Source organism: Vibrio bathopelagicus, from assembly GCF_014879975.1.
Taxonomy (GTDB): domain Bacteria; phylum Pseudomonadota; class Gammaproteobacteria; order Enterobacterales; family Vibrionaceae; genus Vibrio; species Vibrio bathopelagicus.
In genome coordinates, this window is record NZ_CP062500.1 from 1902069 (window position 1) to 1959739 (window position 57671).

Annotated in this window: 38 protein-coding genes and 2 pseudogenes (2 of these 40 cut by a window edge); 6 read left to right on the plus strand and 34 right to left on the minus strand. The window is 44.3% G+C overall.

Features of this window, described 5'->3' with window-relative positions:
* The 5 genes from IHV80_RS08485 to IHV80_RS08505 all read right to left on the minus strand — a co-directional run.
* A protein-coding gene (locus IHV80_RS08485; RefSeq protein WP_192888709.1) for an IS3 family transposase occupies positions 1-640 on the minus strand; the annotation gives its coding sequence in 2 pieces (ribosomal slippage) (positions 1-355 and positions 355-640; 1182 coding nt in all); it reaches 541 nt to the left of the window's first position.
* Positions 641-1357: 717 nt separating this feature from the next.
* The gene (locus IHV80_RS08490) at positions 1358-1966 is read right to left on the minus strand and encodes a sugar O-acetyltransferase (protein WP_192888710.1); all 609 of its coding nucleotides are present in this window, start codon (positions 1964-1966) and stop codon (positions 1358-1360) included.
* A gap of 96 nt (positions 1967-2062) precedes the next feature.
* Positions 2063-2437: a VOC family protein gene (locus tag IHV80_RS08495; protein WP_102383068.1), complete on the minus strand. Its 375-nt coding sequence runs from the start codon at positions 2435-2437 to the stop codon at positions 2063-2065.
* Between the two features lie 79 nt (positions 2438-2516).
* Positions 2517-3233, minus strand: a complete 717-nt coding sequence (locus IHV80_RS08500; protein WP_192888711.1) for a pseudouridine synthase — start codon at positions 3231-3233, stop codon at positions 2517-2519.
* Positions 3206-3367: a hypothetical protein gene (locus tag IHV80_RS08505; protein ID WP_012604036.1), complete on the minus strand. Its 162-nt coding sequence runs from the start codon at positions 3365-3367 to the stop codon at positions 3206-3208. The genes IHV80_RS08500 and IHV80_RS08505 overlap by 28 nt, the downstream gene beginning before the upstream one ends.
* A gap of 198 nt (positions 3368-3565) precedes the next feature.
* Between IHV80_RS08505 and IHV80_RS08510 the strand changes: the two are divergent.
* A pseudogene (locus tag IHV80_RS08510) lies at positions 3566-3978 on the plus strand (YkgJ family cysteine cluster protein).
* 40 nt (positions 3979-4018) lie between these two features.
* Here the strand turns inward: IHV80_RS08510 and IHV80_RS08515 are convergent.
* From IHV80_RS08515 to glpT, 8 genes are all read right to left on the minus strand, one after another.
* Positions 4019-4432, minus strand: coding sequence for an NUDIX hydrolase (locus IHV80_RS08515; protein ID WP_192888712.1), 414 nt, complete (start codon positions 4430-4432; stop codon positions 4019-4021).
* Between the two features lie 185 nt (positions 4433-4617).
* Positions 4618-4998 (minus strand): SpoIIAA family protein, encoded by a 381-nt coding sequence (locus IHV80_RS08520; protein ID WP_192888713.1) that lies wholly within the window; start codon positions 4996-4998, stop codon positions 4618-4620.
* A gap of 165 nt (positions 4999-5163) precedes the next feature.
* A complete protein-coding gene (locus tag IHV80_RS08525; RefSeq protein WP_192890738.1) occupies positions 5164-5670 on the minus strand; it encodes an HAD family hydrolase in 507 nt (168 codons plus the stop codon).
* Between the two features lie 60 nt (positions 5671-5730).
* Entirely contained in the window at positions 5731-6231 is a 501-nt protein-coding gene (locus IHV80_RS08530) for a GNAT family N-acetyltransferase (protein ID WP_192888714.1), read from the minus strand.
* Positions 6232-6286: 55 nt separating this feature from the next.
* Positions 6287-7228 (minus strand): D-2-hydroxyacid dehydrogenase family protein, encoded by a 942-nt coding sequence (locus tag IHV80_RS08535; protein ID WP_192888715.1) that lies wholly within the window; start codon positions 7226-7228, stop codon positions 6287-6289.
* A 96-nt stretch (positions 7229-7324) separates the two neighbouring features.
* The gene (locus IHV80_RS08540) at positions 7325-7789 is read right to left on the minus strand and encodes an ASCH domain-containing protein (protein ID WP_192888716.1); all 465 of its coding nucleotides are present in this window, start codon (positions 7787-7789) and stop codon (positions 7325-7327) included.
* A 244-nt stretch (positions 7790-8033) separates the two neighbouring features.
* On the minus strand, positions 8034-9089 hold the full coding sequence (gene glpQ, locus IHV80_RS08545) for a glycerophosphodiester phosphodiesterase (protein WP_192888717.1): 1056 nt from the start codon (positions 9087-9089) through the stop codon (positions 8034-8036).
* Between the two features lie 82 nt (positions 9090-9171).
* Positions 9172-10545 (minus strand): glycerol-3-phosphate transporter, encoded by a 1374-nt coding sequence (gene glpT, locus IHV80_RS08550; protein WP_192888718.1) that lies wholly within the window; start codon positions 10543-10545, stop codon positions 9172-9174.
* A gap of 260 nt (positions 10546-10805) precedes the next feature.
* Between glpT and IHV80_RS08555 the strand changes: the two genes are divergently transcribed.
* From IHV80_RS08555 to IHV80_RS08565, 3 genes are all read left to right on the plus strand, one after another.
* Positions 10806-11048 (plus strand): hypothetical protein, encoded by a 243-nt coding sequence (locus tag IHV80_RS08555; protein WP_192888719.1) that lies wholly within the window; start codon positions 10806-10808, stop codon positions 11046-11048.
* A gap of 77 nt (positions 11049-11125) precedes the next feature.
* Positions 11126-11842: a membrane lipoprotein lipid attachment site-containing protein gene (locus tag IHV80_RS08560; RefSeq protein WP_192888720.1), complete on the plus strand. Its 717-nt coding sequence runs from the start codon at positions 11126-11128 to the stop codon at positions 11840-11842.
* A 179-nt stretch (positions 11843-12021) separates the two neighbouring features.
* Positions 12022-12522, plus strand: a complete 501-nt coding sequence (locus IHV80_RS08565) for a hypothetical protein (RefSeq protein ID WP_192888721.1) — start codon at positions 12022-12024, stop codon at positions 12520-12522.
* 146 nt (positions 12523-12668) lie between these two features.
* Here the strand turns inward: IHV80_RS08565 and IHV80_RS08570 are convergent, their stop codons facing one another.
* The 11 genes from IHV80_RS08570 to IHV80_RS08620 form a co-directional block, all read right to left on the minus strand.
* A complete protein-coding gene (locus tag IHV80_RS08570) occupies positions 12669-12923 on the minus strand; it encodes a DUF3297 family protein (RefSeq protein ID WP_179946905.1) in 255 nt (84 codons plus the stop codon).
* Positions 12924-13259: 336 nt separating this feature from the next.
* Positions 13260-14549, minus strand: coding sequence for a lysine N(6)-hydroxylase/L-ornithine N(5)-oxygenase family protein (locus IHV80_RS08575; RefSeq protein ID WP_192888722.1), 1290 nt, complete (start codon positions 14547-14549; stop codon positions 13260-13262).
* Positions 14550-14624: 75 nt separating this feature from the next.
* Positions 14625-15602: a GNAT family N-acetyltransferase gene (locus tag IHV80_RS08580; RefSeq protein ID WP_192888723.1), complete on the minus strand. Its 978-nt coding sequence runs from the start codon at positions 15600-15602 to the stop codon at positions 14625-14627.
* Positions 15592-17802, minus strand: a complete 2211-nt coding sequence (locus IHV80_RS08585; RefSeq protein ID WP_192890739.1) for a TonB-dependent siderophore receptor — start codon at positions 17800-17802, stop codon at positions 15592-15594. Before IHV80_RS08585 ends, IHV80_RS08580 begins: the two co-directional genes overlap by 11 nt.
* A 160-nt stretch (positions 17803-17962) precedes the next feature.
* Positions 17963-23530 carry a non-ribosomal peptide synthetase gene (locus IHV80_RS08590; protein ID WP_192888724.1) on the minus strand — a complete coding sequence of 1856 codons (5568 nt, stop codon included), beginning with the start codon at positions 23528-23530 and terminating at the stop codon, positions 17963-17965.
* Entirely contained in the window at positions 23527-34578 is an 11052-nt protein-coding gene (locus tag IHV80_RS08595) for a non-ribosomal peptide synthetase (RefSeq protein WP_192888725.1), read from the minus strand. Before IHV80_RS08595 ends, IHV80_RS08590 begins: the two co-directional genes overlap by 4 nt.
* A 92-nt stretch (positions 34579-34670) precedes the next feature.
* A complete protein-coding gene (locus IHV80_RS08600; RefSeq protein ID WP_192888726.1) occupies positions 34671-34883 on the minus strand; it encodes an MbtH family protein in 213 nt (70 codons plus the stop codon).
* Between the two features lie 59 nt (positions 34884-34942).
* The gene (locus IHV80_RS08605) at positions 34943-36598 is read right to left on the minus strand and encodes a multidrug ABC transporter permease/ATP-binding protein (RefSeq protein WP_192888727.1); all 1656 of its coding nucleotides are present in this window, start codon (positions 36596-36598) and stop codon (positions 34943-34945) included.
* 189 nt (positions 36599-36787) lie between these two features.
* A complete protein-coding gene (gene fhuB, locus IHV80_RS08610) occupies positions 36788-38764 on the minus strand; it encodes a Fe(3+)-hydroxamate ABC transporter permease FhuB (RefSeq protein WP_192888728.1) in 1977 nt (658 codons plus the stop codon).
* Positions 38761-39699, minus strand: a complete 939-nt coding sequence (locus IHV80_RS08615; RefSeq protein ID WP_192888729.1) for an ABC transporter substrate-binding protein — start codon at positions 39697-39699, stop codon at positions 38761-38763. Before IHV80_RS08615 ends, fhuB begins: the two co-directional genes overlap by 4 nt.
* Positions 39696-40475 carry an ABC transporter ATP-binding protein gene (locus IHV80_RS08620; protein ID WP_192888730.1) on the minus strand — a complete coding sequence of 260 codons (780 nt, stop codon included), beginning with the start codon at positions 40473-40475 and terminating at the stop codon, positions 39696-39698. The genes IHV80_RS08615 and IHV80_RS08620 overlap by 4 nt, the downstream gene beginning before the upstream one ends.
* A gap of 238 nt (positions 40476-40713) precedes the next feature.
* Between IHV80_RS08620 and IHV80_RS08625 the strand changes: the two genes are divergently transcribed.
* Positions 40714-41487 (plus strand): 4'-phosphopantetheinyl transferase family protein, encoded by a 774-nt coding sequence (locus IHV80_RS08625; protein WP_226088479.1) that lies wholly within the window; start codon positions 40714-40716, stop codon positions 41485-41487.
* 18 nt (positions 41488-41505) lie between these two features.
* On the opposite strand, the gene IHV80_RS08630 is transcribed toward IHV80_RS08625, so the two are convergent.
* From IHV80_RS08630 to IHV80_RS08640, 3 genes are all read right to left on the minus strand, one after another.
* On the minus strand, positions 41506-41985 hold the full coding sequence (locus IHV80_RS08630; protein ID WP_192888731.1) for a GNAT family N-acetyltransferase: 480 nt from the start codon (positions 41983-41985) through the stop codon (positions 41506-41508).
* A gap of 119 nt (positions 41986-42104) precedes the next feature.
* The gene (locus IHV80_RS08635; RefSeq protein WP_192888732.1) at positions 42105-42242 is read right to left on the minus strand and encodes a hypothetical protein; all 138 of its coding nucleotides are present in this window, start codon (positions 42240-42242) and stop codon (positions 42105-42107) included.
* Between the two features lie 25 nt (positions 42243-42267).
* Positions 42268-43398 (minus strand): PcfJ domain-containing protein, encoded by a 1131-nt coding sequence (locus IHV80_RS08640; RefSeq protein ID WP_192888733.1) that lies wholly within the window; start codon positions 43396-43398, stop codon positions 42268-42270.
* A 243-nt stretch (positions 43399-43641) separates the two neighbouring features.
* On the opposite strand from IHV80_RS08640, the gene IHV80_RS08645 reads away from it, so the two are divergent.
* Complete coding sequence (locus tag IHV80_RS08645; protein ID WP_192888734.1) at positions 43642-44064, plus strand: universal stress protein; 423 nt, start codon at positions 43642-43644, stop codon at positions 44062-44064.
* Between the two features lie 561 nt (positions 44065-44625).
* Here IHV80_RS08645 and IHV80_RS08650 read toward each other — a convergent pair.
* From IHV80_RS08650 to IHV80_RS08675, 7 genes and pseudogenes are all read right to left on the minus strand, one after another.
* Positions 44626-45510, minus strand: coding sequence for a PA4780 family RIO1-like protein kinase (locus tag IHV80_RS08650; RefSeq protein WP_318842404.1), 885 nt, complete (start codon positions 45508-45510; stop codon positions 44626-44628).
* A gap of 89 nt (positions 45511-45599) precedes the next feature.
* Positions 45600-45741: pseudogene (locus tag IHV80_RS25180) on the minus strand (DUF2256 domain-containing protein).
* Between the two features lie 261 nt (positions 45742-46002).
* Positions 46003-49725, minus strand: coding sequence for an SbcC/MukB-like Walker B domain-containing protein (locus IHV80_RS08655; protein WP_192888736.1), 3723 nt, complete (start codon positions 49723-49725; stop codon positions 46003-46005).
* Positions 49726-49730: 5 nt separating this feature from the next.
* Positions 49731-51002 (minus strand): exonuclease subunit SbcD, encoded by a 1272-nt coding sequence (gene sbcD / locus IHV80_RS08660; protein WP_192888737.1) that lies wholly within the window; start codon positions 51000-51002, stop codon positions 49731-49733.
* Positions 51003-51271: 269 nt separating this feature from the next.
* The gene (locus IHV80_RS08665; protein WP_192890741.1) at positions 51272-54004 is read right to left on the minus strand and encodes a glycoside hydrolase family 3 protein; all 2733 of its coding nucleotides are present in this window, start codon (positions 54002-54004) and stop codon (positions 51272-51274) included.
* Between the two features lie 380 nt (positions 54005-54384).
* The gene (locus IHV80_RS08670) at positions 54385-55041 is read right to left on the minus strand and encodes a glutathione S-transferase family protein (RefSeq protein WP_192888738.1); all 657 of its coding nucleotides are present in this window, start codon (positions 55039-55041) and stop codon (positions 54385-54387) included.
* A 205-nt stretch (positions 55042-55246) separates the two neighbouring features.
* Positions 55247-57671, minus strand: the end of a protein-coding gene (locus tag IHV80_RS08675) for a tandem-95 repeat protein (protein WP_192888739.1). It continues 5453 nt past the right edge of the window; the window shows 2425 of its 7878 coding nt (coding positions 5454-7878); its start codon lies off the right edge, out of view; it ends in the stop codon at positions 55247-55249.

Sequence of the window (57671 nt, forward strand, 5' to 3'; positions counted from 1 at the left end):
AGCTTGGCCATTTTCATGTAAATGCGATAACTTCGCGCTCTTAGCCCTTGCTCTCTCATGATCCGAGCCACACGCTTGCGGCTAACCAAAACTCCTTGCCGCCTCAGCTCTGCATGAACTCGTGGACTACCGTAAGTCTCTCGACTCTGGGTAAACACTTTAGTTATCCGCTTCTTCAAAGCCTGCTCTTCTTGATCGTAGCGGCTTGGCTCTCTATCAAGCCATGCGTAATAACCCGACTTAGAAACAGATAAAAAACGACACATCAATACAATGGAATAACGCGTTTTGTGATGGGCTATGAATCGGAATTTTGTCGATTTTCTTGGGCAACGAATCGTTGCCACTTTTTTAGCAAGTCATTCTCGAGCTTAAGTTGTTCGTTCTGACGTTCAAGCTCTGCAATCCGACTAGACTCAGTTTTCTGACTCGGGATCTTAGTCCTTTTCTTACGTTTATCTTCCAAAATAACCCCTTCTCTATAGTCCTTTCGCCATTTAGAAAGCATATAAGGGTGGATATCCAATGATAGCGCCACGCTTTTAACTATAGCTCCTTCTCGAAGCGAAAGTCGGACGGCAGTTACCTTAAATTCCGTGAGGTATTGTTGAGTTTTTTTACCTGATTTATAAGCTGGCATAAACACCTCCAATTACAATTGAAGGTGTCCACTAGATCGGGTCAACTACAGAATCTGTCTTAAACGCTTTGTTAGTTTGCTTACACGATGCAGCCAAAGTTTAGCGCCAAGGTGCTGAATTAGCTATCAAACTACTGGCTTTGAACGCCAATGTAAAATTGAAAACTACAGAACTCAAACCCAAGCAACAAAACGCGTTTGGTTAAGAAGCGACATGCTCTAAACAACCACAGTTTGAAGCATTTTAGATGACAAAGAATTCATTCGATGAACCTGACAACCAAGTGCGACGAAGCCACTATTTCACGGATTAAGTATCAAGAAAAAGAAGCCGCGCGAGATGCACTAAGCGACCAAAGTTACTGATGCGGAGAAGTGAATAACTTTGAACTCAAAGAGCCGAAAAACACCCTACGCACGATGAGATTTGGTTGTACAACTTTCGAAAAACGCACAGGTGTAAAGTACAGAAACCGAACTAGGCTCTTTGACCAAAAACGTTTTCTACTTTTGCAAACTAACAGCTATTAGACAGAAAAATTCTGTATTTAAACACATAATTATTCTGTCTAGTTTCTAATACGCGCTGCTCATATGCAACCAAACCATTACATGGCAAAGACTTACATCACAGCTAACCTCAGCATTAGCGAAAATGCAGAATCTTTCTGTCTAGTATAACCAAACTCCCAACATAGAGAATATGATCGAGACAGCTTACTTAAGCTCCTCTGGAATGCGGCGATCTTTGTGGTAGAACTCTCTGTCGTGTTCGTTGATTTCACGTAACACTTTACAAGGGTTTCCGACGGCAACCACATTAGCTGGGATGTCTTTGGTGACTATGCTGCCCGCTCCAATAACAGAGTTTTCGCCAATGGTGACACCAGGAAGTACTACGGTGTGTGCGCCAAGCCATACGTTCTTACAGATACGGACAGGCACATTGAATTGCGCGGCTTTGAGCCTGAGTTCTGGACTGATGGGATGTGTACCTGTCGCGATGGTTACGTTAGGCGCAATCATCACGTTATCACCGAGGAACACGTCTGTGTCGTCGACCAGAGTTAGGTTGAAGTTCACATATACGTTATTGCCTAGGTGCGTGTGACGACCCCAGTTGGCGCGCAATGGTGGCTCGATGTAACAACCCTCGCCAACTTCTGCGAACAGTTGCTTCATAATTTGTTGGCGCTTCTCGCCTTCACTCGGGCGAGTGTGGTTGAAATCGTAAAGCACTTCTAAGCATTGTGTTTGCTCGGCGACCAGATCAACGTCATCACAGTAATAAACGTCTTGGTTGTGCATTTTAGCCTTTATATCCATGTTTTAACCTATTTGATAATTACCGAAGAGCGGTATAAATAAAGCGACTTATGGACAATTTGAAGCATTTCACTGGCCTTAAAACAAGTTTACGGGCTAACGTGGCCTTATGTTCTCGGCAACACGCCATAGCACGCCACTTGGGTCAGTGATACAAAACTCAAGCATTCCCCAAGGCTGCTCTACAACCTCAGTAACGGTTACTTCAAATTCCGTCATTACATTAGAGTTTTGCACGTGTTGATACCAACTTTTTACGTCTTCCACCAGCAAGTGCATCATGTAATTGTGACAGTGCGCCGGTTCGTAAAAATCTTGTAAAAGGAATGCATAATCGCCGTGACGAAAATAAGCGATATCATGGAACTCAGACATGATTTCAAAGCCGAGAGTTTGATAAAAACGCTTGGATAAATCGAAGTCTTTCGCGGGGACAAACGACTTTATTTCTGCGACTTTCAGGTTTTCCATGACACACCTTTCCTTCTGGTTTTCTTATGTCTTTGAAGACTAATGATCTAGCTAGGCTTATTCTTTAATTGGTTTTCAGTTACTGGCTAAAAGAGCTAACTTCATCTTTGGTGAGGTATCGCCACTGGCCTTCTTCGACATCTAAACTTACTTCGCCTATTTGCTCTCGGTGAAGCCCTACAACTCGGTTACCTACTGCGGCAAACATTCGTTTAACCTGATGAAACTTACCCTCTGTGATGGTTAGTAACACCTCTTTGGGGCTAATCACTTCTAGCTTTGCTGGGCGCGTTGGGGCTTTCTCGCCTTGCAACTGAATACCCGCCTTGAACTTATCTGCGACATCGTCCTTGATATCTCGTGACAATGTCACGCGGTAGACCTTTTTACACGACTTGGTCGGTAGTGTGATATTGAAAGACCAACGGCCATCATCGGTGATCAACACTAAACCGGTTGTGTCGGCATCTAACCGTCCTGCGATGTGCAGTTCAGACGCTTTATCTAACTCTAAGTAATTAAAAAGTGATGGGTACACTTCGTCGATATTGGAGCAGATGGTGCCCGCTGGCTTGTGCATTAAGATGTACCGAAACTCTCGTAGCGTTAATGCATCACCATTAAGCAAGATAGCGTTACTTTCATGAACCTGAGTAGATTCATCGAGTACAACCACACTGTTCACACTCACTTCACCGGTTTGGATTCGCTGAACGGCTTCGGGTTTTGTTAGTTCTGTGCTTTTACAAAGGTATTTATCAAGGCGCATTAATCGTCTGCACCACATTTCGCACAAGGCTTGTAGGTACGTTCACCTTGAGCAATCACCACATAGTCTCGAACGCAATTATCACATAGCGCCAACTTTGGGTAAGCGTCTTTCTGTTTCTTTGCGTTAATGTCGCCTTCGGTGGTGTATACGGTTCTCATTTTAATGCCTTTGTTTTAATAACTTGCTAGGCGCAAATTGTATCACTGTTTACAGCCCTGTTTGCAGTGTTGTGACTTAGATAAATGAATATCAAATGAGGTGGTTCCTTTGAGGTTCCGAACGATAGACAACAAAATCAACGTGCCACGCCTATCAGTGGTAAAATGACAAAAGCTCACCAACCAATGAAGTCACTAATGAAAAATTGTAATCAATGCGGAAAATGCTGTATCAAATATGGAGATGGTGACCTTGCCGCGACTCAAGAAGAGATTGATTTGTGGGAACTGTTCAACCCAGACATATTTGAATATGTTCGCGGTAGTGAGATTTGGTTTGATCCGGAGTCTGGCGAACGCTTAAGTCGTTGCCCTTTCCTAGAAGTTGTTCCAATGAAAGATATGAATGCCCAAGCGAAATATACGTGCAGCATTTACTTAGATCGACCTGAAGATTGTCGTCATTATCCGAGCTTAATCAATGAGATGGTAAGAGATGAATGCGAGATGAATGCGAGATGATTGAGGTAATAGATTTACAAGATACGAAAAAAGCTCAAAGAAAACTCGATATTCTGATGAAAGACAGTCGCCCTTCAAGCTTTTCATAAGCACTGATCTTCTAAACAGCCGTTCTGTATTAACGAGCCATTATTTACTGATAAGAGGTAAATACTGGTTTGCTTCTAACCAATCAAGCGCAACAAGAGCAGCCAACGAACATACTGCTCTGTCGTTGCCATCAACAAACTTAAGCTCTTCGATCTCAGCGTCTGGAGCGAGTTCACCAGTATAGCCTGCAAGGTAACATGTCAATTGTACTGACACGCCTTCCGCTTTACCATCAGCTTGGCCAGTAAACGTCTCAACGTATTTGATTGAATCAGGTACTAGGTCTACTGATATTTCTTCTTTGATTTCGCGAACCAATGCTTGCTCATCACTTTCCCCCGCTTCGCGCTTTCCGCCCGGTAGGTAGAACAGTTCTTTGCCTTTTGATCTCACCATCAGCAGCTTGTCATCTTCAATGAATATCCAAGCGAGCTTATCAATTACCTTATTCATGTTCTTAGGCCTTGTTATTGTGTTTATTATTCTGGTTAGCACGACCGTATCGCGGCAGACGTATGTTACATGCAGCAGTGAACATATTCTATTGAATTACTTAGGAAATGTCTTTGATAGTCTATAAACGACAGCCTTCAAGTAGAATACTCGCCAGCTGTCATAAGAACTGAACTGTGGTTGAATTAATCAACGAGCCACTCAACAGCGGAGTCATGATCTTCAAATGACTTAATCTCACCCGACACAAACCAACTGCCGACTTTTGATGCCATTTCTTGCCAGCTTTTATCACCATAGATAGCAATCTTATCTATCTTCGAGTTGAGCTCTAAACCGAGTTTGAAATCGTCCCACGCGGCGCGCAGTTCCCAACCCGTTAATGTTGAGATGTCGACGAGCATCTTCAATGCAGATGAGTCGATCTCTTCTATTGTTGTTTTTAAGATTGGTATCATCGCTTGATAATCGTCGTGCGTCAGCTTTCCTTTCGCTTTAAACACGATGATGGTTTCACCGCTAACACGTTCAATCCCAACCGATATTCCATGACGTTCGATACTCATAACCTAGCCCTTATATTAGAAATCTAAACTTAGCTTAGAGCATTATATAAGCCATAAATGAGAGGTTTACGTCAAAACAAACAAGCTCGTCGCTATGTTTTAAGAGCAAGGATTTGAGCGGTTCTTAAACGTGATAACGACCACTGACGCTAAATATCTGAATGGTCACCCATTGAGGTGCTCCAATAGTTGGATCAGGCTTTGAATCTGCACAATGTTCGCATGATCTGACTCAACCACTGTTCCTTCGGCGTTTAACCAAATTGCTTGCAAGCCGGCTTCTAACGCTGGGTAGATGTCTTTTTCGAGGGTATCTCCCACCATGGTGACGTCTTGTGGTTTAACACCGAGCTTACCAATGATAGCGGGATAAAAACCCGAATCATATTTAGATAAACCAATACTCGCCTTACAGAAGTAACCATCAGTATATTGAGACAAACCGACACGTTCAAACGCACGGATGATGTCATTCTTACTTGAATCAGCCGCGTTGGTCGCGATATAGACGTTGTGATATTTCGACAATTCAGCCAGCATCGCGCGCGTCCCACTGACTTCTTCGACAACCTCCCAGTCACACATTTTCCCTTGTGCATCTGGAAAGTCGACCATCAACGTGTTGCCCCAGTCGAATAAGACTGTCTTTGTAAGCTTGATTGGAGCTGTTATTTTTGTAGAGTTAGTCATCATGCCTCCTGCATCGATGATGTTACGAACTTTTAGTCGTACTTATAAGAACTTCTCGATTAGAATCTCATCAAAGTACTGGTCGCCAATCTTGCCATGTTTCTTGGCTGTTCCAATAATTTCAAAGCCTTGCTTAAGATAAACCGCTAATGCACGTTCGTTGTCTGCTCGAACATAAGCAAATAGCTTTTCGTAACCTTTGGCCTTTGCGACTTCGAATGTATGTTCAAATAACTGCTTTGCGACGCCTTGCCCACGGCTGTTTGCGTCAACATAAGTTCCAATGATACCAACATGGTCAAAGGCTTTCGTGTAAGTAGCAAATGGTTCTACATTCTGAAAACCAAGCAATTGATTGCTAGTTTGATTAACAGCAACACTGAACACACCACGCACTGGAAACGCTTCGATAAAACCTTTCTCTTCATCCAACGTAAACGTTTGATCTAAGATGGTATAACGCCCTTCAATGATGATTGGGTTTAATACATCAATAATGCCTTGAGCATCATCTACCGTTACGTTTCTTACATTCAAACTCATACAACTTTACCTTGCGACTAATATTCGAGAATAATACGCGCGGATTATATGCCTATTAGTTACTATCATTAAAGAGCAATATGTTATCGAAAGCGATATCAAAGTAGAGTTCGTAGCTATTTTGTTCAACGTAGCCTAAATGCGGGGTCGCCGTGACGTTTGGTAAGGATAATAGTGGTTCAATGTCAGTGGTGGCAGGCTCTGTATCAAACACATCAACAGCCGCTCGCTTAGTTGATACCAGACTCAGTTCTCGGTATAAAGCGCCTTGCTCAACCAGCTCTGCTCGACTGATATTCACAAATAGTGAGTCAGGCTTCATTAAGGTCAAATCCTCAGCGGTAACACATCCTCGAGTTACGTCATTCAAGCGTAGATGCAAAGAAAGCACATCTACACTACTGAAAAACGATTGTTTGGTTGTTGCGGCATCAAAGCCATCTGCCTGAGCTTGGTCTCTTGAAGTTTGACTTCCCCACACCATCACATTCATGCCGAATGCTTTGGCATATTGGGCGATGCAGCGTCCGATTTTTCCATAGCCCCAAATACCAAGCTTTAAGCCCTTTAATGTTCTGCCTAAGCCGAGTGAACCTGAATCTTGCCATTGGCTCTGTTTGAGGTTTGACGAGTAAGTAGGAATATGGCGAGACGCCGCCATAATCAGCGCCCAGCATAACTCTGAGGGCGCAACAGGCGAACCTCGGCCCTCTAGCACAGTAACACCGAATCGTTCGCACATTTTCGGGTCGATATGATTACTCACTTTACCCGTCTGGCTAATCAGTTTGAGGTTGGGAAGTTTTGATAAGAGCGATTCAGTGATCTCGGTTCTTTCTCGAATGAGCACAATGGCTTCAAATGAGATCAACTTAGCGCAGAGCTCTTGTTCTGAATAAGCTTTTGTAAATACAGTGACATCGTGTTGTTCGAGTTTGTTGAAGCTATCGAGGTCTTTAACGACGTTCTGATAGTCATCCAATATCGCTATTTTCACATCACTCTCCTTGTGATTGTTAGTTATCTTGTATTGGTCAAATTTAGGCCAAAGTGCCACGCATTATGGTTCAACATAACACTCACGCTTACTTTACTATTGATAAACCACTTTAAATCGCTCTAGTACAAGTAACATGTCTTCAGTTGGCGCGATTTTGAGCTCTTCACATTCACGTGAGAAGAAGTTCCAGTGCGCTTTTCTCCACCACTCTAGAGTTTTGTCCCCCTCACCTTCAGCAGCAGCAAACTCAGCCGTCACTTCATTGTATTTGCACAACGACACCGAAGTTACCTCAACAATGCAAACTGGTTTGCCATCCCAATCGGTGACGACTTGCAAATGCCCCACGACAGGCATAACTTCATCTTCATTGCTGTACCAATACTCTAGACTGCAAGACGCCTGCTTTTCGCCTTTAAGTATTAGCTGTGCGCACAGGTTGGCGTTGTATTCATCAGCACAGTAATAGTCAGAACTAAAAGAGGTGTATTGCGAAGCAACGTCCGCTGGCAATGTGCTGAGGTAGCTATCGAGATAAGCTTTGCTTCTTTCTTCCATGATTTTTCCAAATTCAATATAAGTTTGAGCCAATAAGTACTTATAGATTAAGCAGTTGATTATATTGAGAGCAAACTATCAAGTCCGGTTATTACTGTAAACCGAGTGATTATCAAAATGTCGGCTGAGAAAGAAGAATATGAATTGGACTTTTAGGCTAATACAAGAAGAGCCAAATGCACCTTTAGACCGTGCTTTTAGCTCTTCGTATTTCGTTACTATCGCCTCTTAAATGAGCGACAAATTATTGGTTCAAGAAATCTACCGCTTTGTCTGGAAAATCTGTAAACACACCGTCGACTTTGACTTGGTTGTAAAACACATCCAACATGCCATCGAAGTTATCAGCATAACTTGGGATTTTTCCTGGATCAGCACGGAACGTATAAGGGTGTACGTCTAAACCAGCATCTTTTGCCGATTTCATTAACGGCTTAATGATGATGTTTCCTTTGGTCGATGCATCGTCCACCAACATAGGTTTCCAAGGGCCAATGCCGTCAGCGTAAGTAGCAACTTTTGCCATGCCACCTTTCTCAAACATCCAGTCGTAACTGTATGGCGTGGTTTTGTCACCCTTGTAAGTCATGGTTTCGTTCCAATCGGTGTAAGCCATCAACTGAACGAGTTTAAGATCCATTTCCATGGCTGGCATTAACTCATCATTAATGCGTTGCAATTCGTTGGCGTCAAAACACTGTAAATAGACCTTGTCGTCTTTAGATAGGTAGCCATATTGCTGCAAGGTAGCAAGCACCGCTTTAGAGATGTCTTTTCCTTCATGGCGATGGAACCAAGGTGCTTTGATTTCAGGATAAATACCCACGTCATAACCGAGCGTCTTGTTTAAGCCTTGGATCAGTTCGATTTCTTCTGCAAAAGTAGCGACACGGAAATCAGACTGCCACATAGGGAAGCGCGTTGGGTACCCTGCCACTCTGTTACCTTGATCATCGAGGTTAAAACCCTCAGTTACTTTTAATGATTTGATCTCAGCAAGCGTAAAGTCAATCGCGTAATAGCGGCCATCTGCTCGTGCACGGTCTGGAAAGCGGTCTGCAACATCGGTAACACGATCTAAATAATGGTCATGTAGTACCACCAACTGATCGTCTTTTGTCATTACGACATCTTGCTCGATGTAGTCCGGCCTCATTGCATAAGCGAGTGCTTTGGCCGGTAATGTGTGTTCCGGTAGATAGCCTGATGCACCACGGTGCGCAATCACTAAAGGATCGGCAAGCGCATTGGTTGATAAGCTAAGTGTTAAAAGAGTTAGGCACATTGACGTTGTTTTCATTATATCTATTCCTTTGATAGCACAGAGGCAGGATATCCCCTGCCTCTACTGTCTATTAGTATGACGTTGTCTAATTAATAAACTATTGAGTTAACGCTTCTTTTTGTTGTTCGAGTTCTTTTTGTTTGTGGTGTGCACGCTCACCTAAGAACGCGTAAATCAGACAAATTATTGAAGCAACACAAGCACCGACCAAGATAATGAAACCACCATCCCAACCGTAAAGGTCAACCATAAAGCCAAGTACTGCGTTGGCAGCAACCGCACCGCCTAGGTAGCCAAACAAACCGGTTAAGCCAGCCGCTGTTCCCGCCGCTTTTTTAGGCGCAAGCTCAAGCGCATACAAGCCGATTAGCATTACTGGGCCATAGATAAGGAAACCAATCGCAATCAGTGCCAGCATATCAACCGTTGGGTTGCCTGCTGGGTTCAGCCAGTACACTAATACAGCAACAGTCACGAGTACCATGAACAGGATCCCTGCAGGTGCACGTCGGCCTTTAAACAACTTATCTGAAATCCAACCACACAATAAAGTGCCAGGAATGCCCGCCCACTCGTACAAGAAGTAAGCCCAAGACGATTTATCTACTGAGAAGTCTTTCGCTTCTTTTAAGTAAACAGGAGCCCAATCGAGTACGCCGTAACGAATCAGGTAAACGAACGCGTTCGCGATAGCAATTGACCACAACAACTTGTTAGAGAATACGTACTTAAAGAAGATTTCTTTGGCCGTCATCTCTGTCTCGTGAGACTTATCGTAATCATCTGGGTAATCGTCTTTGTGTTCTTCAATCGGAGGCAAACCACAAGATTGAGGTGTATCTCTTACTGTAAACCAAACGAAAATAGCAACGAGAGTGGCAAAAAATGCAGGAACATAAAAAGCGGTTCGCCAGTCGTCGTTAAAAGCCCAAAGACCCAATAAGAACATTGGACCAATCAATCCGCCGCCAACATTGTGCGCAACGTTCCATACCGAAACTATCTCGCCACGCTCTTTACGTGACCACCAGTGCACCATGGTTCGCCCACAAGCCGGCCAGCCCATACCTTGAAACCAACCATTCAAGAACAGCAGGATAAACATTGCAGTAATGCTGCCTGTTGCCCATGGCATGAAACCAAAGCAGAACATCACCAGTGCCGACATTAACAAGCCGCCGCTGAGGAAATAACGTGGGTTTGAGCGATCCGACACGCTTCCCATTAAAAACTTAGATAAGCCGTAAGCAATTGACACTGCAGCCAAGGCAACACCAAGCTCTCCGCGACTGAAACCCTGTTCAATAAGGTAAGGCATCGCCAAACTGAAGTTTTTGCGAACTAAGTAATAACCTGCATAGCCAACAAAGATGCCTAGAAACAGCTGCCATCGTAAACGTGTGTAGGTGCTATCAATCTTATCTGATGATAAGCGATCGATATGCGCCATAGGTTTGAATATTCCAAACATAGGAACCTCATATTATTGGGCGAAGGAAGAATAAAATGCTCGAACGAAAAAATTTACGCTCATTCGAAAACAGGAGGGATTGTATGTGCTTCAGGATTATTTTCTGTGACAGAGATAGCCATTAACAATTAATTACTTTAAATACAGCAAATTAGTTTCATTTAATTAGACTATGCTTCATATTTTCGTTTGCGCATTTTACTTTTGGAAGGTTTTTATGAGACGGGCAACAATTCGAGTGAACAAATAACGAACATAAGATGCATGATTTGAACGCGCGAATACCGGTTCTGACGCACTTATATAACAAGAAGCCACTCAAGCACCTGATGCAAGATGATTCCACGCTCAGTTTTCGCCCACAACTCATACTCAACATCGTTCTTTCTAGGCGACAACACATAACCAACCGTGATGTTAAATCTATTGTTCAGTTTATTTATCCAACATCGATGTTTACGTATCGTACAACCTCAAGCAATGCCGCAGCCTTACAACGTTAAGTGCGTCAGGCCAGCGACTAGTGGAATTAGTTATCCACTCATTGCCTTTACGAAATTAAATAACGATAGGAAATATCATGAACAAATCACTTATCGCTCTTGTACTTACTGCCGCTCTAGCTGGTTGCTCATCCGGTGGAACCTCAGATCCCGAAAAACCACAATTCGATGGGGATTACGGCTATGAAAATATCGATCCTGGTTTTGGTCTAGACGATACAGATAACGATGGCGGTTATGAGAATCCAGATCCGAACTATGGCCATGATGCCCCAACTTTAAAAGACAAAATTGCTCAAGCCGATCTGGGGTTTGTTCACATCCCTGAGCTAGGTGATATCCCCTTTTTCAATAGAGGAAACGAAGACGCAAGGATGTCAGCGGTTAAGGAATCAACTTATCGCGGAAAAACAACATATGGGATTATCGTTGACGACATACGTGTTGGTGAAGTTTCGATTGGTCTAAAGCACATAAACATCAGTGTTGGCGGAGGTGAACACACTATTTCGGCAGAAAAAGATACCTATAAAGATACCAGACACAACTTTTGGACGGTAACAGGCACCGACGGAAACGTGATTGGCGACTTTAAACGCCTAGACGATGGTGTTTGGGTGTTTCGTGAAGAAATAGACCGCGAGACATTCGTGGTTAAGTATCACGATGGTAAGTGGAATTTCATCCCTATGTCTGAGGTTAAAAACAAAATCAAAGATAACCTGCCATCTCATGCTGAAGTAACTAAAGTACGTACAAAAATGCAGGTCAATAAGTTACGTACTTTGAAGTAACACTTATCGCCATTCCCATATCAAAACGGCATCCTCAAACCCAAGAGGATGCCCTTCAAAAACATCTACAAAGAAAATACTAATAAAAAGCTCAAGGAAGATCCGGACTAGGTTACTAATCTACTGGCGTTCAATACTTTGAATTCGCCGATATTTTGTATACATAAGCGAGAGATCCAATGACCATCAAAAAGCTTCCCCTTCTGACATTAGCCGCTGTCTTGCTGTTCCCGATGTCTAACGTACAAGCCTTTGAACAAAACCAAGAGGAAACAGCGATTACATTTGGCCTCTCTGCAGAACGTGGATGGCGAGATTGGTCTGCTTCTTACATCAAATACCGTGGTCCGGGAAGTGTAGGTTATGGCATTGAGTTTACACGTTCAGCTTACAACGAAGACGAAGGTTCATACGAATATAAACAGCGCGACAATGAATATCAGTTTCACGCCCCTATTGGTATCACAGAAAATTTATACATCACACCGGGATACGGCATTAAGCGGACACATACAGACGTTACCCTTGAGAACCGCGAACTCTCTGATAGCTCAACGAAACAAGTTGGCGGCTTAGACGCAACCTACATTATGGACAGTGGCTTTGTTGTTACAGCTGGTTTCGACAAAGCAGAAGGTGAGGACTTGGAGTTCTCAATTGGTGCAGGTATCGCTTGGTAAAGGTAATAAGCCTAATACAATTGAAAAACAAAAAGGGTCTAGATTTCTCTAGACCCTTTTAGGTAATAACGCTTGGTGACTTTATGTTGGCTAATTAGACAAACATTAGCTAATGACACGAAGTATTAGCTAGTCACACGAAGTGATTATGCTTCGATGTAAAAAGCTTCAACAGTGCCTTTTAGAGTAATAAGCATTGGCTGGCCAAAACGATCTAGCGCTTTTGGAGAAGGGATCTTAACCCAACCTTCGCTGATGCAGTATTCTTCAACATCAGTACGCTCTTTACCATTTAGACGAATACCGATTGGGTATTCGAAACACTCAGCCACATGGTGTGGGCTGCGTGGGTTGCCTGCAAGATGATCTGGTAAAGCTGGTCTTGAATTAGTATCGCTCATGTTCATTACCTGTATGTACGTAAATAAAAAAAGTGCGTCATTCTAGTCAATATAGGCTTTGCGCTCAACAACTGCTGCAATAAATCGTATTGATAGTTTTATTCAGCGCCTAGTTGTTTGATTTAAAGGCGATAGTTGCTCTGTTTGAACGCAAGATAACTCAAGAGATAAACACAATCTGATTTAATTCAGTTTCCCTTGTTACAGAACTAATACAGTTATCGACAAATGAGCAATTAAAGATCAATAAAGCAGAGGATAATGAGGCAAGTAACAACGCCGAGAATAAATCTCGGCGTTCAATAGCGAACATTTAAAGTCTACAGTCTACAGCAACTAAACTTTTTCAGTCTCTGCCGCTTTATTAGAGCTACAAAGAAGCGCATCGACGATTTCTTTAGAACGCACAGCCAACACAGAAAGCAGTGTATCACTCAGACCGTGTGAAGACTCACAGCAACCCTGCAGGAAAATCTTAACTTCGCAATTTGACTTCATGTCTAATTGGTATGAACGCCCTACCGATTTGCTATCAATCAAGGGTTCAATAGAGCTAAGCATTTGATTGAACTCATCGTATCGATAACCGGTAGCAAGAATGATCGCATCATATTCATTCCATGCTTGCGTCTTGTTGATCGTGTCATTCAGTCGCAACGCTACTTTGTCGTCTTTCATTGCTACTTCTTGGATGTCATGGCAACGTAGATGTTGATGTTTACCTTCACCCGTTACTTTCTGCAAATAAAGTAGCTCATAAATCGCGTTGAGTTCTTCTGTATCCACAACTGAATAGTTGGTCGCGCTAAAACGGGACAGAATGTGGTCACGTTGCTCTTGCGTGCTTTCATACATGTGGTCGGTAAATTCAGGGTCAAACACCTCGTTTACAAACGGGCTGTCATCAGCTGGGTGCAATGCAAAGCGGCGGTTAACCATGTGAACTTCACCGTCTGAGTAACGGTTCGTCAGATCAACGAATATTTCAGCGGCACTCTGCCCTGCGCCCACGATTGCGATTTTAGGCTTTGAATTTCCCTTAAACGTTTCACGCCACGCTTTGTACTTCGAGGAGTGAATGATTTGTTCGTTATCATGACCTTCAAACTGTTTAGGAAGCTTTGGCATACCGCCCATACCAACAATAAGGTTCTTCGCAATTCGAACCGTTTGATTACCGTGGATATCGGTAGACGTGACTTTCACTTTAGAACTAAGACCATTCTCTTCAATAGCCTCAATATCAATGACTCGTTGGCCGTAATTCACTCGATCTGAGAACTGATTAGCGACCCACGTTAGGTAGTCATTAAACTCGAGGCGAGAAGGATTCATACTGCCTAGGTTAATGAAAGCGTTAAGCCTATCTTTGGTGTGCAAATAGTTAACGAATGAGTAAGGGCTCGTTGGATTCCGCAATGTCACCAGATCTTTCAAACACGATATTTGCATTCTTGTTCCATCAAGCAACATACCACCGTGCCATTCAAAATGAGATTTTTGCTCCAAGAAGCAATAACTTAAGCCTTTATCTTTAGCCTGCTCTTCTAGTGCAATAGCTATCGATAAGTTAGCAGGACCAAAGCCTACTCCGAGAACATCATATTCCTTAATTTGTTTCGTCATGTATAACCTCATGATAATTTTTGGGTACAAAGCACCCTATTCCGACTCCCTTTTTCAGCACTGACTAATTAACTGCTAAAACTCGTTGCTGAAGAAGCTGTCTTTCAACTGACACATCAAAGCCGCACGCTTATGCGGAAATTCAAATTCTTTAACTTTGGCAAAACCGTATTTTTGTAGATACCCGATCATCTTGTCGTTATCGGCTCGTGGCTCACTGACAATCTTTTCAGTTCGGGGATCGGATAAATAAATGAAATGACAAACCGAGGGTAACCAAGCCGCAACTTTATGAGCGCCACGGTGAGACTCTTCCCCTACCAGCATGTGGATTCCACGGTCATAATCACCTGCAGCGTAATACGGTGCGATTCGATCTTCTTTGGTCCAATACACTTCGATGTAGGCAAAAGGCTGATTGTCTAAACACACAATAAGAAGCTGATTTTTATTGTTTTTAATCGACTCTTCTAGATAAGTTCTGTGCTCTTCCAGTGAGCCCGTTTGCTCCCAGAAATTCGCAACCCGGTGACTGTTTTGCCACTTATTGAAGAAGGTTAAGTGCTTGTCGACATCTAAGCCTTCTAGAGTGAGAACGGCGTTAAGATCAGGAATATAACGACGATACAACTCACCCAATAAGGGCTTTGGCCTAGCGGGGTGATAGCCTGCCGCATCGAGGATTTGTTTATGGGGGTAAAGCGTTTGATGTCGATTCTTAAGCCAAAGTTCAGGAATTTGCATAATGGCTTCACGCCATAGCACCTTTAAGCCTTCGCCAGTTTCAAAGCACAAAGAATCCAACACTTCACTTTTAAACAATCCGAGTTCAATAGTTCGAATATCTGGGTTAGCTGAGAACAGGAGTGCAAAAGCAGTAAGTTGCTCCGCGTTTAACGCTGTCATTTGGGTTAGGCGCCAAAACTGGTTTGTTTCACGCACCACTTCAACCACACCGGAACTTACTTCAACGCAGTAACTGTCTTGTGCCTCACTTAAAGAAACACTCTGCCCATCGGGCAGAGTGTTCAAAGGCTGGTGGTTACCAGTCATAGGTTACGCTCGCAATTACGTTACGGCGGTCACCGTAGAAGCAGTAGAAATCACACGTTGCAACGTACTCTTTGTCTGCTAGGTTTTTTGCAGCGACTTGGAACTTGTAGTCTTCAATACGGTAGCTGACAGTTGCATCAAACAGTGTGTATGAAGGAACAACATTAGTTTCTGTATTGTCGGCGTAAGAATCACCAACGTAACGAGCACCAGCACCCACTGTTAGGCCATCGAGAGGACCACTCAAGAAGCGGTAGTTTGCCCAAGCCGAAGCCAGTTGGTCAGCAATTTGCGATGGTGTATTACCCACATAACTGCTGTTTGCATCTTCAGTAATTTCAGAATCAATGAATGACACGTTACCAATTAACGTCAACTCTTCCGTTACGTTTGCAACCGCTTCTAGTTCAATACCACGGTTACGAACTTCGCCGATTTGAGTGAGTTGACCGGCAACCTGACGCGCTAAGTTTTCTTTCGACACTTCGAATGCGGCAATGTTGAAGTAACCATCGAAACTACGCGGTTGGTATTTCAAACCTACTTCGTACTGCTCACCGCGTTCTGGTTTAGCCGGGTCGCCATTTACGTCTAGTTGAATAATCGGGTTAAATGATTGTGCGTAGCTTGCGTAAGGTGTAAAGCCGCTATCCATTAGATAAGCAACACCGAAGTTAGTTGTCCACTCTTCGTTATCAACCTTGGTCTTAGCACCTGTTGTCGTGTTATGTGTCTTATTTTGAGAATCATCGTAACGGACCCCAATCTGCACTGCCCACTTATCGGCAATCATCATTTGGTCTTGTAGATACAGGCCTAGCTGATTGTTTTTGGTCTTGGTGGTTTGGCGATCAGATTCGTCAATAACACTAAAGTTTGAATCAAGCAGAGTAACGTTATTGCTATACGATGGATTAAACACGTCAAACAATGGGTTAGCGATTGAAACTAAGCCCACTCCAGGTACTGGAATACCGATAGAACTATTGCCATCAGCAACAAATGGGTCTGCAGCATAATCTTTACTATCAATATCGATGTTTTGGTAATCAATACCAGCAAGTAACGTATGTTCTACAACCCCTGTTTTAAAGGTATGTATAACACGGTTGTCGATATTGAATGCGTCAGACGTACCTTCCTCCGTTGATGCACCACGCAGGATTTTACTATCTGTTGGGTCATAAACACCTAAGCCGTAATCTTTAGCGTAACCAAGCGAGTACATTTGACGAAGGTTAATGTCCATCTTGCTGTAACGCGTGTTCTGCATGAAGTAAGTGCTGTCATTGAAATGATGTTCAAATTCGTAACCTACTGACAGTTGTTCGCGCTCGAACGTTTCCCAATCTGTATTACCTACCGCAGTGCTATCACTGATTTTTCCATTTGGATTCGACGTTAACGTCCCTTCCATTGGCAAGAATTGCAGATACGGATCAGAATCATCTTTTTGGTAGCTAGTGAGTAGCGTAATTTTGGTGTCGTCTGTGAATTTGTAAGCCAGAGAAGGCGCAATAAAAATGCGTTCAGCTTCTACACCATCGACACGGCTACCATTTTTACGACCAAGCGCTTGTAGGCGGAATGCCATTTTGTCATTAACTTCAGTGTTCACATCTAAACTGATTTGCTTGCGATCGTCAGTACCGTATTCAATCGCAAACTGACCAGAACCACCATCAAACTGTGGACGCTTACTTATTACGTTAATAACACCACCTGGAGGGGTTTGGCCGTACAACGCTGATCCTGGACCACGTAAGATTTCTACACGCTCCAAACCAAACGGGTCGATTTGCCAGCTGTAGAAACCGGATGAGTACAAACGCGTTCCGTCTTGATACAAACCGCTGTTTGCCTGCTTGAAGCCGCGGATAACAAACCAATCTTGCTTGTTATCTTCACCAAAATAGTTTGCTTGAATGCTTGGCGTGTACTGCAGTGCATCGGCAATACTGATCGACGCTCTATCGTCCATCTGCTCACGAGTCACAATCGAAATAGCACGAGGTGTCTCACCTATCGCTACATCTGTTTTGGTTGCCGTACGACTACTCAATCCAACATAACTAAAATCAGGCCCTACTGAGCTATCTTCAAGCTGTTGCCCAATAACAACAACGGTTTCATCTTCGTTGGCCTGAACCATTCCTGACGATATTACTAAAGCGACCGCAAGAGCTGTTGGGGTACGCATAAAGTGCCGATTCATATAATTCTCCTTCAATACGGCTATGAACCAATTGTAATAAAAGCACGAACAATAACGATAATGGTTATCATTGCGATTAATAATTAGACGAAGTGTACCACGTAATTTTCAAAATAAAACATCTCAGCAATAGATATTTATAAAATTATTCACAATACAAATGTCTGTATAAGTCTTTGATTACTGTATTGTTCTGCACGATTCCTAAATGATCAGTGTCTACAACAGCGGAAAATTGGAGGTCGTTATAGTTATTCAACCCTTTTGATAACAGCTCTGAGCGCCCATTTGGTTGCCCTGCCCACCAGCAATGCAACTGGGTTTTTATCTTGGGTAATTGATACCCACGACACAAAGCACGCATGTGCTGTTCAACAGCCCAGCTATAGAGCATTTGTTTCGCGTTATCTGCCATGTATCTATCGAACTGATTTTCCGATAACCATGTATTAAACACTTCTGGCCATCTTGATGGCACCACGGAATCGAGCAACTGCACACACCGTTTTCCTTGCTCTTCGGTAATGGAGCCTAATAGTAATGAAATGTGCTCTATGAGCTTGGTTTTTGAGGTTGGAGAGTCCCACTGATCTTCCGCGATTTCGGTGCCTGGCACATAACAATCGAGTAAACCAACGAACGCAACATCATCGTCATTTTTCTCTAGACGATTTACGATTTCTTGAGCAAGTGCCCCGCCTAACGACCAGCCTACTAACCGATAAGGTCCACATGGCTGTATCTGCTTGATTGTTTGATAATAGGTTTCCGCCATATCAGCGAACGACGTATCAAAAACATCATCTGAAATGAAGCTCTTCGACTTGATTCCAAACACACTTCTTTCACCTTCAAGAGCCTGTGCAAGCCTTTGGTAGCCGGTCACGCGCCCTGTCACAGGGTGGATGCAGAAAACAGGTTCATTCTCGTCAGCGGTACTATTGAGTTTTTCAATCAGTCGCAGATTGGGTGAGCATTCATTGGTCTGCGCGGTTTGAGCTTCCTCATTCATTGCCGCGATAAGAGCCGTTAAACTCGCAACATACTGAGTTGCGATCTGCTCAATGTCAGCCAATGAATAATGCGTCGTTGCGAACTCCCATGACAAACTCAGCTGGCCAGACACAACTTGTGCGTTTACTACAAGCGGTGTCAGCATCTGATTTAACCCGGATTGAGGCGAGCTCCCATCTTCAATAGGCGCACACCAGTGTACGAAGCCATCGCTTGTATATTGGCCAAGATAGTTAAAGGTCGCGCTTGCACGATATGTATCATTGGCATTTTGGTTTAGATACCTCAAGCCATAACCGATACCACCGTCTTTTTTAACGTTTTCTAGATACTCCCGAGTTTGCCTAAGCACACTGAGAATATCAGGCTGAAAATGCCCAACCATCGGATACAAACTCGTTGTCCACCCCACCATTCGTGAAAGGTCGACGTTCGAAAATACAGAAGATTCTCGGCCATGCCCCTCTAGATAAAGAGGTACATCAGTTTGCTCTTCACTCGCTAGTGCTGACACTAGTGCAGTAATCAACACACTCTGTGTATCTCCATGACTGGTGTTTGAAACACGTAACAACGTTTGACTGAGTTCGCTTGAAAGTTTGGTTTTATAGGCCTGTTTATCTTGATAAAAAGCCGGAGCGATATCTGGTCGGTTTTCGAGTAAATTAGACGAGTTCTCCGCCAATTCATGCCAAGTGTATTGCATCAACTTACCTTGCTCGCTTGACGACCACTGCTCAATCGACTGAACGGTTTCATCCATTGCACTCGAATTTGGCACCAGTTCGATAACTTGCCCCGCAACTTGCTGTTGATACGCTTTCCAGAGGTCATCTAATAGAATTCGCCAGGACACACCATCCACAGCTAAGTGATGAATCGCTATCATCAACCGATTCGGCGATTCCGAAAGTTCTGCATAACCGGCTTGAATTAGCCTGCCAGAAGCAATATCCATACTTTGCTGTATCTCTTGCGCAAACGCTGAAAATGCTTCTTCAGAATCCACCGAGGTGCGCCATAGGTACTCACGTTCCTGATAAGGCTGATACTGTTGTTTCCAATGACCTTGCTGTTGATTGAACGCCAGTCTCAAGCTTGGGTGCTGTTTTACCAAGGCTTGAATCGCTAACTCCAAATAGTCAGTATTCATGTCTTGTTTAAGCTCGACACAAATATGCTGGTTCCAATAATCGGGCTCAGGAAACGCTTGAGCAAAGAAGTGAGCTTGTATTGGCATTAGCCCAAACGCTTCTTCGGTTAACACGCGTTCTTTCGCGGCTTTATGAATATCCAACGCTTCGGCTAGGTCGGTTAGCGTTTTTGCTTCAAATACTTGTTGTGGTGTTAGGTTGTACCCTGCAACGCGTACTTTGCTCACCATTTGTAAGCAAAGAATCGAATCACCACCCAATGCAAAGAAATTATCCGAGCAGCTCACTTGAGCTGTGCCTAAGAGCTGTTGCCATATATCCACAAGTAACATTTCTTGCTCGGTTTTTGGTAACACAAGTGTCGCAACAGATTGGGTTTTTCCATCCATAGTTGGAAGTGACGCTCTGTCGACTTTTCCGGCAGGGGTTAATGGTAGCTTATCCAACACCATCAATTGGCTTGGTACCATATAATCAGGTAATTCTCTTGAAAGCGCTTCGAGAATATCATCAAGTTCAAAACGCTCAGGCTCACGACTCTGTAAGTAACCAAACAACTGTTTTTGCTGGCCGACCTCTTTGACGACGACCACACAGTGTTCAACTTTAGAGATAGATTGCAGACGACTTTCAATTTCACCCAACTCGACGCGGAACCCTCGGATCTTAACCTGTTGGTCTACACGGCCGATATATTCCATCACACCTTCGTTATTCCAACGAACCAGATCCCCAGTGCGATACATTCGTTCGCCTATTGATCCGTCACTGCCATTACCTGTATTAGTAAACGGATCGGGTATGAAGCGCTCCGAAGTTAAGTCAGGCTGCTCCAAGTAACCGCGAGCAAGGCCGACTTCTCCACCAATGTACAGCTCCCCGACTTTCCCAAACGCCACTTTGTTGAGCTGCGCATCTAAAACGTATAAACGACGCTCACCAACAGGTTGTCCAATCGGCGCATAGGCGCTGTTTAATTTGTCTTGCGGGTACGCGCGCCAAATCATAGGGGTGACCACAGTTTCTGTTGGGCCATAGCCATTGATAATGCGAGGAGGTTTCACGATCTGTTGCAAGCGCTGATAGGTTTCCGCGGTGAAGGCTTCGCCACCAAGTGTCCAAGAACGAACGTTGAGTGACGGCTTTTTGTATTCAATCCAGTCAAGTAATGGCCCAACATAACTCGGAGGAAAACAGGCGATGGTGATATTGTCATCACGTAGCACTTCGCAGGTTTTCTCGACACTCCACAACTCTTGGTCTCGAATGACAAGCTTACTGCCAAACGCCAACGGTACAGTCCAACGCTCAACGGCACCATCAAAGCTAATTGAAGCGAAGTGAAGCTCAACATCCTCTGGCGTCATGCCGTACTGCTGACCAATGGTTTGAACGTGCATCGACAAACCTATGTGATTGATCGCTACGCCTTTGGGCTTACCAGTAGAGCCTGACGTATAAATAATGTAAGCCAGTTGTTCAGGAAGTATCGTCGGCGCTAATTCTGCTTGTTCATATTCTCGCGTGTCTAAAGATTGGGTTAAGTCTTTCAGGCAATAAACGAAAGAGCTTACTTGAGGTAATAATGTGTCAAACTCAGATTGAATATTCTGCCAACGTGACTCTAAGCCTTGCTGGGTAACCACAAACCCAGCCTTAGAATCCTGAATCATGTATGCCAAACGCTCAGTTGGATAGTCAGGATCAAGTGGCAGAAATGCCCCACCCGCTTTCATTACCGCAACCATAGCGACAATCATGTCCACTCCTCTTTCAAAGAGCACACCAATAGCTTGATCGCGCTGCACGCCTTGAGCAAGGATTCGGGACGCTAATAGAGATGACGCCGAGTCCAGCTGTTGATAACTCAACTCAAGGTCTTGATGCTTCAATGCGATGGCATCAGGTTGTACATGTGCTTGTTGAGCAATTAATTCAACGATCGACTGGAACGTCCAGTCACCTTCTGGTTGCGAAAGCTTCTCTAACACTGAAGCATCGTGTGGTGTTAAATGACTAATTTGAGCTAGATTTTTGCCCGCCTTAATGTCTAACTCGCTGATCAAACTTTCAAGTGCAGCATTCAGCTCAACCATCGTATCTGAATCAATTCGATCCTTCGAATAGGTCAACACCACAGCTGTTTTTCGCTCAGTCTCACGCACATCCAATGCAATATCGAATAACGCAAATTGACCACTTTGTTCCTCTGCCGACAGAGTAAGTTGGCTGTCTAACTGAATATCATCAGCTAATGAGTTTTGATGATTGAATAGCACTTGAAACAAGGGCGTTTGCCCAGCTTTTCGCTCAATAACCTTTTGCTCACTGGTCTTTTGTTCATTCATCAGAGCATTGACCAGTTGATCAAACGGCAACAATTGATGCTCTTGCGCCTCAAGTACTTTGTGATGAGCCTCTTCAATAACATCAGATAACCGACTGCTTGGCGTTACGGATTGCTGAATCACCATGGTATTCACAAAGAATCCAATCAGATTAGAGACTTCATGACGTGTGCGATTCGCCATTGGTACACCAACAGAAATATCTGAGCGATGCGTTACCTTCGCTAATGCGGCCTGCCAAACACCCAACCAGAGGCTTGAAGTTGTCACCGACAATTGGCGTGCAATCTGTTTGAGTTTTTGAGACTGCGACTCGCTTAATTCATAGCTAATGGAATCGGCTATACGTCTTTGATTTGGGGTAACTTCACTATTCCAAGGGAACAGTAGGCTTGAATCCGTTTTCTCAAGTTCACGCTTCCAAAACTCAATGTGTTGTAGGCCTTTCCCCGCCTCCAACAAAGCACTTTGCCAATGAGAGTAATCACGATATTGAACAGGTAATTCAGGTAGCTTGCCTTGTTGATAAAGGGCTATAAGCTCATTCAAGAATACACCTATAGACCAACCATCAGATACAATATGGTGCATGACAAGCTGTAGCTTCCATGAACCCTCACCAAGCTGTAAGCACTGCATTCGAATGGGCAACTCTGCCTCAAGTTCAAAGGCTTTGGCGATAAATTCTTGCTGTGCCTCTTGTACTTGCTCTTGGCTCCAGCTTTGAGCATCGATACTGACCGGATACATCGCTGCAGCTTTATCAACAAACTGAATAACCTGCCCTGTAGCATTAGTAATAAAGCGCGTTCGTAACACATCATGGCGCTCCAACACTTGGTTAACGAATGCCGTTAAGCGCTCAATATCCAACTCTCCATTTACATGGAACGTACCGGACATATGATAGGCGCTGTTACCCTTGTCCAAGCAATAGATATCCCACAAGCGCTGTTGTGCCGGAGACAACTCCACTTGCTGTTCACTACCGACCGATACAATCGGTAGCTTTTCAAAATCTAAGCCTTTGTTACTAAGCAACTCGATAAACTTAATTTGTTCCGGTTTGCCCAGTTGTAAAAAACGTTTTGCTAACGCGTGTTTGTCTATTTTCCCTTGGCTAGTGGCTTTAGGTTGAGTCGTCGTTTTGGAGTGATTCTTTGTTTGTATATGGCTCTTATCTTTTAGGTGGCTCATAGCAGCTCCAGTTCGTCCATCAATGCTGCCATCGCATCGAATTCGTCTTGTTCATGTTCATTTTGTGTTTGATATTGAGCTTGCAAGCTGTCCGTTAATGCTTGCAGACTATTGGCCTCGAAAAAGTCTTTAAGCGCGACTTCCAAACCAAGTTCTTGATGTGCCTTTGCTACCACGCGAGTCGCCAACAGTGAATGACCTCCTAACGCAAAGAAGTTGTCATCCAAGCCCACTTGAGGCATCTCTAAGACCTCTGCCCAATTAGTGGCGAACCAACGTTCCAATTCCGTTTCTGGCGCGCGGTACTCTATTGACTGCCATTCAGGTGCAGGCAGTGCCTTTCTGTCTCGCTTTCCATTAGGAGAAAGTGGCATCTCGCTCAACCCAATCAGTATTGATGGAACCATGTAATCGGGTAAATGTTCCGATAAATGCTGTTTCACCAACGTTTGTTTGTCTTCACTCCAACTCGCATCAACAACGTAACCAACCAATTGGTCACCAGTCTGATGTTTAAATGCAATAACCGCCGACTCTTCAACCCATTCAAGTTGATTGATTACATTCTCAATTTCTTCTAGCTCAATTCTTAAACCGCGAATTTTCACTTGGTTATCTAGGCGGCCTAAGTATTCCAATCGACCATCGGCCAGTTGAACCACCTGATCACCTGTTCGATACATTCGACTGCCAGGCTCTCCAAATGGATTCGGTACGAATCGGTCTGCGGTCAGATCGGGGCGAGCTAGATACTCACGCGCTAGTCCAATACCTGCTAAGTACAGTTCACCTGGCACACCAATTGGTACTGGGTTCCAGTTGTTATCAAGTACATGAAGCTGAGTATTACTTATTGCGTAACCTATGGGGATACGTTTGGCTACTGGCAGCTCACAAGGCCAATACGTTACATCGATGGCGGCTTCCGTTGGTCCATAAAGGTTATGCAGCTCGACAGGTGCGTGGCTGAGAACTTGTTCAACAAGGTCGGCAGGCAATGCTTCTCCACTGCAGATAATACGTTTGAGGGAAACACAATCTGAGATATTGGTTTCCACCGCGAATGCATTCAGCATCGACGGCACAAAGTGAAGTGTCGTCACCTGCTCTTGTTGAATCACTTCGGATAGCACATTTGGCTGACGATGAGATTCTGGCGGGGCAATTGCAAGACGTGCTCCTGTCATTAGTGGCCAGAAGAACTCCCACACAGAGACATCAAAACTGAAAGGTGTTTTCTGTAACACACAGTCCGATTCATTCAGTGCGTATTCTTGCTGCATCCAATTCAAGCGGTTCTGTAATGCGGCTTGAGTATTGACTACACCTTTAGGCAGGCCCGTAGATCCAGACGTAAAGATTACATACAGAGCCTGTTCGGGCTGCCAACGCACCATTGGAGGTAATGAAGATTGTTTCGATACATCTAGCTGAGTTAAGTCAACATACTCGCAGGCGTCGCTCTCAGGCCACAAGTGTACAGAGTTAGAATCGGTAAGCAGCAAATCAATGTTAGCCGACTGTAGGATGTATTGAAGCCGTTCAGTGGGATAACTCGGATCCAATGGCACGTAAGCACCACCCGCACGCGTGATAGCATGCAGACCAATGACTAAATCAAACGAACGCTCAAGCCCTAAGCCAACACGGGTTTCTGACTTCACTCCTTTATCACGTAACCAGTTCGCTAGTTGATTAACACGCACATCAAACTCTTGATACGTGAGAGTTTGACCTTGCATCGATAGCGCTATCGCATTAGGCGTTTTCTTTACCTGAAGTTGCATTTGTTGTGACGGCGTCACGAAGTCACCCCAATCAAGGGACGTGTCATTGAATACTTGGTTTTGTTGCTCTGCCGTCTCGTCTATCAAATGGAGTTGGCTGATTAACGTATCGTTATTGGACGCAACTTTATCTAGAAGTAACAACCAATGATTAAGCAACGACTGCGCAAAGTCTTGTGTGAATACTGGTGACACATAACTGACAAAACCAAGCCATTTGCTCTCGGACATCTGTTGAATGTCCATGCCTATCTCAAGTTGAGCATTGACCACACCTGGATCAAACGGTTCAACATCAAGGCCCTGCCAATCAAAGAGCTCTGCTTCATCAAAGCGTTGGAAATTAAAACTGGTTTGGAATACAGGGTGGTATTGCAAGTTACCTGTAATCCCGAGTGATTCGACCAACATTTCAAATGGGAAGTCTTGCCTGTCCAAAGCTTGCTCAGTGAAAGATTTCACCTGATGCAATAACTCAGCGAAGGATTGCTCACCATTAAATTGAGCCGGAATCACCAAGCTATTGATGAAACACCCTTGCATCGCCTGTGTTTTAGGTTGTGTTCGCCCAGCAACAGGTACACCAACACGCACTTGCTCTTGGCCTGAATACTTGTGCATCAATAGATGCCACATCGTCAACATTACATTGAAAGAGGTGGTGTTATGTCTCGCTGCCAATTGAGTGATATTTGAAACTTGCTCACTACTAAGTTCGAAGTGAAGTCGGTTTCCCTGGGTTTCAGTCTGCTCTCTTGGCACTTCACTGTGCAGTACTAGAGGGTCTATATCGAATTTCAAAGCATCCAACCACCATGCTTTTTGGTCACTCGCTTCTTCAGATTCAAGCCACTGCTTCTGCCAATGCGCATAGTCTACATATTGAACGTCATTGGTAGTTTCAGGTTCGAAAGTTGATGCTGCACCCTCTTCCGTATAACCAGAGATTATCGATTGATAACAGATCGCTAGCTCTTTCAGCAATAACTGCATGGAGATACCGTCTGAGATAATATGGTGTACGACAATTATCAGCTCTGCTTGTTTTCCTTTGGCTACATGGACAACGTTAGCAGCATGTTCAACGTTAGCTACATGCTCAGTGCTAACTTCATGATTAACGGTAACTAACTGCTCTGATGCCCCAGCAATCCAATCAAATCGAATCAACGGGCCTTCTGAGAAATCAAACGGCTTAGAGATGAGTTCTTTATACACAGAGAGCCTTTGTTCATCGGACTCCGAGTTCTGGTGAATACCAACGCAGATTTCACGCTCAGCATAAATAGACTGCATGAGTTCACCTTCAACTTGAGTAAAGTTGGTTCTCAAGATCTCATGACGGGCAACTAATACATTAATGGCACTCTCAAGCACAGCAATATTCACATCGCCCGTAAATTTAAGTCCTAAAGGCATGTGATAAGCGGCACTGGTCGGCAACAGCTGTTGAACGAACCATAGTCGCTTCTGTACCGCGGATGCTGGCATGTTCGGTAACCTTGAAACCCGCTCCAAAAAGGCAACTTCTGTATCATTTTTAACATCGGTAAACGTACATTGAGCAGCCAGTTCTTTAAGCACAGGCGTATCGAACACTGCCTGTAATGACAGCCTAATGTTGTCTTGTTGATTCAGCCTTCCGACAAGTTGGGTTGCCAGTAACGACTGACCACCTAAGGCAAAGAAATCATCCTCACGACTTATCTCTTTTTTATCAAACAGCGCTTGCCATTGATTCGCTAAAGCTAATTCCATCGCACCATTCGGCGCTATATATTCTGAGCTTGAAGCCTCTTGCCAATTGGGTAGCGGTAAGCGTTTTTTATCAACTTTACTTGCCGGGGTTAACGGAATCTTGTCCATTTTGACGACTTGGCTAGGCACCATGTAATCTGGCAGATCCTGACTAAGATCTTTTAAAGCGTCTCCAGTGGACAATACGTTATCGCTTTGAATATAGGCCACCAGCTGTTTACCTGATGGGCTGTCACAAGCTATTACCGCGCATTGCTCTGAACCTGTGATCTTTTGTAGTCGGGATTCGATTTCACCAAGTTCGACCCTGAATCCACGAATCTTAACTTGTTCATCGCTACGCCCGAGGTATTCCATCACACCGTCTGAACGCCATTTAACTACGTCACCGGTTCGGTACATTCGCTCACCATTGTTTGCGAATGGGTCTGGAATAAAACGCTCTGATGTTAAATCAGGACGTTCAAAGTAACCCCTAGCGAGCCCGACTTCTTCGCCAATATAAAGCTCTCCTGCTACTCCTGCTGGTACACGATTAAGCGCTGTATCCAACACATATAAAGTTCGGTTTCCAACCGCTTTTCCGATAGGCGCATAAGCACTTTCTAGTTCGGTATCCGGATACGCCTCCCAAATCATCGGTGTCACAATCGTTTCAGTCGGACCATAACCATTGATGATTCGTTTCGGCTTTAAGACTTGCTGCAGTTTGAAGTAGGTATCACGAGTGAAGGCTTCACCGCCTAACGTCCATGAACGTACAGAAAATGCTGGAGTGCTTCCCTCTATCCACTCTAATAACGGCAGCACATAACTTGGAGGAAAACACGCAATGGTTACCTGCTCTCGCTCCAATACATCACAGGTTTGTTGAGCGCTCCATAACGACTGGTCTCGAATGATCAAACGAGAGCCGAACGCTAATGGCACAGCCCAACGTTCAATCGCTCCATCAAAACTGATTGACGCAAAGTGCAGCTCAACATCGTTCGTCGTCATGCCATATCGCTGACCTATAGTTTGAACATGCATGCTCAAGCCTTGCTGTGATACACAGACCCCTTTCGGCTTACCGGTAGAACCGGACGTATAAATCATATATGCCAGTTGGTCTGGCAAGATGGCAGGCTTATCAACAAGTCTTGTTGCTAAATCAAGTGAGTCGTAACCAATGGTTTTAGCTTGGTTCGCGATATCAATGGCTAATTGCTCACTCAGATCATCATGAACTAATACTCGCGCCCCACTGTCTTGAACCATGAAGTTTAAGCGTTCTTGGGGATACGCCGGATCTAACGGCAAGAACGCGGCGCCAGCTTTCATCACACCCATCATTGCAACCAACATATTACAGCCACGTTCAAACAACACACCAACGATGTCATCACGTTCAATGCCTTCAGCGATCAACCTTGAAGCGACTGCATCGCTCTGCTCAACCACTTGTTGGTACGTTAACGCTTTTCTCTTTTGACCACTCTCAGCAGCAACGTTAGATACTAATGCTTCACTGTTGGGGCGTAACAAAGCCTGCTTTGCAACTAAATCTGTAAACGGTTCAAACATCCACGGTTCTGGTTGACGCTCAAATAAGCCAAGTTCATTCAACTGGTTCTCGGCTAAGTCAGGTAATCGGCCTAAATCTTCGGCTAGATGTTCAACTAGCTGAGTCAAATAATGTCGATTAGTCGAGCGTAGTGTTTCAATTTGTTGAGGTGTGAATTTACTTTCGTCGTAGGCAAAAACAATACGAAGCGATTCACTCGGCAAAATCGCCAAAGTTAATGGGTAGTGGGTAAATTCATAGCTGTCAGGCTCGCCAATACTGAACTCATCACTGCCGTTACGATTCAAAAGCGATTCATCTAACGGATAATTTTCAAAGACGACCAAGGTGTCAAATAGGTTTTCTCCTGACCACCCCGTCTGCGCTTGGATATCGGACAAAGACGAGTAGCTAAATTCACGCTGGTCACTCGATGAGGCTTGAATATCCAGCAGCCATTCAGAAACAGGCTTAGAAAGATCGACTCGATGTGCAATTGGCAATGTATTGATAAACAAACCAACCATAGAATCGCTATGAGCAAGCTCTGTCGGACGACCCGCCACTGTGTTACCAAATACAGGTGTTTGCTGCCCAGTGAAGCGATGCAACGTAAGTAGCCATGCGGCTTGGGTTAACGTGTTGAGCGTAACCCCTACTTGGTTCAGTTTAGGCAGCCATTCACTTATGATCTCTTGTGAATAATCATCATTGTATCTATGGAAACTAGACACCTTGGAATCAGGCATCTCCGAACTTGATTGTCCAAAGGATTCAGCCAAACGTGTTGGCGACTCCATGTCTTGAAGGTAACGCTGCCAATAGTCATTAGACTGCTGATTGTCTTGATTTTGTATCCAAGCAAGATAATCAGAAAACTCACCTTTGACTGGTGCAATAGAACGACCTTGGTACAAGGCGAACAAATCGCTGAGTAGAACACCCGTACTCCAACCATCCATTAAAATATGGTGAATAGTAAAAATACACTGCACTTGGTGGTCGTGTGTTTGAATGAAATCAACGCGCCACAAAGGTTTTACTTTTGAACGATCTACTACCTGTTCTAGTTCAAAACCACGCTCGACAGCTTGTTTCTTGTATTCACCAAGCTCAAATTGGCTGCGCTTACGAACATCCAACACCTGATAATCCAATCTAAGTTCAGGCCACTCAGCTAGATAAGCATTCCCATCAAATGAGAACAGCGTTGAACGAAGCATTTGGTGCCTTTGCATCACTCCTTGCCATGCTTCTATCATCTTTGGCAGATCAACATTGTTGAAAGGTAAAGTGATTTGATTGACGTAAGTGCTGTCGCTATCAGATAGCTTCGCATGGAAATACAAGCCTTGTTGTAAAGTTGATAGCGGCAGAATCGTGTTGGGTAATGAACCAGCAGAACTCACACCATTGCATAACTGATTTAGCTGGCGTTGAGACAAATGAACCAACGGTGCATCGGCTTTCGTTAATACCGAATCCGCTTCAATAAACAGATCATGTAAACGTGCAATACTGCTGTTAAATGCCGCGTGTAACACCTCAACTTCGGATTCATTAAAACAGTAGCTATCTAACTCAACATCCCACAATAGTTGTTCATTGTTCACTGATGCGTTAATCACAATCGCAGCATCAGCTGAGTTGGAGTCATCTCTCCATAAGCCTACATTTGTCACCTCTATAGCATCATTCAACTGTTGAGCCGTGTTGCCAAGATAGTTGAACAACACGTCCATATCGCCGACATGAGGCCACAGGTTTTGTATGACGCCTGCGTGGAATGTCACACCACCAAGGTTGTCGGCATCAAAACTGTCTTTTAAGGATTTAACCCACTCTTCAAACGAATCAAACGCTGGAATGGCTTGCGGGTACAACGAGGTGTACCAGCCCACGGTTCGGCTCAGATCAAGCCCAGTATCATCGGTAAAACGTCCATGAGATTCACGGTGAATGGTTAACGCTTTGCCTTGATTTAGCGTACTTACCGTTAAAGCACTCACTAGGAACACTATTTGTTCTTGTGTGAGACGAGCAAAGCCAAAACCCGCTTTAGTAAGAGCTTCAATTTTTGATAACGGTGTATGCCAGTGCGTAGAAATAGGTTTGCCGCGACTTTGCGGGTAAAGCAGATCTTTCTGTTGTTCGCCCCAGTACGCTTGCTGGTCGTCTGATATCGACATTACATTTAAAGCGTTGACCCAGTTTCCTTGATGATGTGTCTTGTGAGCAAGTGAGTGTTGAGATAATGAGCGCGTGCCAGAAGTCTCCTTGCTGCTAGGCATCAGATCAGTGCCGTAAAGCTTAGCGAGGTCTTCAATAATCAATGGCCATGACAGTGCATCGACGACGAGATGGTGAACAGCAATGAGCACTTCACTACGCTGATCAAACTCTTCTCGTGCATCTGGTTTGTTCAAGCTACGTATTCCAACCGCGCCAATCACACCATTGATTAAGTCGATATTCGCTTGAACTTGTTCAACATCTATAACCTCATCAAACACGTGAATCGCAAACTCAGCATCGTCTCGATAATTTGCAGTCATTTCAAATGAAGAATCGGCAGATAATGAGTGATTGAATTTCAATCTCAACGCGTCGTGATGTTCAACCAGACGATTTATGGCATACGTCAATCGCTCAACATCGACCGGGTAGTCCCATTTAAACTGGATATATTGGTTACAACGACTCAACTCAAAGTGTTTGATGTATCTTTGCTGCATCGGCAACAGCGCCACTTCACCTCGAAGTTTGCCTTGCTCAGCTATGACAAGTTGTGCTTCTTCTAAGTTCTCCGCCATATCTTGTAATTTTGGGAAATCGAAGACTTGTTTAGGTGATAACATGAAACCCTGTTGGCGCAACTTTCCGACCAACTGAAGCGCCATAATCGAATCGCCACCTAACGCGAAGAACTGGCTATTCGCCCCTACACTCTTAACCTTTAGTAATTCGCGCCATATCTCTGCAAGCATCACTTGTTGGTTGTTCACAAGCAAACCTTGATCGCTCTCAACCTCTGTCCAATCAGGCGCAAGCAGTTGTTTTCGATCGACCTTACCTGCCGGTGTTAGCGGTAACTTGTCTTGGACGATAATACAAGCGGGTACCATGTAATCAGGTAGAGTTCGTCCTAACTGCTCAAGCCATTGCGCTTCATCATTACCACCAGCGTCTTGCAATAGCGTATTGTTTGGCTGGTGCTTGTTTTGCTCAGCTTTGCTTAGCTGAACATAGCCGACAAGCTTTTTACCTGTTGGCGATTCATGATCAACAACGGCACAAAATTCAGCTCCGGAAAGCGCTTGAAGTTGGGATTCAATTTCCCCTAGCTCGACACGGAATCCACGAATTTTAACCTGTTGGTCAACACGGCCTAAATACTCCATGATGCCATCTTCACGCCACTGAACCAGGTCGCCCGTTCGATACATTCTCTCGCCATTGTTTGAGTATGGATCTGGCAGGAAGCGTTCAGCCGTTAGGTTAGGTTGTTTCAGATAACCTTCAGCCAAGCCCGCCTCAGAACCGATATACAGCTCACCACTGCAACCGAACGGCACTTGGCTTAGCTCAGCATCGAGTACATACAACTTCCTATCACCCACTGGCGTTCCGATCGGAGCATACGCACTATCCATCGTATCGTTAGCATAGGCTTCCCAAATCATCGGAGTGATGACCGTTTCAGTCGGGCCGTAACCATTAATGATTCGTGGTGGCGCTAATACCTCTTGAATACGCTCAAAGGTCTCGCGGGTGAAAGCTTCGCCACCTAAAGTGATTGAACGCAATGCCAGTTCTGGTTTCGTCGCTTCAACCCAATCGAGTAGCGGACCAACATAGCTAGGAGGGAAACACGCAATAGTGACTTTTTCTTGCTGTAATACATCGCAGGTTTGTTCCGCAGTCCATAGCTCTTGGTCCCGAATCACGAGTCGCGAACCAAACGCTAATGGCACAGTCCAACGCTCAACGGCACCATCAAAGCTGATGGAGGCGAAATGTAGTTCTACGTCCTCTTCGCTCATGCCGTAACGCTGGCCGATGGTCTGAACATGCATGCTTAAACCTTCATGCGATATAGTGACGCCTTTTGGTTTTCCCGTTGAACCAGAGGTATAGATGATATAGGCCAGTTCCTCAGCCAACGAACGCTTAAAAGAATTATCTGACGATAAGCCTGCAAGCTCAGCATTTTCAATACAGAATTGAGTGACGCCGTCACTACCATCCAATACATCTTTGCATCTATCATTAGATTTAGGGTGTGTAAGGAGCAACTCTGCGCCACTGTCTTCCAACATGTAGCTTAAGCGTTCTGTTGGGTAGTCAGGATCTAAAGGTAGGAATGGCGCGCCAGATTTCAGAACAGCGATCATAGAGACGATCATATCAACGCCACGCTCCATCATTACACCGATTGGCGATTTTGATGTTGCACCTTGAGATAAAATCGAATTCGCCAATTGATTCGAACGAGTCTCCAGCTCTAGGTAACTCATCGACTCGTTTTGGTGTTTCAACGCAATACTGTTCGGGCACTTAACTGCTTGCTCAGTCACCAAGTCAGTGAATGGACGATATTGCCATGAATAGTCACCTGAACCATGTTGGTCAATCAACCTCATGTCCTTGCTCGAAATAGCATTAACGGACGCCACAGCAGCGTTTGGCGAGTGAATGATACTCGCCAAATTAACCTTAAAGCTTTCGATGAATTTGGTTATAAACGGACGTGTGAACTTTTCTTTTGCATAGACAAAGCGCAGCGGCGCGTTGCCTTTATTGATGACATCCAACACTAACTCAAACGGTGTCTCTAATACTGGAAACTCTTCAAATTCCGCAGAGACTCCATTTGTATTAATCGATAATTTATCACCGTGATTTCTGAAGTTTAAAGCGGTTGTAGGTAGCGGTAAATCACCCACTAATGTCTCTAACGGCGTGCTTTCAAATGCCAAAGACGCTTTCATCGACGCATGGGTCTTGTCAACGAGCTGAGACAGAGTCATCTCTGCATCAATACGATAACCCATCACGGCACTGTTAACATAGAAGCCGACCGTTCTGCGATTCTTAGCATTACGGTTTAACGCAGGAACACAAATCGAAGGATGAACATTGGAAGAGTACTGGCGCAGTGTAAGCATCATGGCAGACGCTAACACCTCAAACTTGGTCACGCCTAACTCACTCCCTAACTGCTTGATCGAATCATGGATATCACTCGATAAGTGAACGAGCTCATGTCTCGCACCGTAGGCATCTTGAGATTGGTCATTGAGGTTCGATAATGACAACGATTCTTCACCAATAAACTGATTCTGTATCCACGAAGATTTTTGCTGCTCATAAAACTCTGACTTTTCTGCACTGGCCTGCTCTGCCGCATAATTGAGGTAACTTTGAACCTCTTTCATCTGGTAGGTTTTACCTGCTACAGAGTTCAGTAACATCTTAATCGTGATCTGAAATGACCAAGCATCAGTGACGATATGGTGAGTAGCAAGCAACACCGCAAAGCGATGTTCAGTGACTTGATAAATGCAGCATCGTGCGAGGTTGCCTTCCACTAGATTGAACGGCTGTTGCCAACGTTGGCGAGCATCTTGATTGATAAACTCAACCGTATTTGAGTCACCTTGCATGTCGATATAATCATATTCAACAGGTCTAAAAGGCATCACTCGTTGAGCCGCTTTTCCCTCAACTTCAGAAAACTGACTGCGTAACGAAGGAAATACCGACACCATTTCATTTAGTGAGTGTTGAAGTTTTTCAACGGTAACATCTTCGCCTTCAAACCAAAGTAAGCCACCTAGGTTATACGCCAGGCTCATCGGTTGTAATTGCTGAAATAACCACAAGCGCTGTTGAGAGTATGAGAGCGGATTCCAAGGGGTTACGGAATCCAAAATTTGTTCATCATCCACTGACATTTTATTACCTAAACATGAAATTTGGTTGCAGAGACCCGCTCTTCGCCCACGACAGGCGAAAAGTACAGGTATTGGCTAAAAGTTAAATGGGTTTAGTGTTCTAGGGCGGCTATCGCGTCGCGTAAACTTTTCGGACGCATATCGGTCCAAACTTCACGGATATGCTCAAGACAATGCTCTTTGTTGCCTTTTACACCAACCTCAGTCCAACCATTTGGCACTAAGTGATACGTTGGCCATATGCTGTATTGTTCTTGTGCGTTTATCACAACGGTAAATTCTGTATTTGGGCTATCAATACTCATTCTTTCCTCAACTAACTTTGTTTTATTGTGTTTTTGAGCCTAACTTGGCTCTTAAAAACTCAAGCCACAACACTCTCTAGTGCTTGGTGTGCTTGAGCTAAATTCCCTTTACTCAACTCAATAAGATTGCCGGTATCCATTTTGAAAATACGGTCAGCGGCATCAAAATAAGCGTCATCATGAGTAATCGCGATTACAGTCACGCCCCGTTGTTTAAGCAGTGGCAATAACTGACGGTAAAACAGTTTTCTGAAACGTGGGTCCTGATCAGCGGCCCATTCATCAAGCAGAATACAGCCGCGTTTTTCGAGTACTGACATCATCAGCGCCAGTCGTTTTCGTTGACCTTGTGAGTAGCGAACGTCACTTAACTTACCTTGCTGGTGATCAACCTTGTGTGCCATTTCAAGACGAACCATCCATTCGTCAATATCTTTGCTTTCGATGTCTTGACCTTCGCCATCGACGATTTGATGGAATAGGTGGAAATCACTGAATACTGCCGAAAACTGATGGCGATAGTCTTGCCAATGCGCTTGAGTCACCTCATTGCCATCGACATAAACTTGGCCAGAATGCGGTCGGTAGAGTCCAGTCAGCAAACGCGCAAAGGTCGATTTACCACTGCCATTACCACCAATAATGAAGATGTGTTCCCCACGTTCGATCTTGAAATTAATCGGACCGACGCCAAACGAGTCACCATCAGAATCTGAGCGATAGCGATAGCTAGCCCCCACGAGTTCTAGTGAATTGAATACTTTGGTTTTTGCCGATTTCGGATTCAGGCTTCGATCGGTACTCAACTCTAACGACGACAACTTCTTCATTGAAATGTTGGCAGTAATCAAGGTTGGAATTGAACCGACTGCAGACATCAGCGGGGTTCTCATAAACAACACGACCAATGCGAATGTAGAGGCGACTTCCAACGTTGCCCAGCCTAAGCCTGTCGCAAGGTAGAAGTTCAAACCAATCAGAGCCAATACCACGGTGTTCGCCATGTTGGCAGCAAAACCATTTAGGATATCGGCTTGTGTCACTTCATTCCTGTAACCTTCAGCATTGACTGAAAACGTCTCATCAAAGTAACGCTTGGCCCTAAATGGGTTTAAAGACAGTTCCTTACGGCCATCAATTAAGGATTGGTAATCGTGATACAACTTGTCGTCGTACTCACGAACCTGTTTAACGTGTTTAGTGATGCGCGTAACAAGCAGATAGCCAATGACACCGGTTAAAGAGAGCATTAAAACGCTAACCCCAAACAGAGGCATAGATAGAAAGGCCAAGTAGACTAACGCCACAACCGTTAGTACCAAGCCGTAGATCAACTCAGGTAAATGTACGAATGCAATAGTAATGTTGCGAATGTCAGTGTTGAGCGAGGCAAGCACCCCTGCACTTCCTACTTTCTCGACCTGTTCAATATCGGTGTTCAATAGTTGAGAAACCAATTCACAGCGTTTGTAATAAACGAACTTGTGGCCCAGTTTATGAAGTGCTACCTGAGCAACAGTTGCTGTCACCAACAAGCCAATCAGTAACAAGGTAAACTGAACCAAGGTATTGGAAAGTGGCCCATTGCTTTCAAGTAATTTGTGCTGAATAAACGCGATCACGCCCACGCTCAAGAACGCACTCGCAATACTCAACAAGATCACGAAGGAAAGTGATTTTTTCTGTTTTTCAGCCAGCAATAGGATCAAACCCATTTCATACACACCATTTTAATTAATTATTATTGTGATTATTACTATCAATAAAAAGAAAGATAATCCCATATAAACCGAACTCGATAATCTTGTTGTTTAGTGCTGGATCTAGAAGCTCAACCAGTTTTTTCAACAGACACCTGTTAACAAGCGTTCAGTAGTCGCTTTAAGTAACGACAAGTGACTAAGCTATAGCCTTCTTAAGCCCCACATCAAGTACATACCACCGATAATCGAAGCCACCAAGCCTGCCGGGATCTCTTGTGGGTAAAGCCACTGTCTACCAAGCCAATCCGAGAACAACATCAGTGCCATACCAATTAACGAAGAACAGATCAGATGTTCTTTCGCACGGCTATAACCAAATAGTCTCGCCATGTGCGGCGCCATCAAACCAATAAAGCTTAACGGGCCCACCACCAATGTTGCGCTCACAGTTAAACATGCCACCAAGAGCAACAATAGAATTCGAGATCTTGGTACATTAATGCCTAGAGATTGCGCACTCGCCTGCCCTAAAGGCAAAACATCCAACCATCGCGCACAGAGAAAACCTAACGAGATAAATACAATCGAAGATATAAGTAACGGAACGAGAGTTACCTCAGTGACGTAATACGTTGAACCTGCCAACCAAGCCAAAACTTGGTAACTTCTTGGGTCTCCACCCGCCAATACAAAACTCTGGACCGCATTCATCAAGGCCGTAATCGCAACGCCCGTTAGTAACACCCTTTCTGGTTGAAAGCCTGACTTTTGATTGAGTAGTACAATGATGCCTAAAGTACATGCTGCACCAATAAAACCACCGATATAGAGCCCAACAACGCTGCTGCCAAGCCCCGCAAAAATTGCGATGATCAAACCTAATGCGGTACCAGAGCTGATACCAATAACTTCCGGGCTAGCCATTGGGTTACCACTCAAACGCTGTACGATCGTGCCCGCTACCGCCAACATTCCACCAGCCAATGCCGCAGCGGCTAACCTAGGTAAACGCCATTCGAGCATTGCCCAGTCTTGAGTTTGAAATAACCAACGCCAACCTTCTGTTTGTACCGAAAATAAGCTGAATACGACGAGTGACAGAACAATAAACAAGCTAGCGAGAACAACTGAATGTTTGTTTAATCGTGAAGCCACTTCCTTATGACGCGTGAGCACGGTTTGTGTTTGAGATTGGCTTTTCATTGATAACTTAGGCAGTAACCACAACAACAGTGGCGCGCCCAACGCTGCGGTTGCCGCACCTGTCGGGATAAACATTGACATGATGCCCGGCAGCTGTTGAATAAGTAGATCAGTAAGACTCAATAACAAGCCACCCAACACCATTGATACCAATAGTTTAGGAACTAGACGATGTACCCCCATCAAGCGTGCTAACGCAGGGGCAGCTAAACCAACGAAACCGATAACACCCACTGCACTCACGACCCAGGCCGTCAACAAGACTGCTAGTCCGAGACAAGCAATTCTTAATTTAGGTAACGAAACACCCAGGCTTTTGGCGCTCTGCTCTGATAACTGGAGCAAACTCAGTGGTTTTACGAACAGAAACGCCATGAGAGTCGCAATAGCTAAGCGTGGAGCTAGGTACTGAACATCTTCCCATCCGGTTTGGACTAATGAACCTGCGCCCCAAATCATTAAGCCATTCAGTTTGTCTTGGTTCATCATTAACAAGACAGTACTCACAGCGCCAAAATAGAGGTTCACGACCAAGCCTGATACGATCACTACGGTTGGAGACAAAGCACGTCGCCATGACAACGCAAACACCAAACCAATCGTAGTTACGCCACCAACAAGCGCCACCAGCGAATAAGACCACTCTAAAAGCCAAGGGGCATAAAGCGTCGCTAACATAAGTGCAAAGCTCGAACCGCTCGCGACACCTAACGTAGACGGTGAAGCCAAAGGGTTTCTGAGCACCTGTTGCATCAAGACACCCGCCACTGCCAACGCTGCGCCAGATAACAATGTAGTGAATAACCTCGGCCACCAAGCCAAATGCAGTTTCACTGAATCTGGAGAAGTGAAATCAGCGCTCCACAAACTAGAAAGTCGACTCAGTCCGAACTGAGATACAGATAAGTGTTGGCCAATTAGAGCCAATGTAGAAAGCATTAACAGTGTTAAAACACCAAACGAGAGAGCTCTCATAACACGTCTCCTTGGTTCAACTCAGAAACAATGAACCTTGCAAAGCGTGTTGCTGAAGGAATGGCTCCAAAACTCCAAACAGCTGGAACTTGTAATGCGGAATAGTCTGACTCTTTCACTATGTATTGCCAAAACTGATTTGCTTTAAGGCTCTCTTCGGTGCCCGCAGGCATCGGAGAAATAATCACGATTTGCCCATCGACACCGATCAATTGATCAATACCAACCAAGCTGTATCCCCAGGCATTGGTTTGCCCTTTCCACGCTGATTCAAGGCCAATCTTGTTGATCGAGGCTTTATAGAGACTGTTGTCTCCAAATACACGAACGTGGTTTGTGTCCATGAATTGCACCATTAACATAGCAGGAGCATCGTTTGGTAGCTGAGAGCCTAAACGATCCATTTCAGTATTCGCTTTCTGAATCAAAACTTCAGCTTGAGATTCTTTTTCAGAGACCTCTGCTAGCTTTCGAGTAACCGTTTCTAACGCCGACCAATCAACATCTCCACTTCGGTACAAACCAATGGTCGTGACAGGGGCAATTTTGCTTAGTTGAGTCTCCAGCGTTGAAAACATTGGAGAGAGTAAAATCTTGTCTGGTTTAAGCTCATGAATACGTTCAAGGTTTGGCTGCGTTCGCAAGCCAACATCAGCAACAGTTGGGGGGATTTGAGGAGACTTTACCCACGAGTTGTAATCGGGTATTTGCGCGACTGCGACAGGGGTAACGCCCAACGCCAAAAGCGTTTCAGTGTGAGTCCAATCAATCGAAACCAATCGAGGTCGATCGTCATCATTCATCTCAGGCGTATCTTGCTTGGCTAACGAAAGTGGAGAAAATGCCAGCAAACTCGAGATGACAACACTTGAGATAAGAGTACGAGTAACGTGCGAGCGATGTAATATTGATTGAAAAGACTGTTTGAACATCATGCTGACTCCAAATCACCAGGCATCGCGACTGGGTAACCTGCAGAGTGTTGAGTAATGTGCATAGGCACACCATAGATATCTTTCAATATCGACTCTTTGAATACCTCATCAACCTCGCCTTCGACTAATAGCTCACCGCTATGAAGGGCAATAATGTGGTCACAAAAACGCGCAGCCATGTTGATGTCGTGAATAACAATGATCACCCCAATTTCCAATGTTTCACTCAATCGCTTAATCAATGTCAGCATTTCAATCTGATGGCCTATATCGAGCGCGGCTAAAGGCTCATCCAGCAAAAGGTATTTCGTGCGTTGAGCCAACAGCATCGCAAGCCACACACGTTGGCGTTCACCACCCGATAAAGTATCAACCAAACGATCAGCGTATTGCGCTGTGTCGGTAAGTTGCATCGCCTCTTCAACATACTGCTTATCTTTACTTGAAAGTCGACCCAATAAGCCATGCCAAGGGTAGCGACCAAAGCTCACGAGGTCTTTTCCGGATAAACTGTCGGTTGCAGGTAAATGTTGAGGCAAGTAAGCAATTTGCTGTGCGAAGTCCTTATCAGACCATTTAGCGACCGCTTTATCTTTCAGGAAAATATCGCCTGAAGTCACGCGCTGCTGCTTCGCTAACAACTTTAATAAGGTCGATTTCCCCGAGCCGTTATGCCCAACCAAAGCGTAGATTTTTCCTTGCTCAAACGACACATTGAGTGTCTTGAGCAATTGTTTATCCCCTACGCTAAAACCGAGTCCCTTTGCTTCGAGCATACCTTCAACCTTAAAACACATCATTCACTAAAAAATTAATGAAATACGAACATATTCATAAAATCATTAACAGACACACTTTTATACACTTGCAAAAAATCAAATGCAAACGATTTTCATTTAGATTAAACTATCTGCCATACGACCTTTTCCCTATTTTTTAGAGGTTTAGAGTCCTTACTATGAATAATGGATGCCTATTATTTATTATTCACCTTGTTGCAAAATGGTTAACCTAATGATGAACAACACCTTTCGTGCATTACCAACAGATCACCCATTTATGATTGACGAGTACAGCTTTCAAAAAGAATTGAGCTGCAAAGCTAAGGGGATTGAAATCCATGTCGCGCAGTTTGATCAACAGAGCTTTGACGACAATCTGTTTGATATAATAAACGTGTATTGCCCTATCGCGATCACTCAATCGGTCGACAAAAGAAAGGCGGAGTATTTTGCGGGGCGTTATTTAGTCGCGAGGGAATTACAAAATTGGGGCTTTTCACATCAGCCCCTTGAACAGAATGTCGACCGAAGTCCACGGCTACCAAGTGATGTCATTGGTTCTATTTCCCATAGTAACGATTTAGCCACTGTTGCCGTTTTACGTTCTTCTAATGTGAACAGAGAGAATATTGGGATTGATATCCAACACCTAATCTCCAGTGAAATTTGTGATGATATCGAGAACATGGTCGCAACCGTCCAAGAGGTCGATTTGGTGGTGAGGTATGGATTAACTCGAACAGAAGCTGTGACATTGTTGTTTTCAGCTAAGGAGGCTATTTACAAAGCATTGGCTCGCTTTGTTAGAAGAGGACTAGATTTTAACTCGGCAACATTGATCGAGATTGACAAAGGCACAGTTCAGTTCGCACTGTCCAAAGATATCACTTCGCAAATTTCGGATTCAGAGAGTCATGATGATTCGAGAAGCGTAATTTGCCAATACGACTACTTAGCACAACAGAACGCGTATCTGACGGTGTGTTACTACTCGGCAGATACATAGCGACGATTTTGTTTGAATCTAAAACGAAATGCTCATCACGTAATGTTCTGGGTCGGTTTTAATTTCGACAATTGACCAACCGAGAGAAAGATACAAAGGCGCAATATTGGTGTAGGCGTACAAGTTAGGCGTTGAATATTTCGAGGATTGAGATTGAGGTTGAGATCGATAGTAATCTGGCATTTGCGCGACTGCACGCTTGATCAATTCACTCGCAATACCTTGACCACGCCACTGGGAATCCACATAAACAGCATTGACCCAAACCACATCTCTTACTTGATGAGGTTCTTGAAAATGGGAATACGCTAACCCACCGATGACCACATTATCTCGCAGCACAACAATTACAGGTGGTAACCGGGAGTTATCTAGATTGGCTTCGTCAGGATATGAAGCCTCAAATTCGAAATCCGACCATTCGCTTTGGAAAAGTCGTTCGAGTTGCTGCCAGTATGGTGAGTGTTGTTCACATTGTCTGAATACGACTCTCTGCATTTAAAATTCCTTTTCAAATACTCGTGCTGTGTTGGGATATGTTGGATATGTTGGATATAGATTATAACGTCTATTAAGTTCAGGAATCTCGATTTTGCTTTCTTGTGATAAGGAGGTGGTTATTCCTCTTCCTCATAATGTTCTTCATCCACATCTTGATTGATCTCTTCGCCACAACCCAAGCACTCCGCTTGCAAATCTGTTGGCATGACAATAATCAAACCACAATGAGGGCATAAGTCGCCTTGTTGATACATCTTGTTATTCCTTCTACTGCAACGGCTATTGTTTAGGATACTTTTGCTTACTCAGTTCTAGCCAATCGTGAATGACTTGGCGAGCAGACTCAGATGGCGGTGCATTTCGTTTCCCACAAATCTGGTCAATCTCAAACGGAAAGGCTTTGCTTGGAACGCGGCGCAGACCAATGGTTAAGCGCTGAGGCTTGAACATACGAAATACCACATAGCGGTCGCTCATGATTCGATTGTGATAGACGCCAATACAATGTTTTTGTTCCACGCCCTCTTGTTCAAGGTCGTAGTAATCAGATAGCGGGTGAATGTTGTCATTACCGAGTAAAGGAACTGGATAAGGGATGTCCATGTCAACAGGGCGACTTCCCTCTAACCTTCTCAGTTGGCGCTGTTCTGTCCATCTATCATGCAGTTGTTCAAACATAGCAAAGGAATTTTGACTTGTGATAGCGCGCAATGGATCGTCCATCTCCAAATCTTGACCCAATAGTATCGCATCTTGGAACATGGCCATTTTTGAAGGCGCATTGAGCCTGCCCTCTTCAACCATCGCAATGCCTAATCGACTTCCAGTTAGAAACGGGTGAACCTGATCCAAACGCAGCGCCGTGTAACCCACTTTAGAATAATGTTTAAATTTCAGTACACGCCTTTGCAGCGGTTCCAGAATTCGAACAATGTGGTCAAGCTCATCACCGACGTTGTAATGCAGCTCTAACTTGTCGATAAACTTGAGCGTCGCTTTACTGCCATCTAAGCCGAGTTTAGCTAAGATTTTCTTTTGCCCTAAACGACTCAGTTCCAATGCTTTCTTGTTATCGACACTGTGTTTCATGCAGATTAACGCCAAAATAACGGGTCTTAATTCAAGCAGTTGAGCCGCCTCATAAGTGTTCGCAGCTAACCAAAGCATTTGATATTGATACTCTGGAAAATCATCGGTGATTTCACGATAACGAGCAGGCAACGAATCTAACCAACGACCATTTACATCAAACTGTTCAACAAGATTGAGGCTTAAACCAATACCACCATCAAGTGGGCGTCTACCATCTTCAAACACATGAAAGCCCACGAGCTTTTGCGACCAATCACTGATCTCAATATCGTAGTCAAAGCCTAATGTGCGAGTGGGAATGGTAAGTAATGCTGTCATTGATGCCTCTTCGTTAATGGCGCGTTGAACTGTCGAGCTTATCTAATAGCAAAAAACCTAAAGCTCGATCTAAAGTCACTATAACAACCTTTTGTAAATTTCTTATCAATCAAAGCGATATAAATACGATAGTACTTAGAAGATCTTTGAATGATGATTTTACGCAATATGAGACCTCTTCGATATCATTTACTTAGAGAGAAACTATGCTTGTAACATCACTAATAACAAGAGGCTTTAATTATGGAATACCGACATATTCTGGTCGCACTTGAAATGTCTGATGACTCGAAAATACTCATCGACAGAGCAACCTTCTTCGCGAACAAACTAGAAACGGAACTTTCATTTGTTTATATCGACGGTACTCACGGAGAAATTTACCCAGAACTCGTTGATATTCAACAAAGTAATAATGACCTACCAGTCAATGAAAGTGCTATAAAACACTTAAGAGAATTTGAGGCTTACGCTAAACAGCCGATTCAGCATATCTTTGTGGGTACGGGTGATTTGAATGACAAGCTCAAAGACACCGTGAAAGCGCACAACATTGACCTGATGCTTTGTGGTCATCATCATGATTTTTGGCATAAGATCATCTCGCACTCGAAGCAATTGATAGACTCTTCTTCTGTCGACATACTCGTCGTTCCTATGGACTAGCTGCTTCTAAAGACTAACTGCTTCCATGGACTAGAGCTCCTAAAGACTGTCGCTCTTAAAAAATAGCTGTTTTGGCTTGTAAGGCCAAACTTCATTAGCCAACCTCTATCGGTATTATTGGTTGGCTTACATCCCCTCTTCAATCCTCTTATTTACCCCAATTCGACAATCACCCACTTACTGAAATCATTTACCTTGTTAGCTTATCAACTTCGTAAGCGTTTAATAATTTACAAATAACGATGTAATCAATAAACAAATTAGTCTTTGTGGTTTCAACAACAACTTAATAGTTGACGATAATGTGTTACTACACAAAGCACCACAACTCGTTGATGAACTGACAAACAAGAACAAAGCGGACAGTACTTCTATGATACTGAACCGTTAACTTTATAATAAATAAGATAAAATAAAACCCAACAAAGCTGTAACTCTGTTGGGTTTATTAGTTTGCGCGAAGCTGTTGGTTGAAACTAAAGATGTCGTTTCAACAAAGGACTCTCTGAGGATTCAACTAAGGATAAAAACTGATCATTACATTTTCTATTACTATTACCGCTATTCAGCCCAGTTGAACTTACTCTCGTCGACACCTTCTTTTTCTTCCTTAACGCGCTCACGTCGGCTTTGCTCTTCAGCGCGGGCTGCGTCAATTTCTTGCATGATGGCATCAATATCCGCCAAGGCGTCACTTTCTGTAAACTCACCCGTTAGTTTGCTGTCCGGCTTCAAATCACCTTTCTCAAACAGTGCCCACATTTCTTTAGCATACTCAGTGGTCGCCAGTTCAGGGGCAAACTGCGCGTAATAGTCACGGATATTATTAACATCACGAGTCAGCATCCACTCAGCATTGTTATTCGCAGAAGCATCGACCGCTTGCGGCAAATCGATAATCACAGGGCCGTATTCATCAACCAATACGTTGAACTCAGACAAGTCGCCATGAATTAAACCAACGCAAAGCATTTTAACGACATAAGTCATCATCACCGCATGATCTTCAATCGCTTGTTCACGCGGCATCACCACATCATTCAATCTCGGAGCGACATAACCTTCGTCATCAGTCACCAACTCCATCAACAGTACGCCATCAAAGCAGCCATAAGGGACAGGCACACGAACGCCTGCTTCTGCCAGCTTATACAAGGCATCTACTTCAGCGCTTTGCCATACTTTTTCTTGTTGCTCGCGACCGAAACCAGAGCCCTTTTCCATAGCTCTAGCGCGGCGGCTATTGCGGACCTTTCGACCTTCTCGATATGCCGTTGCTTTTTTAAAGCTACGTTGGCTTATTTCCTTGTACACCTTGGCACAACGGATCGTATCACCACAGCGTACTATGTACACTGACGCTTCTTTGCCACTCATTAGTTGGCTTTTCACCTCGTCGACTAAACCATCGTCAACTAAAGGCTGTATTCTTTTAGGTATCTTCATGTCGTCTTTATACATGAGTTACCTGACAGATAAAATATTAACTCGTTAAATGAGTGGTTATTCTCAATAGATTCTTAAATGAAGGGAGATTATGTGGGTTTTGTCTTATGGCGACGACAGCGTTCAGAGCAATAATCACCTCTTCCCAACACCGTTGTCATTTTTACGCCATGAGAAAGGTTTGAGGCAAACAGAACATGTTCTTGTGAGCAAGTGTGATATCTTGTGCATGGTCGCTTCCTTGTCGATGAGTCCACTTCCTGCGTTTAGTAGAGATTCCCTATTACGTTCGTTCCTCACTTTAGGGAATGACGACGGTTATTCTAATCGTTCCTGACTTTAGGGAGTGGCAGCGGCGTGATAGATAACAGTCCACAACTCAGTCATCCTCGAGAAGGAGGAACGACTGAGTCGGGGATCTGCTTTATCCAAACGGATTCAGCTTTATCTGAACTTACTCTGCTTAAATTCGACTAAGTCCGCTTAATCCAGTTAAGCAACGACTTTGTACTGCTTTTCCATCTCACTCACGCCAAGGCCTGAATGTTTTGTCACTTTAAGCTGCACTGGCACACGCTCTTTAAGTGCTTCAACGTGGCTGATAACACCAATCATCTTGCCTGACGCATTCAGGTTATCGAGTGCGTTAAGTGCGATGTCCAATGTATCGCTGTCTAGCGTGCCGAAACCTTCATCCAAGAACAGTGAATCAATACTGGTTTTGTGACTCACAAGATCAGATAACGCGAGTGCCAACGCCAAACTCACCAGGAAGCTTTCACCACCTGACAAGGTTTTGGTGTCGCGCATCACATCGCCCTGCCACGTATCCAACACTTGCAGCTCTAACCCGTCATCGGCTTTACGCTTTAACTCATAGCGCCCATGCAAGCGTTGTAATTGCTTATTTGCCAGATACACCAAGTTTTCTAACGTTAACCCTTGAGCAAACTTACGGAACTTGTCGCCATTTCTGGAGCCAATCAACGAATTAAGACGTGAGATGTCATCAAACTCAAGTTGTTGTACTGCGATCTGTTTGAACAAGTCTTGCTGATTGCTGCGGTTCTGGCGATCCGTTTCCAAGTTCGCAGAAATCGCACCAATTTGCGTAGCATGGCTTTGCTGCGCATTGGAACAGTCAGTCACGGCTTGTTCCACTTCTTGTTGTGGGAGTTGTCGCCAAACTTCTGCTTTGTCATGACCTTTAAGTTCGACTAGATTCGCGTTGGCTGAATTCAAACGAGCTTGTGCACTAACCATCGCCTCTTCTAGCGTTTTCTTAAGACTTTGCAGTTGCACTGTCACTGTTTCATCCAACAGTGCCGACTCAAACTCACCTTCTGTAGCAAATGGGCTTGTCGTTAATGCTTGCGCCCAAAGCGACATTACTTTAGTCAGAGCTGTCTGTTTCGCCACTAACTCGTCACTGTAACTGATGTGTTTCGTCTGTTCTGTTCGGTGGTCGAGTTCACAACGGTTAAATACCGCTTGAGCAGCATCGTGTGCGCTGACTGCATCCATCACTTTTTGTTTCATGGTGTTGGTTGTTATTTGAATATCTTGTGTACCAAACAGCTGCGCTCTAGATTCGGTAACAGCCGTCAACTCTTTCGACAGCAACTCAACCTCTTGATTCGCCACCGTGATGTCTTTCGCTAAGGCTTCTAACTTGTCATCAAATGCTTTCAGCTCAGCATGCTGGCTAATCAACTGCTTATCTAACCCATCATGCTGCTGTTTTGTAGTAAGCCACGTATTAGAAGCTTCAAGCTTTTGAGCAAACCAAGCATCAATATGTGCTAACACCGGCGCTTCAATCGAGGTTTGAATAATGCTTTCTCTAAGCCCTTGCCATTCAGATTCTTTCGCTTGCGCGCATTTAGCGGCCTGATCAATCAATGCGTTTGTTTGTGTGGAAAGATCTGCGAGTCGTTGGTCTGCGAGTTCAAGATTAGATAGAGCCTTCTCAACAATCATCGCGGTTGCTGCGCGCTGTTTCTCTGCATCAAGGTAGGCATTTTTTGCATCAGCCATATCGCGCAGGAGTATTATTGTGTTGTTAAGTTGCTGCTCACAAGCATCAACAAACGACTGCATAACGTCACTATTACCTAACCCTTCTACATTTGGTAGATTGATATTGAGTAGGCAATTCTGAGTCGCCAAAGTTGCATTGCTTTGCTCTAGCTTGGCAACAAGGTTTGCCCAATTCACTTTGGCTTGTTCGATATCGGCTTGAGCACGCTGAATTTCATCGTTGAGGCCATTGATGATAGGCACCAATGAATCCAATTGTTGACGATGCTCTGTGCCGTCTTTCTGAATAACGGCTAACTCTTGCTCTTCTCGCTCTTTTTGTGCAACAAGATCAGCGATATCCTGGGATTGCTCAATAGTATGCTCGGTTGAACCGCACAGTGGGCATTCTGAATCCGGCTTCAACGCCGCGCGATACTTCGCTAATTCACCTTCCTGATCAATTAGGCGAGTTAAACGCTCTAACGATGTCTTATTGTTCTGATAACGCTCCACCAGCACTTCACGCTCTTTTGTGAGCTTTTCACTAAGTTGAGTATTGGTCTGCAATTCGACAGATTTGAACGTTATACGCTGCGTCGCCTGAACAAAGCCTCGACTAATATCCACCAGAGTATTGGTATTGCGGCTCCAGTGCTCTAGCACCTCTTTTTGTGCGTTAAGGGTATGTTCATTGGCTTGTTGCTGCAAAGCGTCCCATCGCTGTTTGGCTTGGTTCTCTGCTGAGACTAGCTCTGTGAGTGCTTTGTCTTGAGCCAATTTAGAGTCTTTAGCTGCCTGTAACGACGCTTGCTGAGTGGCCAACGTGCGCTGTGAAGCTTGAACACTATTTAAAAGTTCCGTGTGTTGGCGCTCAAGATCTCGAACCTGAGTCACCTTGATTTGCCATTGACCCAAATACTTTTCAAGAAGGCTATCAGCTTGGTTAGCCGCTAAATATTGTGCAGCGATCTTTTCTTGCTGCATAATGGATTCAACAGCTTGATTCAAAGAGACTTGCAGCTGATTTGTCTCAACCTGCTGTTGATTAAGCGTATTTACCGTTTTAGAAGCCACTACTTGTTTGTCTTTCAACATCGCAATTTGGTTATCTAACGGGCGCACCTGTTCAATGATCTTGTCTTGATCTTGCTGTTCTTGTTTAGCGACCTCAACCGACTTGATGTGGTTATTGACACTCTGTTGTGCCGCGTTTTTTTCTACATCTCGCTCAGCTAATCGCTTGGTGCTGCTTTCAAGGTTCGCTTGAGTCGTCACAACTTCTTGGTCGCAACGCTTTAAATCTTTATGAAGCGGACGTAGTTTTTCAGCAGGCTCGCTATTAGCCAAACGATCTAACGATGGCTGATTTTCAACGAGGCTTTCTTGAGCAGTTTTTAGGTCATCATTACTTACCGTAATAACCTGTTCGGCTTTGCTGACGTCTTTCCACCAGCCTAAATGCGCGTTCCACTCAGTAAGTTGTTCAGCCAAACGTTTCTGTTCAGATTCTAGATGGTCATGTTCTTTGGTCAGGTCTTGAATCTGCTCTTCAGAAAGTAAGCTAACGCCCTCGGCCTTAGCTTTAAGGTGGTTGAGTGATTCTTCACTCGACTTGAAGTGGTCGTAAATACGCTCTGAAATCAGACTATAAACTTCGGTACCCGTAAGCTCTTCCAATAACTCGGCACGGTCGTTAGCGTTGGCATTTAAAAAAGCGGCAAACTCACCTTGCGACAACATTATAGATTTAGTAAATCGCGAGAAGTCCAAACCGGTCACTGTCTCAACCATCTTAATTTTCTTAGTGAGCTGCGTTTCTAATACAGCATCACTATCGGCATCTGCAAATTCACAGGTTGGTGTCTGAAGCGCACCATCATGTTTTCCGCGTGCTCTTTTATGATGAAAATTAGAGCGGTAAGTTTTACCTTTCACTTCAAATTCAATCTCAGCGAAACACTCACCGGTACCGCGCGTCATTAGCTCGTTCGTACCTTTGGCGATACTTTTTAAACGCGGTGTACGATGGAACAGTGCCAAACAGATCGCATCAAGAATTGTTGTCTTACCCGCCCCCGTTGGGCCCGTTATCGCAAACAGGCCATTTTCTGCGAACGGTGACTGAGTAAAGTCGAGCTTCCAACGACCTTTCAAAGAGTTCAGGTTTTCAAATTCTAGGCTTAAAATCTTCATACTTGTTACTCACCCGTCCCTTTTCGTGCTTCTATTTCTTCTTGGTTATCAGCACCATAAGACACTTCTTCCATCACTTGCTTGAACTTCACCGTCATTCGCTCTAAGCGTGCTTTTTCAGAATCAGTTTCAAACTCTTCTAAGGCGATACGTTTCTCAAACACATCCATCGGAGTTAACTCAGATAAGGTTTCTGCAGACTCTTGCTCTAACCCTTGGTTGCGTCGCTCTCTCGCCCTTCTCAATTGAAGTACTTCGACATTCAAGCCTTCAGTTAACGCACGCATGCGCTCTTGTAGATCAGATAAGTAATCCTGTGCTTGTACTTCTATCGACAGCCACACGCTTTGCCCTTCTTCCACACCAATATACTGGTTCAACTGAGATTCGATTTCACTCAAGTCACCTTTGATTTCAGCAAGGGGTTGGAATGTTGGGACCGCGAGTTGAGAAATGGTACGCTCGCCTTCAACAAACTCAACCACACACACTTGCTTCTGAGATTTAAGCTCATCAAAACTTAACGGAATTGGAGAACCGCAATAGCGAATGTATTCACGTTTTGCTACCACTTGTGGGCGGTGGATATGACCAAGGGCAATATAGTCAGCATTAGGGAAACCATCAGCGGCAAAACCGTCTAGGTTACCGACATAGATATCACGTACAGAATCAGACTGCTTAACGCCCATTGCGGTTAAGTGACCCGTTGCGATGATTGGCATATTGTCGTTATTTTCAAACGTCGCTCGCTTTACGACAGCGGCATCATAGACACTTTGATAGTGCTGTTTAATAGCGTCACCTAATTGCTTTTGACGCTCAACACCAGTAACACCGGCTTGGCTAGTCAACACATCGCGAGGGCGAATAAACGGAATAGCGCACACCAGCGCTTCTACATCACCACTTTTGCCTTTAAGCTCGACAACCTGAGTCGCGTATTCTTCATTGGTATTGGGAATCACATCTGCGCCCATGTACTTCAGTAATTGCTGAGTTTCTTTAAGCACAGACACTGAATCATGATTGCCACCCAATAACACCAATTGGCAGCCGATCTTATTCGAGTCGACAACAAACTTGTTATACATCTCACGAGCATAACTTGGTGGTGTACTGGTATCGAAAATATCGCCAGCAACAATTATCGCGTCGATGTTGTGCTCAGTAACTTGCTCAAGTAACCATTGTAAGAACCGTTCGTGCTCATTCTTACGGCTTTTATTGTAGAAGTTTTGGCCAAGGTGCCAATCGGACGTGTGAAGAATTTTCATTGCTGCTCACTGGAAGTCGGTAATATCGTCAATTTACCAAAATAGCTAACAACTACCAACTACCAACTACCAACTACAAAATGGGTTAGCGATATTTCCCTTTTATAAGCTTGTGAAAACCAACTAATTTCATCGTATTATCACAAGCGTACTAAATAGTACGCCTGTGACTATCTATGGATTTCGCTTATGTAGATTGCTATCAATGTTCCAACAACAAAAACCGCTCAAAGTAAGAGCGGTTATGGTTAGACTGTAACGAATCGGATTTATTGTATCCGCTTAAATATGCCACACTTCAGGCTATCTTTCGCTTCATCTAATTTCCGTGGAACGAAGCGTATCTCACCAATATCAAACTCAAATGGGTCATCTGAATAGAGTAAGAATGGCGTATTCATATTTGAAAAATCCACCCCACTTTTCGCTAAACATTTAAGGGGAACTTTAATTCGAGTCCATTGTTCCTCGGAGTTGATCAACGCCTTTTGTAAAGGCTCCTTAATCGATGCCATCGCGCCACACGGGTAAACACAATGCGATGCCAACCTTAGAGACTCAGGCACTGAACCTCGGACTGATATATCAAATTGAAGTGTTGCGTCTGCCGCTAAGTAATGACGAAGGTCGACACCTTTTTTATCGGGGGTTTGCAGGTAGAACTGCATTGGAAGCTGTTCACCAAATGACACGGCCAATGCATCTTGTTGGTGCTTATAATTTATTGGCGTCGTTGTTGCACTGCCAATTTCTAACGCCTTGGAGCGAGAGACAAAGGTGCCTTTCCAACTCGTCACCTGACCGCTGATTTTGGGTACAAATTTGTCGGTCGCTAGTCGGCTATAGATTTCTAAGTTGTGTTCGGGTGTCGCTTTCTGTTTTGCGACACCACATCCGCGCTCTCTATCATCTAAGGGAAACTCCCCTGCATCCATTTGTTCTGTTGAGCTTTGGTAGTTCAACCCAAACCCATAACCAAACAAAGGAGCAGCCTCACTTTCGGGACTTTCGGTAACAGGAGTCTGATAATTGGGAATGTGAGATGCAGTTAGATTGAAGTTCGTCATACACTTGGTCGACGGCCATGAGTAAGAGAGCTTGCCACTGAAGTCTGCTCCATTAAGATTGAACAATACATCCGTGATGCCTTGGCCTTCAGTGCCAGGCAACCAAGCAGCAACAAAGGCATCCGACTGGTTGAGCTCAGGGTTGACGTAAAGTGGGCGGCCTGAAAAGAAAACCGTCACCACCTCATAACCTAGGTTTTTAAGGTCGGTCAGTAACTCCAAATCTTCCGTGTAACTGGCTTTAAGCTCTGAGTAAGCAAGCGTTTGATGTGATTTAATATCGCCAAACATCTCTGCGTACGGGTCTTCACCAATAACCACAATCGCGACCGCATCCATTGGAGCTTCACTTACCTCTGTAAACACCCTTTTTTCACCCACTTGATGAGTGATGGCTTCTAACACAGTCATACCATGAGGAAAATCGCTACGCTTGTTTTCGTTCCCTTGCCATGTCAGCGTCCAACCTCCGGTCTGCTTTTGTAAATCATTTGCTGCGCTACCCACCACCAAATAGCTTTGATTACTTGAGTTTAAGGGCAACACATTATTATCATTTTTCAGCAAGACTAAAGACTCTCTCACCGCTTGGCGTGCAACCTCCCTGTGCGACTTAGCACCTATCAAGGTTTGGTCTGCTGCATATAAACGATATGAAGGACGGGGTTTCTCCCACAACCCAGCGCGCATCTTTACTCGCAAAATACGCGTCACCGCATCGTCAATTCGCGACATAGGTATGACACCCGAACGAACTTGCTTTATCACATTACGATAGAAGCCTTTCCAATCACGATTATCCGTGACCATGAAGAGGTCATTCCCGGCATTAACCGCTTGAGGACAATCAGAATTAGTACACCCTTTTACTTCTCCGTGGCCATTCCAATCGGTAACTACAATGCCGTCAAAACCCATTTTATCTTTCAGTACTTCAGTGACCAGATAACGACTACCATGAAGCTTACCTTTGTGCGATTTTGCTTGGTTCTGATTGGATCCGTTTGAGATTAACAGGGCTTGGCTTTCGATGTCTGTAGGTTTACCACTTTGATTTTGCGAGCCCAGCGTCGGCTCACTCCAAGAATTGAATGAAGTCATCACAACTTGAGCACCCGCTTCTATCGCCGAAAAGTATCCCATCGCATGAATGTTACGTAAGTTTTCTTCACTTGAGCGATTTACACCTCGATCCACCCCTTTTTCTGTCCCGCCATCACCAAGCCAGTGCTTTACCGTTGCGATGACTTTGGATTCTGAACGGAGTTGTTTTTGATCGCCTTGCAAACCAGCAACAATTGCCTCGGCATACTCAGAAGTAATTTCCGGAGATTCGGAGTAGCCCTCATAGACTCGTCCCCAACGGTAATCTCGAGGAACAGCAACAGTGGGCGCAAACGTTAGGTCGATTCCGGTTGCGGCGACTTCTGTGGCGGTGACTTCACCAATTCTTTGGATAAGTTCAGGGTTATTCGCTGCGCCAAGGCCGATATTATGGGGGAAGAGTGTCGCGCCAAATACATTGTTGTGTCCGTGGACCGCATCCGTTGCCCACATGAAAGGGATCCGGAACCCACGCCCTGCATACGCTTCGTCTAGCGCTAACCAATATTGGTCGGATTGAAGTGCCCAATCACGAGCGGTAGCGGTTTTGTTTTCATTAGGCCAACCACCACCGCCATTTAACACAGAACCGATTTTGTATTGCTTCGCTTCTTGTGGTGTCACTTGACGATACTCTGGCATGATCATCTGGCCGACTTTTTCACCAAGTGTCATCCGTTGCACTAAATCCGCAACTCGATCTTCAATGTATTGCTCTTTGACAATACGACTCTTTAGTTCAGGCCAATCACTATAATATCTAAGTTCTGAATGTGGCTGACCAGGGTCGTTGTTTTCATTAAGGTCTGCTGTCGTGACAGGGGCAAACAATAGTCCCACCACAGCTCCATAAAGGTAAATATTGTTATTCTTTGATATCACCTTGTAATCCCTAGCTAAATTGGCCACTCCGTAATATCAAGTGTAGGTTAGAAAACGCAAAACTATAAACACAAAGATGCATATAGAGAGGTTCAGCACGATATCGACAATATAAAAGGTGGAATCACGCTACAACGCACTGTTTTTAGGGCCAATATTGAGAAGGGCCATGCCTTTCTAGGCTCTGATGAGAGAAGTTTTTGAACCACTTAAGCGACATAGGAATATAGGTATATAGGTAATTAGGTAATTAGGTAATTAGGTAATTAGATAATTATGCCCACGCCTTTGATATAAAGTGGGCATAGTAGGTAATCCAAGTCTAATGGTTAACGTGCTTCAGCTAAGTTAGCTAAGTAGGTATTGGTTAGATAGAAACCACTGAATTTTTCAATAAAGTCTTGAGGTATTGTTTTCTCAGCTAAACCAGAATCAATAATTGCCGTTTGCCATTTCTGTACTTTCGGAAAGCCTGCTAGCATATCGAACCCCGAACGATCTTTAATAACTGAAGCTCGGTGCAATAGTGGTAGCCAAGCGATATCAACGTTTGAAATGTAGTCTCCTTTAAAGAATTCATTGTCACCTAGTTGACTCTCCGCCTTAGAAAATGATTTTTGCAGATTAGCTAAACGTGTGTAAAAGGTGTCTTTATCTTTACTGCTCATGGTGCCGCATTGAGCCATATAATGCTTGCTAGCCTGATACGACCATGCACGGTCCAGTGCTTTTTGCTCCTCAGTAACATCTTCAATTGGTGCGTATTTGTCATCTAGGTATTCAACGATTGCATCTGACTCAAACAGAACTGTTTCATTTTCAGTGACTAATACAGGAACCTGTCCGTTCGGAGAGATATCTAGGAACCATTGTGGCTTATTGCTCAATTCTATGTATTCAATTTCGAACGGTACATTTTTAGTAACAAGGGAGCCCATAACACGTTGAACAAATGGGCAGTTTTTAAAGCTAATTAATTTAATCATTTTCGACTCCGAATTAGGTCATTAAGTTATATCTACACACCTAAGACGTAGGCCAAATACAAAAGACGAAAAATAATTCCAAATTTACAGAAATAATTTAAAAGAACAAAAAAAAGCCACTTTAGATTGGCTACTCACTGGGTGAACAAGCAATCAAAGTGGCCCTATTTTCCTCTATATCAGGTCCTTAAACGACGTATACGTATTATTCACCTAACGCCGATAAGTCATCACCTTGCATAGGTTCTGGGCTGTTGTTGTCGAAGCTTGAGTTATCATCCATCACATCCACACCTATCGCGGTATTATCCTCTTTCGTCCAGTCAGAGCCGCAAGAGCTTTCTTCACCGATCATAGGGCTCGCGTTGTCCGCACTGCTTCCTTGCATCTCATAGCTTGGGTCGACTTGAAGAACGCTTGTACACGAAGCTCCTTCAACTTCAACATCCATTGCAGTCATACCTACAAGGTCAAACTCAACGTCACCGACAAAGGAATCCTCAATAGAGAGTGCGAATGGTTGTGATGTATCACTGATTACATAACCGTCACCACCATCACTTAGGCCTTGAGTTGGCACGACTTCTTCTGGCAAGCCAATTACATGCAAGTGATCAACGGCTACATTGTCTGAAATGTGCTCAGGGATATCGATATTTACTTCTCCACCAGGAGCGACTGTGTAATCCGGCTCAGTTGCGCTTTGTGGCTGTGCTTGTTCCTGCTCTACTGACACAGCCTGAACCCCAACTCCAGTTCCAGAATCTTCTTGTTCAGATTGCAATAACACTTGATGAGACTGCCCATCTGAAGTAGTAAAGTCGACACCAATTTCACCTTCGTAGCTTGGGTCGCCCCAGAAGCTCCACGTATCATTATTGTTATCGATAAGTGTGCCTCCATCACCTGAATAAGAGACATCAGTAACCGTCGTCGTCTCATCAGCCTCTTCAACTTGCTCTAACAAATCTGATGCTAGAAGCAGTGCATAGTTTTCATCACCTAGAGCAAAAGGAGAGCTTGAAGTGTGTTGTGAGCCAAGCTCTGTTGTGACTTCGTTGTCCGCCGGATCTTCTACCTCATCTAACGACACAACCGAGACCGTAACAGAGAAATCCCCGCTGTAATTTTCCGGAGGCGTCATAACTAACGCATCCATATTCCAGTTACCAATATCCACAAACTGGCCGGGCTCTGTAATCGTTACACTATGAGTGCCATCCCCAACAACAAAACCAACTGGGTAACCCGTCATCACAACGCTGGTCATCACTTCAGACGTATCAAGTTGCTCAATATCAATACCGAAATGACCAGATGTGTCTTCCATAAAGACAAGAGGACCGTCAAAACTCGTGGTAATCACGACACCATCAGCAACCGGACGAATATAGACATTCATGTCCATACTGGCTTCCGTCGTTCCATCAGTGACCACGACTTGCAGCCCTGTCGTACCAGCAAAGTCATCGGTCGGCGTAAACGTCCAAGTACCATTACCATTTTCAACAACGGTTCCTTCAGCCTCTTCGCCTTCAGCAGTAATAACTCGCGAAACTGAAAGTGCGCTGTCTACGTCACCAAATAGCTCAATCAAATCCGAACTATTGAAGGTTACTGCGCCGTCTTCCTCTACAGCGAGATGCGCATTCCCCGTTTGGAAAGGTTCATCGTCAACGGCGATAATATTGACGTTAATCGTACCTTCCGTTGTAAGCTCACCATCACTTACAACATAAGCTACATCGACCGAACCGTTATAGTGTTCAGGTACAACAACTTGGTATAAGCCATCTTGATTCTGCGTGATACTCGCTTGAGCGGGTGAACGAACACTGATACTTTCCAGCGTAAACTCGGTACTGTCTACATCACTGATTTGCGACAGTATAAAGTTAGGATCAATGGTTATCACCTGATCTTCAGAGTCTGTCACTTCCAATGTAGGGGCAATCGGAGCGTCGTTGACCGCATCAACCGTCAACTGTAACCCTGATTGAACAATATCCTCTCCGTCTGTTACGTCATAAGAAATATTGATAGCACCAAAGTAATCTGGACTCGGAGTAATAGTGTAACTTCCGTCTCCATTATCACGCAGTGACGCATCGCCTTCTAAATCAATGTTGATAGCGGTAAGTTTGTCACCATCAGGGTCCGAAGCATTGGCCAATAGGTCATCTTGCGTAAGCGTGATGACGCCATCTTCATCGACATGATATTCCAGGTTGCCTTCAATCGTTGGGGCGTCTTGTTGTGGTATTACATCAACAAATACATTCGCCGTATCAAATGATCCATTACCATCCGTTACTGTGTATTCAAAACTCGCTTCCCCGAAATAGTTAGGTGCAGGCGTAAATATCACCTCACCACTCTCTGTTAACGTCACCTCACCTAGCGATTCATCAATTCGTACTTCCGTAATGGTTAGCGTGTCTCCATCGGCATCTGTATCGTTTGCTAATAGATCATCAACACTTAAGACCAATTGACCATCTTCAAGCACTTGCATTGGTGAAGTAGTAATTAAACCATCGATGTTGATCAGTTCATCCGTGACACTGATCGCTTGCGATGCTGTATCGTAGTTTAAGTCTAACGAATGTTCGCTATTCACTTCGGTACCA

Coding starts and splice junctions, on each gene's coding strand:
- IHV80_RS08490 (WP_192888710.1), bottom strand. CDS start 1,966: ATGGATATAAAGGCTAAAATGCACAACCAAGACGTTTATTACTGTGAT.
- IHV80_RS08495 (WP_102383068.1), bottom strand. CDS start 2,437: ATGGAAAACCTGAAAGTCGCAGAAATAAAGTCGTTTGTCCCCGCGAAA.
- IHV80_RS08505 (WP_012604036.1), bottom strand. CDS start 3,367: ATGAGAACCGTATACACCACCGAAGGCGACATTAACGCAAAGAAACAG.
- IHV80_RS08515 (WP_192888712.1), bottom strand. CDS start 4,432: ATGAATAAGGTAATTGATAAGCTCGCTTGGATATTCATTGAAGATGAC.
- IHV80_RS08520 (WP_192888713.1), bottom strand. CDS start 4,998: ATGAGTATCGAACGTCATGGAATATCGGTTGGGATTGAACGTGTTAGC.
- IHV80_RS08530 (WP_192888714.1), bottom strand. CDS start 6,231: ATGAGTTTGAATGTAAGAAACGTAACGGTAGATGATGCTCAAGGCATT.
- IHV80_RS08540 (WP_192888716.1), bottom strand. CDS start 7,789: ATGGAAGAAAGAAGCAAAGCTTATCTCGATAGCTACCTCAGCACATTG.
- glpQ (WP_192888717.1), bottom strand. CDS start 9,089: ATGAAAACAACGTCAATGTGCCTAACTCTTTTAACACTTAGCTTATCA.
- glpT (WP_192888718.1), bottom strand. CDS start 10,545: ATGTTTGGAATATTCAAACCTATGGCGCATATCGATCGCTTATCATCA.
- IHV80_RS08555 (WP_192888719.1), top strand. CDS start 10,806: ATGCATGATTTGAACGCGCGAATACCGGTTCTGACGCACTTATATAAC.
- IHV80_RS08560 (WP_192888720.1), top strand. CDS start 11,126: ATGAACAAATCACTTATCGCTCTTGTACTTACTGCCGCTCTAGCTGGT.
- IHV80_RS08565 (WP_192888721.1), top strand. CDS start 12,022: ATGACCATCAAAAAGCTTCCCCTTCTGACATTAGCCGCTGTCTTGCTG.
- IHV80_RS08570 (WP_179946905.1), bottom strand. CDS start 12,923: ATGAGCGATACTAATTCAAGACCAGCTTTACCAGATCATCTTGCAGGC.
- IHV80_RS08575 (WP_192888722.1), bottom strand. CDS start 14,549: ATGACGAAACAAATTAAGGAATATGATGTTCTCGGAGTAGGCTTTGGT.
- IHV80_RS08580 (WP_192888723.1), bottom strand. CDS start 15,602: ATGACTGGTAACCACCAGCCTTTGAACACTCTGCCCGATGGGCAGAGT.
- IHV80_RS08585 (WP_192890739.1), bottom strand. CDS start 17,802: ATGCGTACCCCAACAGCTCTTGCGGTCGCTTTAGTAATATCGTCAGGA.
- IHV80_RS08590 (WP_192888724.1), bottom strand. CDS start 23,530: ATGAGCCACCTAAAAGATAAGAGCCATATACAAACAAAGAATCACTCC.
- IHV80_RS08595 (WP_192888725.1), bottom strand. CDS start 34,578: ATGTCAGTGGATGATGAACAAATTTTGGATTCCGTAACCCCTTGGAAT.
- IHV80_RS08600 (WP_192888726.1), bottom strand. CDS start 34,883: ATGAGTATTGATAGCCCAAATACAGAATTTACCGTTGTGATAAACGCA.
- IHV80_RS08605 (WP_192888727.1), bottom strand. CDS start 36,598: ATGGGTTTGATCCTATTGCTGGCTGAAAAACAGAAAAAATCACTTTCC.
- fhuB (WP_192888728.1), bottom strand. CDS start 38,764: ATGAGAGCTCTCTCGTTTGGTGTTTTAACACTGTTAATGCTTTCTACA.
- IHV80_RS08615 (WP_192888729.1), bottom strand. CDS start 39,699: ATGATGTTCAAACAGTCTTTTCAATCAATATTACATCGCTCGCACGTT.
- IHV80_RS08620 (WP_192888730.1), bottom strand. CDS start 40,475: ATGCTCGAAGCAAAGGGACTCGGTTTTAGCGTAGGGGATAAACAATTG.
- IHV80_RS08625 (WP_226088479.1), top strand. CDS start 40,714: ATGATGAACAACACCTTTCGTGCATTACCAACAGATCACCCATTTATG.
- IHV80_RS08630 (WP_192888731.1), bottom strand. CDS start 41,985: ATGCAGAGAGTCGTATTCAGACAATGTGAACAACACTCACCATACTGG.
- IHV80_RS08635 (WP_192888732.1), bottom strand. CDS start 42,242: ATGTATCAACAAGGCGACTTATGCCCTCATTGTGGTTTGATTATTGTC.
- IHV80_RS08640 (WP_192888733.1), bottom strand. CDS start 43,398: ATGACAGCATTACTTACCATTCCCACTCGCACATTAGGCTTTGACTAC.
- IHV80_RS08645 (WP_192888734.1), top strand. CDS start 43,642: ATGGAATACCGACATATTCTGGTCGCACTTGAAATGTCTGATGACTCG.
- IHV80_RS08650 (WP_318842404.1), bottom strand. CDS start 45,510: ATGAAGATACCTAAAAGAATACAGCCTTTAGTTGACGATGGTTTAGTC.
- IHV80_RS08655 (WP_192888736.1), bottom strand. CDS start 49,725: ATGAAGATTTTAAGCCTAGAATTTGAAAACCTGAACTCTTTGAAAGGT.
- sbcD (WP_192888737.1), bottom strand. CDS start 51,002: ATGAAAATTCTTCACACGTCCGATTGGCACCTTGGCCAAAACTTCTAC.
- IHV80_RS08670 (WP_192888738.1), bottom strand. CDS start 55,041: ATGATTAAATTAATTAGCTTTAAAAACTGCCCATTTGTTCAACGTGTT.